The organism is Paenibacillus endoradicis (assembly GCF_024721975.1).
Genome location: NZ_JANQBB010000007.1, coordinates 1 through 57,671 on the forward strand (window position 1 = coordinate 1; position 57,671 = coordinate 57,671).

General features: G+C 39.2%; 46 protein-coding genes, 8 tRNA genes, 2 other RNA genes and 1 riboswitch (1 of these 57 running past the window's edge). Of the genes, 46 read left to right on the forward strand and 10 right to left on the reverse strand.

Translation table 11 applies throughout. From position 1 onward, the window contains the following. Positions 1-252: 252 nt before the first annotated feature. The 8 genes from NV377_RS20405 to NV377_RS20440 all read left to right on the forward strand — a co-directional run bounded on the left by NV377_RS20405 (position 253) and on the right by NV377_RS20440 (position 1,473). Positions 253-329: transfer RNA gene (locus NV377_RS20405), tRNA-Met, on the forward strand. 5 nt (positions 330-334) lie between these two features. Further along, positions 335-410: transfer RNA gene (locus NV377_RS20410), tRNA-Val, on the forward strand. Between the two features lie 6 nt (positions 411-416). Then, a tRNA-Met gene (locus NV377_RS20415) sits at positions 417-492 on the forward strand. A 32-nt stretch (positions 493-524) separates the two neighbouring features. After that, positions 525-601 (forward strand) — tRNA-Asp (locus NV377_RS20420). An 18-nt stretch (positions 602-619) separates the two neighbouring features. Further along, positions 620-695, forward strand: a tRNA-Phe gene (locus tag NV377_RS20425). Positions 696-708: 13 nt separating this feature from the next. Then, positions 709-793: transfer RNA gene (locus NV377_RS20430), tRNA-Tyr, on the forward strand. Positions 794-807: 14 nt separating this feature from the next. Next, positions 808-883 (forward strand) — tRNA-Lys (locus NV377_RS20435). A 128-nt stretch (positions 884-1,011) separates the two neighbouring features. Then, positions 1,012-1,473 carry a DIP1984 family protein gene (locus tag NV377_RS20440; RefSeq protein WP_258202663.1) on the forward strand — a complete coding sequence of 154 codons (462 nt, stop codon included), beginning with the start codon at positions 1,012-1,014 and terminating at the stop codon, positions 1,471-1,473. 290 nt (positions 1,474-1,763) lie between these two features. On the opposite strand, the gene ssuE is transcribed toward NV377_RS20440, so the two are convergent. After that, positions 1,764-2,303: an NADPH-dependent FMN reductase gene (gene ssuE, locus NV377_RS20445; RefSeq protein WP_258202664.1), complete on the reverse strand. Its 540-nt coding sequence runs from the start codon at positions 2,301-2,303 to the stop codon at positions 1,764-1,766. A 306-nt stretch (positions 2,304-2,609) separates the two neighbouring features. On the opposite strand from ssuE, the gene NV377_RS20450 reads away from it, so the two are divergent. From NV377_RS20450 to NV377_RS20545, 20 genes are all read left to right on the forward strand, one after another. Further along, a complete protein-coding gene (locus NV377_RS20450) occupies positions 2,610-3,731 on the forward strand; it encodes a PucR family transcriptional regulator (protein ID WP_258202665.1) in 1,122 nt (373 codons plus the stop codon). 88 nt (positions 3,732-3,819) lie between these two features. Further along, on the forward strand, positions 3,820-4,941 hold the full coding sequence (locus NV377_RS20455) for an ABC transporter ATP-binding protein (protein ID WP_258202666.1): 1,122 nt from the start codon (positions 3,820-3,822) through the stop codon (positions 4,939-4,941). A gap of 167 nt (positions 4,942-5,108) precedes the next feature. Then, positions 5,109-6,047, forward strand: a complete 939-nt coding sequence (hprK, locus tag NV377_RS20460; RefSeq protein ID WP_258202667.1) for an HPr(Ser) kinase/phosphatase — start codon at positions 5,109-5,111, stop codon at positions 6,045-6,047. A 42-nt stretch (positions 6,048-6,089) separates the two neighbouring features. After that, positions 6,090-7,223, forward strand: coding sequence for a prolipoprotein diacylglyceryl transferase (gene lgt / locus NV377_RS20465; RefSeq protein ID WP_258202950.1), 1,134 nt, complete (start codon positions 6,090-6,092; stop codon positions 7,221-7,223). A 35-nt stretch (positions 7,224-7,258) separates the two neighbouring features. Then, a complete protein-coding gene (gene ppaX / locus NV377_RS20470) occupies positions 7,259-7,912 on the forward strand; it encodes a pyrophosphatase PpaX (protein ID WP_258202668.1) in 654 nt (217 codons plus the stop codon). Position 7,913: 1 nt separating this feature from the next. Beyond that, complete coding sequence (locus tag NV377_RS20475; protein ID WP_258202669.1) at positions 7,914-8,405, forward strand: acyltransferase; 492 nt, start codon at positions 7,914-7,916, stop codon at positions 8,403-8,405. Positions 8,406-8,574: 169 nt separating this feature from the next. Continuing rightward, positions 8,575-9,777 carry an ATP phosphoribosyltransferase regulatory subunit gene (locus NV377_RS20480; RefSeq protein WP_258202670.1) on the forward strand — a complete coding sequence of 401 codons (1,203 nt, stop codon included), beginning with the start codon at positions 8,575-8,577 and terminating at the stop codon, positions 9,775-9,777. Continuing rightward, positions 9,777-10,421 carry an ATP phosphoribosyltransferase gene (gene hisG / locus NV377_RS20485; RefSeq protein WP_258202671.1) on the forward strand — a complete coding sequence of 215 codons (645 nt, stop codon included), beginning with the start codon at positions 9,777-9,779 and terminating at the stop codon, positions 10,419-10,421. The genes NV377_RS20480 and hisG overlap by 1 nt, the downstream gene beginning before the upstream one ends. 119 nt (positions 10,422-10,540) lie before the next feature. Beyond that, the gene (gene hisD, locus NV377_RS20490) at positions 10,541-11,827 is read left to right on the forward strand and encodes a histidinol dehydrogenase (RefSeq protein WP_258202951.1); all 1,287 of its coding nucleotides are present in this window, start codon (positions 10,541-10,543) and stop codon (positions 11,825-11,827) included. A 111-nt stretch (positions 11,828-11,938) separates the two neighbouring features. Beyond that, on the forward strand, positions 11,939-12,538 hold the full coding sequence (hisB, locus tag NV377_RS20495; protein WP_258202672.1) for an imidazoleglycerol-phosphate dehydratase HisB: 600 nt from the start codon (positions 11,939-11,941) through the stop codon (positions 12,536-12,538). 308 nt (positions 12,539-12,846) lie between these two features. Continuing rightward, on the forward strand, positions 12,847-13,449 hold the full coding sequence (hisH, locus tag NV377_RS20500; protein ID WP_258202673.1) for an imidazole glycerol phosphate synthase subunit HisH: 603 nt from the start codon (positions 12,847-12,849) through the stop codon (positions 13,447-13,449). Positions 13,450-13,792: 343 nt separating this feature from the next. Continuing rightward, a complete protein-coding gene (gene hisF / locus NV377_RS20505) occupies positions 13,793-14,551 on the forward strand; it encodes an imidazole glycerol phosphate synthase subunit HisF (protein WP_258202674.1) in 759 nt (252 codons plus the stop codon). Beyond that, positions 14,548-15,213 carry a bifunctional phosphoribosyl-AMP cyclohydrolase/phosphoribosyl-ATP diphosphatase HisIE gene (gene hisIE, locus NV377_RS20510; protein WP_258202675.1) on the forward strand — a complete coding sequence of 222 codons (666 nt, stop codon included), beginning with the start codon at positions 14,548-14,550 and terminating at the stop codon, positions 15,211-15,213. The genes hisF and hisIE overlap by 4 nt, the downstream gene beginning before the upstream one ends. A gap of 127 nt (positions 15,214-15,340) precedes the next feature. Further along, positions 15,341-16,291, forward strand: a complete 951-nt coding sequence (locus NV377_RS20515) for a ribose-phosphate diphosphokinase (RefSeq protein ID WP_258202676.1) — start codon at positions 15,341-15,343, stop codon at positions 16,289-16,291. Between the two features lie 143 nt (positions 16,292-16,434). After that, positions 16,435-18,177: a tetratricopeptide repeat protein gene (locus NV377_RS20520; RefSeq protein WP_258202677.1), complete on the forward strand. Its 1,743-nt coding sequence runs from the start codon at positions 16,435-16,437 to the stop codon at positions 18,175-18,177. A 218-nt stretch (positions 18,178-18,395) separates the two neighbouring features. After that, a complete protein-coding gene (locus NV377_RS20525; RefSeq protein ID WP_258202678.1) occupies positions 18,396-19,346 on the forward strand; it encodes an ROK family glucokinase in 951 nt (316 codons plus the stop codon). A gap of 13 nt (positions 19,347-19,359) precedes the next feature. Then, the gene (rapZ, locus tag NV377_RS20530; protein ID WP_258202679.1) at positions 19,360-20,247 is read left to right on the forward strand and encodes an RNase adapter RapZ; all 888 of its coding nucleotides are present in this window, start codon (positions 19,360-19,362) and stop codon (positions 20,245-20,247) included. Between the two features lie 21 nt (positions 20,248-20,268). Next, on the forward strand, positions 20,269-21,246 hold the full coding sequence (gene mgfK / locus NV377_RS20535; RefSeq protein WP_258202680.1) for a gluconeogenesis morphogenetic factor MgfK: 978 nt from the start codon (positions 20,269-20,271) through the stop codon (positions 21,244-21,246). A gap of 6 nt (positions 21,247-21,252) precedes the next feature. Beyond that, on the forward strand, positions 21,253-22,194 hold the full coding sequence (gene whiA, locus NV377_RS20540) for a DNA-binding protein WhiA (RefSeq protein ID WP_258202681.1): 942 nt from the start codon (positions 21,253-21,255) through the stop codon (positions 22,192-22,194). A gap of 94 nt (positions 22,195-22,288) precedes the next feature. Continuing rightward, positions 22,289-22,558 carry an HPr family phosphocarrier protein gene (locus NV377_RS20545; RefSeq protein WP_258202682.1) on the forward strand — a complete coding sequence of 90 codons (270 nt, stop codon included), beginning with the start codon at positions 22,289-22,291 and terminating at the stop codon, positions 22,556-22,558. 250 nt (positions 22,559-22,808) lie between these two features. On the opposite strand, the gene NV377_RS20550 is transcribed toward NV377_RS20545, so the two are convergent. From NV377_RS20550 to NV377_RS20565, 4 genes are all read right to left on the reverse strand, one after another. Next, positions 22,809-23,744 (reverse strand): L-lactate dehydrogenase, encoded by a 936-nt coding sequence (locus NV377_RS20550; RefSeq protein ID WP_258202683.1) that lies wholly within the window; start codon positions 23,742-23,744, stop codon positions 22,809-22,811. 2 nt (positions 23,745-23,746) lie between these two features. Continuing rightward, positions 23,747-24,535 carry a formate/nitrite transporter family protein gene (locus tag NV377_RS20555; protein WP_258202684.1) on the reverse strand — a complete coding sequence of 263 codons (789 nt, stop codon included), beginning with the start codon at positions 24,533-24,535 and terminating at the stop codon, positions 23,747-23,749. 224 nt (positions 24,536-24,759) lie between these two features. Then, positions 24,760-25,344, reverse strand: a complete 585-nt coding sequence (clpP, locus tag NV377_RS20560) for an ATP-dependent Clp endopeptidase proteolytic subunit ClpP (RefSeq protein ID WP_258202685.1) — start codon at positions 25,342-25,344, stop codon at positions 24,760-24,762. A 381-nt stretch (positions 25,345-25,725) separates the two neighbouring features. Beyond that, positions 25,726-25,800, reverse strand: a tRNA-Arg gene (locus NV377_RS20565). A 233-nt stretch (positions 25,801-26,033) separates the two neighbouring features. Here NV377_RS20565 and NV377_RS20570 point away from each other — a divergent pair. The 14 genes from NV377_RS20570 (at position 26,034) to ssrA (NV377_RS20635) (ending at position 41,953) form a co-directional block, all read left to right on the forward strand. Next, on the forward strand, positions 26,034-27,083 hold the full coding sequence (locus NV377_RS20570; protein WP_258202686.1) for a sugar-binding transcriptional regulator: 1,050 nt from the start codon (positions 26,034-26,036) through the stop codon (positions 27,081-27,083). Positions 27,084-27,146: 63 nt separating this feature from the next. After that, positions 27,147-28,151: a type I glyceraldehyde-3-phosphate dehydrogenase gene (gap, locus tag NV377_RS20575; RefSeq protein ID WP_258202687.1), complete on the forward strand. Its 1,005-nt coding sequence runs from the start codon at positions 27,147-27,149 to the stop codon at positions 28,149-28,151. Between the two features lie 146 nt (positions 28,152-28,297). Next, entirely contained in the window at positions 28,298-29,479 is a 1,182-nt protein-coding gene (locus NV377_RS20580; protein ID WP_258202688.1) for a phosphoglycerate kinase, read from the forward strand. Positions 29,480-29,700: 221 nt separating this feature from the next. Next, positions 29,701-30,456, forward strand: coding sequence for a triose-phosphate isomerase (gene tpiA, locus NV377_RS20585; protein ID WP_258202952.1), 756 nt, complete (start codon positions 29,701-29,703; stop codon positions 30,454-30,456). A gap of 1 nt (position 30,457) precedes the next feature. Next, positions 30,458-31,993, forward strand: coding sequence for a 2,3-bisphosphoglycerate-independent phosphoglycerate mutase (gene gpmI / locus NV377_RS20590; protein WP_258202689.1), 1,536 nt, complete (start codon positions 30,458-30,460; stop codon positions 31,991-31,993). Between the two features lie 121 nt (positions 31,994-32,114). Continuing rightward, the gene (gene eno / locus NV377_RS20595) at positions 32,115-33,407 is read left to right on the forward strand and encodes a phosphopyruvate hydratase (protein WP_258202690.1); all 1,293 of its coding nucleotides are present in this window, start codon (positions 32,115-32,117) and stop codon (positions 33,405-33,407) included. A gap of 205 nt (positions 33,408-33,612) precedes the next feature. Continuing rightward, complete coding sequence (locus NV377_RS20600; RefSeq protein ID WP_258202691.1) at positions 33,613-34,563, forward strand: sugar phosphate isomerase/epimerase family protein; 951 nt, start codon at positions 33,613-33,615, stop codon at positions 34,561-34,563. Positions 34,564-34,654: 91 nt separating this feature from the next. Next, complete coding sequence (gene secG, locus NV377_RS20605; RefSeq protein ID WP_258202692.1) at positions 34,655-34,891, forward strand: preprotein translocase subunit SecG; 237 nt, start codon at positions 34,655-34,657, stop codon at positions 34,889-34,891. 226 nt (positions 34,892-35,117) lie between these two features. After that, positions 35,118-37,868, forward strand: a complete 2,751-nt coding sequence (gene rnr, locus NV377_RS20610; RefSeq protein WP_258202693.1) for a ribonuclease R — start codon at positions 35,118-35,120, stop codon at positions 37,866-37,868. A gap of 239 nt (positions 37,869-38,107) precedes the next feature. After that, positions 38,108-38,308, forward strand: a complete 201-nt coding sequence (locus NV377_RS20615; RefSeq protein ID WP_258202694.1) for a cold-shock protein — start codon at positions 38,108-38,110, stop codon at positions 38,306-38,308. Positions 38,309-38,457: 149 nt separating this feature from the next. Next, positions 38,458-38,940: an SsrA-binding protein SmpB gene (gene smpB, locus NV377_RS20620; RefSeq protein WP_258202695.1), complete on the forward strand. Its 483-nt coding sequence runs from the start codon at positions 38,458-38,460 to the stop codon at positions 38,938-38,940. Between the two features lie 257 nt (positions 38,941-39,197). Continuing rightward, positions 39,198-39,562: a transfer-messenger RNA gene (gene ssrA, locus NV377_RS20625) on the forward strand. Positions 39,563-40,010: 448 nt separating this feature from the next. Beyond that, the gene (locus NV377_RS20630) at positions 40,011-41,543 is read left to right on the forward strand and encodes a restriction endonuclease (RefSeq protein WP_258202696.1); all 1,533 of its coding nucleotides are present in this window, start codon (positions 40,011-40,013) and stop codon (positions 41,541-41,543) included. Between the two features lie 149 nt (positions 41,544-41,692). Beyond that, positions 41,693-41,953, forward strand: a transfer-messenger RNA (tmRNA) gene (gene ssrA / locus NV377_RS20635). Positions 41,954-42,163: 210 nt separating this feature from the next. Here the strand turns inward: ssrA (NV377_RS20635) and NV377_RS20640 are convergent. The 4 genes from NV377_RS20640 to NV377_RS20650 all read right to left on the reverse strand — a co-directional run bounded on the left by NV377_RS20640 (position 42,164) and on the right by NV377_RS20650 (position 45,001). Next, complete coding sequence (locus tag NV377_RS20640) at positions 42,164-42,796, reverse strand: proline dehydrogenase family protein (protein ID WP_308860192.1); 633 nt, start codon at positions 42,794-42,796, stop codon at positions 42,164-42,166. A 39-nt stretch (positions 42,797-42,835) separates the two neighbouring features. Beyond that, complete coding sequence (locus NV377_RS25825) at positions 42,836-43,111, reverse strand: hypothetical protein (protein WP_308860193.1); 276 nt, start codon at positions 43,109-43,111, stop codon at positions 42,836-42,838. Positions 43,112-43,189: 78 nt separating this feature from the next. After that, the gene (locus tag NV377_RS20645) at positions 43,190-43,996 is read right to left on the reverse strand and encodes an AraC family transcriptional regulator (protein ID WP_258202697.1); all 807 of its coding nucleotides are present in this window, start codon (positions 43,994-43,996) and stop codon (positions 43,190-43,192) included. Between the two features lie 273 nt (positions 43,997-44,269). Then, the gene (locus NV377_RS20650; protein WP_258202698.1) at positions 44,270-45,001 is read right to left on the reverse strand and encodes a ZinT family metal-binding protein; all 732 of its coding nucleotides are present in this window, start codon (positions 44,999-45,001) and stop codon (positions 44,270-44,272) included. Positions 45,002-45,273: 272 nt separating this feature from the next. On the opposite strand from NV377_RS20650, the gene NV377_RS20655 reads away from it, so the two are divergent. Beyond that, positions 45,274-46,077: an alpha/beta hydrolase gene (locus tag NV377_RS20655; RefSeq protein WP_258202699.1), complete on the forward strand. Its 804-nt coding sequence runs from the start codon at positions 45,274-45,276 to the stop codon at positions 46,075-46,077. 163 nt (positions 46,078-46,240) lie between these two features. On the opposite strand, the gene NV377_RS20660 is transcribed toward NV377_RS20655, so the two are convergent. Beyond that, the gene (locus NV377_RS20660; RefSeq protein ID WP_258202700.1) at positions 46,241-46,597 is read right to left on the reverse strand and encodes a collagen-like protein; all 357 of its coding nucleotides are present in this window, start codon (positions 46,595-46,597) and stop codon (positions 46,241-46,243) included. 479 nt (positions 46,598-47,076) lie between these two features. On the opposite strand from NV377_RS20660, the gene NV377_RS20665 reads away from it, so the two are divergent. From NV377_RS20665 to NV377_RS20675, 3 genes are all read left to right on the forward strand, one after another. After that, a complete protein-coding gene (locus NV377_RS20665) occupies positions 47,077-49,077 on the forward strand; it encodes a stalk domain-containing protein (protein WP_258202701.1) in 2,001 nt (666 codons plus the stop codon). Between the two features lie 225 nt (positions 49,078-49,302). Continuing rightward, on the forward strand, positions 49,303-51,432 hold the full coding sequence (locus NV377_RS20670) for a pectate lyase family protein (protein WP_258202702.1): 2,130 nt from the start codon (positions 49,303-49,305) through the stop codon (positions 51,430-51,432). A 287-nt stretch (positions 51,433-51,719) separates the two neighbouring features. Beyond that, positions 51,720-51,902: riboswitch (cobalamin riboswitch) on the forward strand. A gap of 151 nt (positions 51,903-52,053) precedes the next feature. Then, positions 52,054-57,671 carry the 5' portion of an S-layer homology domain-containing protein gene (locus NV377_RS20675; protein WP_258202703.1) on the forward strand. Its footprint extends 196 nt past the window's final position, so only the first 5,618 of its 5,814 coding nucleotides appear in the window; the start codon lies at positions 52,054-52,056; the stop codon falls past the right edge of the window.

Here is a 57,671-nt window from a genome sequence, read left to right on the forward strand (position 1 = left end):
GAGGTTGATAGGTTCGGGGTGTAAGTGTAGCAATACATGTAGCTGACGAATACTAATCGGTCGAGGGCTTATCCTAAAAATCTTTTCTTTGCGCAGGCAAGAAAAGTACATCGCAAGAGATTCACTTTGGAGTTTTACCTTTCACATCCAGTTTTCAAGGTGCAAAAACCTTGTATCTAAGCTATAATTTTACCGAAAATTGTAGTTGACAAGTTCATCATAATCCAGTAAGATGGACAAGTCTTAAATTGTGGCGGTGTAGCTCAGCTGGCTAGAGCGTACGGTTCATACCCGTGAGGTCGGGGGTTCGATCCCCTTCGCCGCTACCACAAATGGAGGATTAGCTCAGCTGGGAGAGCATCTGCCTTACAAGCAGAGGGTCGGCGGTTCGATCCCGTCATCCTCCACCATATTATCGCAGGGTGGAGCAGTTGGTAGCTCGTCGGGCTCATAACCCGAAGGTCACAGGTTCAAGTCCTGTCCCCGCAACCAATTTTTACTGGATAGAAGAATTTTATTAATACGGAGCTGTGGTGTAGAGGCCTAACATGCCTGCCTGTCACGCAGGAGACCGCGAGTTCGAATCTCGTCAGCTCCGCCATTATTTCTTCTATTATAAGGCTCGGTAGCTCAGTCGGTAGAGCAAAGGACTGAAAATCCTTGTGTCGGCGGTTCGATTCCGTTCCGAGCCACCATTTTTTTAACCGTGGAGGATTAGTGAAGTGGCTAAACACGGCAGACTGTAAATCTGCTCTCTTCGAGTTCGGTGGTTCGAATCCATCATCCTCCACCACTTCTATTTTATAGGAGCCATTAGCTCAGTTGGTAGAGCACCTGACTTTTAATCAGGGTGTCGAAGGTTCGAGTCCTTCATGGCTCACCAGTTATTAATCGAACAGAGAGGGAAACCTCTCTTTTTTTGATTTTAAAATATAATTAACTTATAATGATAATTCGAATGATTCGCTAAATATATAGTTATTAAGTTACTATGAATGAGGAGAGGTCTTTTTGAAACTAGCCGAAGCATTACTTTATCGTGCAGATGCTCAGAAAAAAATAGCTCAATTAAAGCAGCGTTTGGAACGTGTAATAAAAGTTCAAGAAGGCGAACAACCGAGTGAAGACCCTGTAATATTACTTGAGGAATTGAAACTTGCTACAATAGATATGACACTTTGGATACAAAGAGTTAATCGTACCAATGCTATAACTGCTTACAACGACCAATTAACTTTATCAGATGCGTTAATTGAAAGAGATCGTATCATGATGTATCGAAATGCTTTAGCTACTGTATTAGAACAAGCATGCATTACGCAAGATCGATATAGTAGAACCGAAGTTAGATTTGAACGTACTGTTGATGTAAAAGAGATTCAAAAGGAAATAGATATATTATCTAAGACTTATCGCGAAATGGATATAAGAATTCAAGAATTAAATTGGACTGTAGAACTTATTATACAATAATATTGTAGGTAGACGGATCAATTGAAGCGAGCATGACCCGCCAACAGGGCAAGTTGGAACTAAACTGCGGACTAGGGCAATCCATTTTTACGTTTAGCCCAGCAAAGTTACTTATGAGCGATAGCTCTGTACCGATTACAATGTACATTTAATACCATGTGCTGATCAATTGTTCTGTCGAGGGTGGGAATGGGGACAATATATATTACTATATTCTATTAATAACAAAGAGGTCTTCTTAACGATAGTTTTTAAACTATTGTTAAGAAGACCCCTTTTTGTAAACTTAATTATTGCAAATATTTAGTTAACTCTTTTACGGTTTCTGAAAGTCTAGTTTGCGTATCAGCATCCAAAGTAAATATATACTCTCCAGATTCAAGTTGCTCACGAGTAACTGCAGAATCCGTAGCATAGACACTCTTAGTATATTGACGTGCTCCCATAGAGGCTAGTACAGGTTTCAAGGAATAATCGATAGCAAGTAAATGTGCCATGGAACCAGCGATGAAGACAGGAGTAATAATTTTCCCTTCAAATCCTTTTTGCGGCAATAGATCGATATATGCTTTCAACACACCAGTGAATGAAGCTTTATATACTGGGCTTGCAACAATAACGGCATCTGCTTGATCAATGAGCTCATTAGCAGCGATAATATGTGGACTATTAAAACGTGTATATACTAGATCCTCAGGAGGCAAATCTACAACATGAATGGCAGCCGTTTGAAATCCAGCTTCTGATAATGTTTGACGAATATAATTGGTCATTCCGTTAAGTCTCGAACTGGAATTCGGACTGCCTGATAAAATAACAACCTTATGCATAATTTTATAGTATCCTCCTAAAACTTAATATTGCTTAGTTAATATGTTTCCATCCAACAAAAATAGCTTCAAAAGATATAGCCTTAAACTTTTTGTCATCTAATTAACATGCTTCCTGCTAATAAAAAGTAGCAACGAAAGCTTATGACTATGCAATTATAAGTATATATATGTGTGTATAAACTGCTATCAAGCGTATCACGAAGTAACGATAAGGGTCAAGAAACAAGCACAGAGGTTAATTGTATCCCAGACCCATTAATATGGTACAATTACGGAAACTGCATCTATGGGAGAGTGTCTAGTATGAGTGTTATAGATATGACGAAACAATTAGAACAAATATTGAATTGTTCTGTTATACGTAGCAATAGAAGTTTGGAAGATATCGCTATATTTATAGGACCTTCGTACGAGAACGCTACTATAGAAAAGGGACAGTATATTGAAGGAAAGCATGATTGCTGGTTAGTAATGGATTTATTCGCAGATTATTGCGAGGTGATTGAATTTCAACAGAAAAAGTTAAGTGCAACAGAAATGCAACTTATCGCAATTCTACTATTAAATAAGACGAGTGTTACACTCGATAACCAATATGCAGGTATGACGAAGATTGAGAAGCAGGCAACAAAATTAGGTGAATGGCTGCAAGGTCAAATGGATACTCATGCAACGAGGTCAAATATTCCTGAGCATCTTATTATGGCGAGTTCTCTATATCATGAGATGGTTCCAATTCTACTAATTGCTGATAGTTCCATGCAATCTCAGAGTAGTTATGCAGAACTGGACAAGCTCCTTCGTTCTTTCTTATCTGAAGATGTGTTACTTATTCCATTGCCACATGATGAATGGTTAATATGGGGACCAACCTCATTGCTAAAAGATGATGATTCCTCCGATTCTGATCATATGAATGAAGAGACAATAGAAGATAGTTTAGCTAATATTGCTCATGGCTTACACGATATGCTAGCTAGTGAATGGATTGGTGAAAGTCAGCTTGCAATTACCTATCCTATAGTACCCGCTAAATCAATGGTTGAGACCGTAGGACAACTAAGAGAGAGTATTCATATCGGGCGTAAGTTTCATGTCGGAAACAATATACATTTGCCATGGCTACTTCAATTAGAAGTACTATTGCATGCGATACCTGAAGTTCATCGTCAGAAGTATTTAGAACAATCATTGAAACGTGCAGAATTATTTGTAGAGTCAGAAATGTTGGCTACTTTAGAGACTTTTTTCAATCTGGATTGTAATGTTAGTGAAACAGCTAAGAAATTATACATTCATCGAAATACGCTATTATATCGTTTAGATAAGTTGAAACATGAGACGGGACTTGATGTTAGATTGTTCCGTGATGCCGTATTAGTGAAGATAATTTTACTATTGTACAAAGTTACGAAAACGCATTAACTTTTTTGTAAAGTATGTGCATAGTCAATAGTCTACACTTAGGATAAGATAAGGACATAAGAAAATTTCACTTTAGGGGGAAATACACATGGCAGGCGTACGTTTAGAAGGAATTTATAAAAAATATCCAGGAACTGAAAGAGCTTCCGTAACTGATGTTAATCTTGATATTAAAGACAAAGAATTCTTGGTACTAGTTGGTCCGTCTGGTTGCGGTAAATCCACAACTCTTCGTATGATCGCTGGTCTTGAAGAAATCTCTGAAGGTAAACTATTCATCGGCGACCGTTTGGTAAACGATGTAGCTCCAAAAGATCGTGACATCGCGATGGTATTCCAATCATACGCTTTGTATCCACATATGAACGTATACCAAAACATGGCTTTTGGTTTGAAACTTCGTAAATTCAAAAAAGCTGATATCGACAAACGTGTTCGTGAAGCAGCTACAATTCTTGATATTGTACATTTGTTAGATCGTAAGCCAAAAGCTCTTTCTGGTGGTCAACGTCAACGTGTTGCACTTGGTCGTGCAATCGTTCGTGAACCTCAAGTATTCCTTATGGATGAGCCGCTTTCTAACTTGGATGCAAAACTTCGTGGACAAATGCGTGCGGAAATCTCTAAATTGACTAAACGTCTAGAGACTACAACAATCTACGTAACGCATGACCAAATCGAAGCAATGACAATGGGTGACCGTATCGTTGTAATGAAAGACGGTTTCATTCAACAAACAGCTTCTCCTGAAGAACTGTACAACAACCCAGTTAATATCTTTGTTGCAGGTTTCATTGGATCTCCATCTATGAACTTCATCACTGGTGCAATTACTGAGCAAGCTGGCGAAGTTAAATTCAAAGCTAGTGGTGTAGATGTAGTTGTTCCTGAAGGTAAAGCAGCTATTCTTCGTTCTAAAGGTTTCATTGGTAAAGATGTTGTTCTAGGTATTCGTCCAGAGGATCTTCATGAAGAGCCTGTGTTCCTAGAAGCTTCTCCAAAAACTATCGTTTCAGCTAACATCGAAGTTGCTGAAAACCTTGGTCACGAAATGTACCTATACCTTAACGGTATCGGCACTGATTCTGTAATCGCTCGTGTAGATGGTCGTTCTACTCTACGTGATGGCGCTACAGTAAAACTTGCAATCGATATGAATAAAGTTCACATCTTTGATAAAGAGACTGAACTTAACATTTTCGAAAACTAATTTATTATTAAGGCCTCACTGCAAACTATTGCGGTGGGGTTTTATTTATTTAAGGGAATTTTATCCATTAGAAAAGAGCCATAACATTGCGTTTAGGCTCTTTTTGCTATACCATTGAGACATGATGTAAGAAGGTTTATGGATTGTCATTGGAGGAGGAAATAAGTATGCCGAAGAAAGTAAAGGTAGCTGAACTTGTTAGACATTTCCAACTGGAAGTTCTATCTGGGGAAGATGGATTAAAACGATTAATTACCGTAGATGATTTGTATAGACCTGGCTTAGAAATGGCAGGTTATTTTCATTATCACCCAATTGAGCGTATTCAAATATTAGGACGTACAGAAATATCGTTTATAAGTATGCTTCCAAGTGAAGAAAGACGTGAACGTATGCGTAAAATCTGTTTGGAAGAGACACCATGTATTCTTATTTCTCGCGGTTTGGAAGCACCAGAAGAGCTAATTGAATTTTCTAATGAAACTCAGATTCCTGTATTGCGAAGTAATATTGCAACAACGATATTATCTAGCCGGATTACAGATTTTCTTGAAAATAAATTAGCACCAACAGCTACTATCCATGGCGTACTTGTTGATGTGTATGGTGTAGGTATGCTAATTACTGGTGGTAGTGGGATCGGTAAAAGTGAAACTGCATTAGAGTTAGTGAAACGTGGACATCGGTTAATTGCTGACGATGCAGTGGAAATTAGACAAACATCCGATGGTAAATTAACAGGTACCGCACCTGAACTTATTCGTCATTTGCTTGAAATTCGTGGTCTAGGCATTATCAATGTTATGACATTGTTCGGAGCAGGTGCTGTTCGTACACAGAAACGAATTGGTCTAGTCATTCGTCTTGAAAATTGGCAACAAGATAAACAATATGATCGTTTGGGTCTTGATGAAGAAAAAACTCAAATTATTGAAACGAATGTACCACTCGTGACGATTCCTGTAAGACCTGGACGTAACCTCGCGGTAATTATAGAAGTGGCAGCAATGAATTTCCGTTTGAAACGAATGGGATATAATGCTGCACTACAATTTACGAATAAATTAACTGAGACAATTGCAGATGATATGGATGATTACGATTGAGAAATAGTTGTGATGTAGCTGGAATTAATATTGAAAGGGTGAATATCATTGGAATTGGTGCTTAATCCAATCATGTTAGAAATCGGTCCGTTAATCATTCGCTGGTATGGTGTTATTCTGGCATTAGGTGCAGTAGCAGGACTGTTATTAGCTATTCAAGAAGGTAAAAGATTTGGAATTAAGTCTGAATTTTTTATGGATTTATTATTAATAGGAGCCCCTACAGCAATTATTGCCGCACGGATATACTATGTGGCATTTCAATGGGACCATTATAAAAACAATCTAGGCGATATAGTTAAAATATGGGAGGGCGGTATTGCGATTTATGGCGCAATAGCAGGCGCGCTCATATGTGGATACTTTTTCAGTAAAGCAAAAGGCTATAGTTTCTGGAGAATAGCTGATATTTGTGCTCCTGGGTTATTAATTGGTCAAATGATTGGTCGCTGGGGTAATTTTGTTAACCAAGAAGCTTATGGTGGTCCAGTAGAGGAATCATTTCTAAGAGACACATTACATATTCCGAACTTTATTGTTGAGCAGATGTATATTATAAAAGATAGTACATTTGTTCATCCAACATTTTTATATGAATCGCTTTGGAGTTTATTAGGGTTAATCCTACTGTTCGTAATCCGTCGTCGTAGTTTCTTACGTGAAGGTGAATTAATCGCAACTTATATTGGTTGGTATTCTATTGGTCGTTTCTTCATTGAAGCTCTTCGTACGGACAGCCTTGGATTTGTTGGTCCAACATGGTTAGCTAACCTTATCAATGGACTATGGACACCGATGGAAGTCGTATTCCAACAAGGATACATGTCTCCAGCTTACGGAAATATTCGTAGTTCACAATTAGTAGCATTACTACTTGTTCTAGGTGCAATTATTTTCGTAATCGTACGTCGTATCAACATTAAAACAATTACTTATTATAATGATCCTCTTATTTCTTCAAAGGCAGTAACTGCTATCGGGGTGGATCAAGTAGCGGATAGTCATGCAAAGAAATCATTAAAGAACAAAGCTGATAGTGCATCTACTATTGTTGATTCTAAACCAGATTCAACAAAGAAAACGGATAACCAAGGCTCAGATTCTAAGGCGGAACAACATACTGATGAAGGTGGACACGCTGATTCATCAGGTGGAGATAGTGGTGGCGGAGAATAATTATCATTAACGATAAGATTAAAGGATGACATAACATGAGGGCATACGATACAGTACTATTCGATTTAGATGGCACTATACTAGATACGAATGAATTAATAATTAGATCATTTATTGAGGCGTTACAAGGTACGGTTGATGAGAATTTTAATCGAGATCATATTATTCCTTCAATGGGAGCGCCATTAGCAGATCAGATGAAACGTTTTTCAGGTTTGGAAGATGTAGAACATCTTGTTGTAGCTTATCGCGAAGTAAACTTACGGCTTCATGATGAGTATGTAAAGGCATTTGATTACGTACTTGAAGTGTTGGAACGTTTACATCAAGATGGTGTGAAAATTGGTGTTGTAACGACGAAAATGCGTTTAACGACAGATCGTGGATTAGATTTTGTTGGTATTACGAAATACATGGACGCAGTTATTACAATTGATGACGTAGTCAATGCTAAGCCTCATGCAGAGCCTGTTCAAAAGGCTTTAGCACTACTAGGTGTAGGTCCGGAAAAAGCGCTTATGGTCGGTGATAGTACAGTTGATATTTTGTCAGGAATTAATGCAGGTGTTGATACTGTAGCTGTTGCATGGTCAATGAAGGGTGAGCAAGTATTGAAAGAAGTAGGAGCGAAATATGTCATTCATGATATGCGCGATCTTTATGCAATTGTAGGATTGGAGATTAACTAATTTGCGGAAAATTACTCGTTATCCTATAGAAGGACCTAATTCTCTCTGGCAGGTCTATTCTACAGTTAGTTATTGGAAAGCCATTCGTAACTTTATAGCTATTCAGATCGCACGTTACTGTCCCAATCTTTCTATGAAAAATTGGATATATCGACGCGTATTAGGTATGAAGGTAGGGCAACATACTGCATTCGCATTAATGGTAATGGTTGATGTGTTTTTCCCTGAAAAAATTACAGTGGGCAACAATAGCATTATTGGATACAATACGACAATATTGACGCATGAATATCTTATTAAAGAGTACCGAATCGGTGAAGTACTTATTGGTGCTAATGTTATGATTGGTGCCAATTGCACGATACTTCCAGGTGTTACCATTGGTGATAATGCTGTCGTTGCTGCAGGCTCGCTTGTACATAAAGATGTTGCGCCAAATAGTTTTGTAGGTGGTAATCCAATGACCGTTATAGTGGAAAATAGGAACGAGTAAACCTCATACCCTTATTACGAATATCTGACCTGCAGATATCGTAATAAGGGTATGTTTGTATCCACTTGACTTTACTTATTATTGCATGCTAAAATAGCAAAAACCTTTATTTTGTTAGCATGGTAATATATTAACGCTTTAATATAATAAAGAACTGAGGAGAACGGATATGTCTAAGCCTAAAGTATTTGAAAAACCGATTGGTGTGAAGGATTATTTACCGAATGTTGTGAAAAAGCTGCGTGCGGTTGAACATAAAGTACTTAGTTGTATGGAAGGATGGGGCTACGAGCAAATTATTACGCCTACAATGGAGTTTTACGATACTGTAGGCGTTGCTAGCTCTACATCAGATGCAAAGTTGTTTAAGTTATTGAATAATCGTGGGACGACGCTCGTGTTACGTTCTGATATGACGGCACCTATTGCAAGGGTTGTTTCTTCATTATTGAAAGATAAGCAATTTCCACTTCGTTTATCGTATCACTCTAATGTGTTTCGTACGATCGAAGAAGAAGCGGGTCGTGAAGCAGAATTTTTCCAGACAGGTGTTGAGCTTGTAGGGGATTCTTCTCCTGAGGCTGATGCGGAAGTTGTTGCACTTGCCATTGCTTCGTTGAAAGCAGCAGGAGTTGAAAGATTCAAAATTGCGATTGGTCATGTTGGATTTTTGAACGGTATGATTGAAGATGCGTTGAAAGATCGTCAAGAGGATCAAGCCTCATTGAAGGAAAAGCTATTAAGCAGAGATTATGTTGCTTATAAAGCGCATCTTAATCAATTGGAATTGTCAGATGCAGTTCGTAAAGAGCTATCTGATCTTCTACGATTACGTGGTGGAGAAGAGATATGCGAACATGCTCTAACCGTAAGTAATAATAATACAGCACGAGAAGCGATTAAGCATTTATGTGAGATTTGGGCAGTGCTTGAAGCATACGGAGTTTGTGAGCATGTTTTAATTGATCTTACGATGATAGGGGACTTCTCATACTATACAGGTATGACGTTTGAAGGTTATGCAGCAGACCTAGGATTCCCAGTAGTAAGCGGTGGACGATACGATAATTTGTTATCTCAATTCGGTAGACCTGCCCCTGCCACTGGTTTCGCCTTAAAAACAACTAGAGTGTTGGAATTGTTAGGTAACGACCAAGATGAACAATTACAAAAGACATTAATTATATATGATGAGCATGGTCGCTTAGAAGCTCTGCAACAGGCACGAGCTTTAAGGGAAGCAGGAAATCACGTCATTACAAATAAAGTGTCTGAGTTGCCGGCACAATTAGCGTCAAGTGGAGATATGTCATACCAAGGCGTTACGTATTCTGTGGTGAAGACATATGTAGGCGAAGGAGAGAAAGTGTAATGAATGGAAACAATGAAAACGTGCTAAGAGTAGCAATGCCTAAAGGCCGTATCTATAAACAAGCATCTCAACTTTTTCGCGATGCAGGATTGCCTATTCCAACTGAATATGATTATACTCGTAAATTAATTATTGAACTTCCTGAAGCGAAGATGGAATTCATTATGGCCAAACCAGTTGATGTTCCTACTTATGTTGAATATGGAGTCACGGATATTGGTATTGTAGGCAAAGATGTATTAATGGAAGAAAGTAGAGATGTTTATGAGCTACTTGATCTAGGTATTGCAAGATGCCGTATGAGTGTTATTGCTTTGCCAGATTGGAAGCAAACCATTCACCCAAGAGTAGCAACGAAATATCCCAATGTTGCTTCTGCATATTTCCGTGAGTTAGGTCAGCAAGTAGAGGTTATCAAATTAAATGGATCTATTGAGTTAGCACCTATGATCGGTCTTGCTGATCGCATCGTCGATATGGTAGAAACGGGTCAAACGTTAAAAGAGAATGGTTTAGTAGAGCAAACAGAAATTTTCGAAATTACGAGTAGATTGATTGCCAATCGAGTAAGTTACAGAATGAAAAATGAACGGATACAAAGCTTATGTGATTTGCTTCAAGAGACTTTAGCAGCAAGAGTTTAGCTCATCATTTAGCAGGCAAACAGTATGATGGGAATGTTATATATAGTATGATTACAGTTAGTGTATTTACATAATGATAAGACTAACTGTGAGTGGGAAGGAAGCGTGATGATATGAGTATGCGATTATTAAAGCCTGAACAATTTGGCTTAAAGCGAGAAGTAGAATATGGCACACCTCAGCAAAATGCCGATGCAGAGAAAATTGTAGCTGACATTAAAGCTAATGGTGATGAAGCGCTATTGCAATATACGGAGCAATTCGATCGAGTGAAACTAACAGCAGATCAGCTAAGAGTTACCGATGAAGAAATACAAGCTGCGTATGCTCACGTTGAAGAAGATTTTCTTATAGCGATTCGTGAAGCAGCTCAAAACATCCGGAAATTCCATGAAAAACAACTACGCAATTCTTGGATGGATCTTTCTCCAGATGGTACAATGCTAGGTCAAATTATGCGACCATTGAAACGTGTGGGTGTATATGTACCTGGTGGAAAAGCAGCATATCCTTCATCTGTATTAATGAATGTTATACCGGCACAAGTAGCAGGTGTTCCTGAAATCGTAATGGTTACTCCGCCATCGACTGGCGGTAAGCAAGGTATTGATCCTTATATTCTTGTAGCAGCTGCGGAAGCGGGAGTGAAGGAATTATATCGCGTTGGTGGAGCTCAAGCTATCGCTGCGTTAGCATATGGTACTGAAAGTATTGCACCTGTCGATAAAATATGTGGTCCAGGTAATATATATGTTGCTTTAGCTAAACGTGCTGTATACGGCGTTGTTGATATTGATAGTATTGCAGGACCTAGTGAGATTGTTGTGTTAGCGGATGATACGGCTGATGTTCAATATATTGCTGCTGATCTACTTTCACAGGCCGAGCATGATGAGATGGCTTCCGCTATTCTCGTAACGCCATCAGTTAAGCTTGCGGAGGCTGTTATTGAAGAAGTAGATCGTCAACTTGCTACATTACCACGCCATGAAATTGCTCGAGCTTCTATTGATCAATATGGAGCTGTATTACTAACGGAAAGCATTGACGAAGGAATTAAAGTAGTTAATCAACTTGCTCCTGAGCATCTTGAAATTATTACTGAAGATCCGATGAGCTTGTTAGCTTATATTGAAAATGCTGGAGCGATTTTCCTTGGACCATACAGTTCTGAACCTGTTGGTGATTATTTCGCTGGGCCGAATCATATCATTCCAACTAATGGTACTGCACGTTTCTCATCTCCTGTTAATGTAGACGACTTCTTGAAGAAATCAAGCTTAATCTACTACAGCAAACAAGCGCTAATGAGCAATGGAGATAAAATTATGACTCTTGCTCGACACGAGGGGCTAGAAGGACATGCTCGCGCGATAGAAATGCGTTTGAATAAAGAAAGACTATAACATATGTGCTAGCTTGTAGACGCGAGTATAACGCGTTTATAAGCTAGCTTAACTTGGATTGATTATGTGAAAATAATAGTGAGATAACTTATAGAAAGAAGTTGAATATAGATGACAAAACAATCTACTCGCGAGGCTTCTATTGTTCGCAAAACGAAAGAAACAGATATTAAATTAGCATTTAATGTGGATGGTCAAGGCGAATCATCCATTCAAACAGACGTTCCATTTCTAAACCATATGCTTGATGCATTTACTAAGCATGGTCATTTCAATTTGAACGTTGATGCAAAGGGCGATATTGAAATTGATGATCATCATACTGTTGAAGATATCGGTATTGTGCTTGGTCAAGCATTGCTTCAATCACTTGGGGATAAATCAGGTATTAAACGTTGTGCGAGTGTTTTTGTTCCGATGGACGAAGCTCTAGCTCAAGTTATTGTAGATATTAGTAATCGACCGCATTTTGAATATCGTGCCCAGTACCCATCTGCACATGTAGGAAGCTTTGCAGCAGATCTTGTTCATGAGTTTCTATGGAAGTTCGCATTAGAGTCACGTATTACACTGCATGTTATCGTACACTACGGTTCCAATACGCATCATATGATTGAAGCTGTATTCAAAGCATTAGGAAGAGCATTAGACGAAGCGACGAGTATTGATCCGAGAGTAATAGGCGTACCATCCACAAAAGGCGTCCTTTAATAAGGTAGTTCAAACATCGGAAGTTCAAAACAGTCACTTGTGATCATGAGGTACAGCACTTAAGCTTAGTCGACTGCGAATATGCCCCCCATCGAAAGCCTGCGTGTGCTCACGTACACAAAAAGTACGCTGTGCTACTCGTTTCCGCTGTGGGGCATCTTCTTGATGCTGACAAGCAAATGTTTTGAACCTTCATTGTAATATAGGAAGTAGAGCATGTTATTTTTGAACTAATTCTTCCAATGAAGCCAATCATCGTTATCAATGTTTGCTTTTTGAACTACCTATATAGAAAGTGGGATTTAACAGTGATCGTAATTATTGACTATGGAATGGGTAATTTGCACTCTGTTAGTAAAGCGGTTGAACGCTTAGGTTATGAAGCGGTAGTAACTGGAGATGCAGGGACGATACTTGCTGCGGATGCTGTCATATTGCCAGGCGTTGGTGCATATGGCGATGCAATGCAACATCTACGTGAGTCTGGGCTTGATGTAGTAACGAAGCAATTTGCTGCAACAGGGAAACCGTTGCTTGGAATATGTCTAGGAATGCAATTGTTATTTGAACAAAGTGAGGAATATGGAATCCATCAAGGGCTGGGCTTACTAGAAGGTGAAGTCATTCGCTTTAAAGGAGAGTTCAAAATTCCACATATGGGTTGGAATAAGCTTCAGTTTTTGCAAGACTCGCCATTATTCCTTAATTTAAATGAAGGACATGTATACTTCGTACATTCTTATCATGCCCTCCCGAAAAATGAAGCTAACTTGCTAGCAACAGGAGATTATTACGGACCAGTTACAGCAATAGTTGGAAAAAACAATGTGTATGGCATGCAATTTCATCCAGAAAAAAGCGGCGAGTTAGGCATGCAATTACTACAAAATTTCTTAACATTATCAAGATAGGAAGTTCAAAAAGTGGACTTTGATAACGATGAGTATGCTAACGTAGCATATTCGATATCGAATATGAAGCGAATTTAGGAAGTCCGGTACGCATGTACCAATAGCGTACATTTACGTTTCCTCCTTCCTAAAATTATCTCCATCTTCTCGACTTGCGAAATCCCACTTTTTGAACCTCGATTTAAAGTGGAAGTTCAAAAAGATTACGCTTCCGTTGTAACTTTTTGTTCGCAGGAAGTTATGAATTAAGCTTCACAAAAAGTAAGGAACATGCTTACGAAGTGAGTTTTTGTTTGCATGAAGTAGAAGTTTAAGCTCCAAAAAAAATTAAGGAGGGGTAACGATGCTTGCTAAAAGAATCATTCCTTGTCTGGACGTTAAGGATGGTCGTGTTGTAAAGGGCGTAAATTTCGTTAATCTACGTGATGCTGGAGACCCTGTTGAACTAGCTGCTACTTACGATCAAGAGGGTGCTGATGAGCTAGTATTTCTTGATATTTCTGCTTCGGTCGAAGGTCGAGCTACGATGATTGAAGTTGTTCGCCGCACAGCAGGGGAAATTACGATTCCTTTTACAGTTGGCGGTGGTATATCTAGCGTTGATGATATGACTCGCATTCTACGCGCTGGAGCGGATAAGATCGGAATTAATACGGCAGCTGTACTTACACCAGAGCTGATTACTGAAGGGTCACGTCGTTTTGGAGCGCAATGTATCGTTGTTGCTATCGACGCTCGCTATAATGAAGAATGGCAAGACTGGGAAGTTTATACTCATGGTGGACGCAAGCCAACTGGCATTCATGCAGTAGAATGGGCTCGTAAAGTGGAAGAACTTGGCGCAGGCGAAATACTGTTAACGAGTATGGATGCAGATGGTACGAAGGATGGATTTGATATTGGATTAACTAAGGCTGTTGCAGAAACAGTTGGTATACCTGTTATTGCATCAGGTGGAGCGGGAAAAGTTGAGCACTTTGCTGAAGTGTTCAATGAAGCAAACGCAGATGCTGGACTTGCAGCAACAATATTCCACTATAAGGAAATGACGATAGCTGAAGTGAAGGATGATCTGCGGATAAAAGGGGTAGAGGTACGATGAGTTTTAATGATATTAAATGGGATAGTAACGGATTAGTGCCTACGGTTGTCCAAGATGCTCAAAGTAAAGAAGTACTTATGCTTGCTTATATGAATGAACAATCATTAACATTATCTCAAGAGTCAGGCTACACTTGGTTTTGGAGTCGCTCTAGAAATGAGTTATGGAATAAAGGCGCAACTAGTGGACATAAGCAACGTATAGTAAGTATGTCTTATGATTGTGATGGCGACACTTTACTTGTAAAGGTTATTCAATCAGGTCCTGCTTGCCATACTGGTAGCTATAGTTGCTTTACGAATGATATTGATATTGCCCAGCAGGAGAGTGCGCAAGTAGCACTAGACGAGCAAGACCGCTTCAGTATGCTTGCTCAGCTTGAGAAAACTATTGCATTACGTCATGCAGAACGTCCGGCGGGCTCGTATACGACATATCTATTCGACAAAGGTGTCGACAAAATTTTGAAGAAAATTGGCGAAGAAAGTGCTGAAGTTATTATCGCAACGAAAAATGATGATAATGATGAATTACGTTCTGAAGCTACCGATCTTATCTTCCATTTATCAGTGTTAATGCGTGAGCGCGGGCTATCTTGGGATGATATTATGAGTGAACTAAAATCACGTGAAGGTAAGCAAACAACGAATAAAATGCGATAGTTTTAAACTTTGTCGAAAAAAAGTGTTATTCTCTTTTTGAATTATTGACAAATCAATGTATAATAAGACAAGAAGTAAGCTCATGTTTACATTTAATTTATATGGTTGAAACGCTCAGGAGGGTATCATGTTAAGCGACAAGGTGCGTATATTTTCGGGTTCATCCAATCCCGCTCTAGCTCAAAAGATTAGTGAACATCTCAGTGTACCGTTAGGGGCTATTAAAATTTCCCGCTTTAAGAGTGGTGAAATCTATGTCCACTATGAAGAGACGATTCGGAATTGTGATGTGTTCCTAGTACAATCTTTTTCTCATCCGATCAACGAGCACTTCGTAGAATTGCTAGTTATGATTGATGCAGCGAAGCGTGCTTCAGCGCGTACGATTAATATTATTATGCCGTACTATGGCTATGCTCGTCAGGAGAGAAAAGCAGCTCCTCGCGAACCGATCTCAGCTAAAATGTTAGCTGATGTATTAACGACTGTAGGAGCTACTCGTGTAGTAACGATCGATCTACATGCACCTGCAATTCAAGGTTTCTTCAATATTCCTGTTGATCACATGACGGCATTAGATCTTATTAGTTCTTACTTGAAATCTAAGAATATTAAGAACCCAGTTGTCGTTTCACCAGATGCTGGCCGTGCATCTACAGCAGAAAAGCTTGCGAACTATTTGGATACATCATTTGCCATTATGATTAAGAAGCGTACGGCTCATAACGAATCATCGATTACTCACGTTATCGGTGATGTTGCAGGTCAAACGCCAATCATTATTGAGGATATGATAGATACTGGTAGTACAATTGTTAATGTTGTGGAAAGTCTGAAAGAACATGGTGCTGAAGATGTGTACGTATGTGCGACACACCCATTATTCTCAGGTAATGCAATTACGAGGTTAGATCACCCTAGCATTAAAGAAGTGATCGTAACAGATACAATTGCTTTACCAGAAAATACGCCAGATCGATTTAAAATTCTGACGGTGGCACCATTACTAGCCGAAGCTACAAAAATTATTTTAGATGGTGGTTCAATTAGTACACTATTCAAAAATAATGGTGTCTAGTAACAGCGTTTCAAAAAAATGAGCTAAACATATAAACTGCGGATTGACGACTAGTCATCCGCGGTTTTTGTTTTCTAATTGTAGTTTTCAAGAGCGACTATGTTATAATCGAATCAATACAGAAAAAAGGAGGTGCCTTGTAGATGAATAGAAATAAAAAGGTAGTAGGAGAAAATCGTAATATTATATCGATTCAAATGGATGCTAACTTTTTCTATGAGCGAGCACTACGCTCCTTGGATAGATTTCACTATGACAAGGCACTCAAATATTTTCAAAGAGCCGTCGATTATGAGCCAAGCAATCCTATTAACTACTGCAATATAGCCGGTGTGTTATCTGAAATAGGTAAATACGGTGAATCCAATCATATCTTACAAAAAGTAATTGATGAAATAGATCCGAATATGACAGAATGTCATTTCTACATGGCGAATAATTTTGCGAATATGGAGTTCTTTGAAGATGCAGAGCGAGAACTTATTCAATATTTGCAAGAAGACGAGGAAGGTCAATATTTAGAGGAGGCTGAAGAGATGATTGAATTTCTTGAGCTAGAACTTGAACGACCAACTTCAATCACTAAAGTAAAAGCAAGAGCAGGCGTCTATGAACATATTCGAGCACGCGAACTGCTAGAGAAGGGTCAGTATGCTGACGCCATTCAATTACTTCAAACGATTACGAAAGAAAATCCTGACTTTCTTGCTGCACGAAATAATCTAGCACTCGCTTATTATTATGTAGGTTTCAAGGTAGAAGGGAAGCAAGCGATTGAAGAAGTTCTTGAAGAGGATCCTGGTAATTTGCATGCATTATGCAATTTGGCATTGTTCTATCACTACGAAGGTGAAACAAATGCATTAAATGCCTTACTCCAAGCCTTAAAAAATATAGACCCATTCTATCAGGAACATACGTTCAAGATGGCAACTACAATGGGTATTTTGAAAGAACATCGTATTGCACTTCGTCACTTTTCTCGATTGATTAAAGAAGGCGAAGCGAAGAAAGATCCTTGTGTTTGCCATTTTGCAGCAGTAGCTTCATGTAATATTGCTAAATACGATGAAGCCAAAAAATATTGGGATCTGTATAAAGTGATGGATGAACATTCATCCATACCGCAATATTTTTCAATATTGCTCAAGATGATAAAGACTGATCCATTAAAAGTATCCCTTTCTTATAGTTACTATGCTACGGTTGAAGAGCAGATGACCATATGGGAGCAACAATCTCGTGAGCGCGGTGTAGCTATTGAGCCACAATTTATGAAAGCATTTTTTTATTGGGCATTACAATACGGTGACTATGCTGCGAAACTGAAAAGTATTCAAGTAATGGAGCCATATGCGGATGAGCATGTTGTTACTGCTATGAAACAGTTTTTATTACTACCAGCTGAAGATGATTACTTGAAGCAAATAACAATGTTTGTTCTTCGTTCCATGGGTATTAATGAAGCATTCCAAGTTATGCTAAGTGGACAGAAGGTAAATGTTGAAGCAGAGCGCATACCTGCGATGCCTCCTTTGGAGTTAAGGTATAGCGATCTAGTCTGGGAAGAAGTTGCTCAACTAGCGATTACAAAAACGGCAAAACATTATAATGTGATCCAGCAACATGATATGATTACATTGTGGATTAATTTTCTAAGTAAAAGTTCCAGAACTGCTCCTAAGTTGAATAAGATTGAAGCTTGGGCTGCAGCCATTGAATATCTAACTGCCAAAATGTACAATCGACCAGTAACGTATCATGATGTCGCGCTTCGATACGGAACAAGTATTTCTACAGTTAGTAAACGCGTTAAACAGATAGACGAAATATGTGAAGTGAAAAGCAAGATGAAGTCGATTACTTCTTCTTGGTTTGTTACTTGATAGAGGCAGTTACAAGTCTAACGCAAATGATGATCATTCTATAATAGTAGTATTAGAACAGATAAAGAGACTATGCTATGTGAGATATTTCATTGGCAATAGTCTTTTGCTTTTTCTAATATAGTGTTATCCCAAAGCAATTTGCGATGCTTGACCATTGCGTTTACAACGCTTATAGTTGAAATTGAACTTTATATTATGAACGAGGTGGCTTTGTCATGTCTGAAAAAATTTATGTTGGCGTTGATGTTGGAGGTACAACTGTAAAGTTAGGAATTTGTAATTCAGATGGTACATTATTACAAACATATGAAGGGCCAACAGAGGTTAGTAAAGGGCCGGATACTATTCTTCATAATATTGCAAAATACGTAAAATTAATTGTAGAAGAATCCTCTTATGAATGGTCTCAAGTCGGCGGTGTTGGAATCGGTATCGCTGGATTCTTGGACATCCCTAATGGTATTATGAAAAATTCACCTAATTTAAATTTAAATAATATTGATATTAAAGGCTTTTTGGAGAAAGAGCTTAATACAATAATAAAAGTAAACAATGATGCAAATGTTGCAGCACTTGGGGAAGCTTGGGCTGGAGCGGGGCGTGGTATTGCAAATTGTGTCATGTATACTCTTGGTACTGGCGTAGGTGGAGGCATTATCATCGACGGTAAAATTGTTGAAGGATTCCAAAGTGTTGCAGGCGAGCTAGGTCATATGGCAATTGTACCTGACCTTGAGGCTATACAATGTGGCTGTGGTAAGATGGGTTGCCTTGAAACGGTGTCTTCTGCTACAGGTATTATTCGTATGGCTAAGGAAGCTGTAGCGCGTGGAGACCGTACTTCTCTAGTAGAAGTAGAAGATATTATGGCAAAAGATGTGCTGGATGCAGCAAAAGCAGGGGACGAAGTAGCTACACGTATCGTCAACCGCGCTGCTTATTATCTTGGTCGTTCCATGTCTATGATGTCAGTTATCCTTAATCCAGAATATTATATTATCGGCGGTGGCGTAGCTAAAGCTGGTGATTTCTTATTTAATCAGATTAATGAAGTGTTTGAAAAGTATACGCAAGAAGCTTCAAAAGATGGAGTTAAGATTGTACCTGCGGTGTTAGGTAATAATGCTGGTGTAGTTGGTGCTGCTGGTCTAATTCTAAGAGGATAGTAGGTGTTGCTGAGTGGAAGCGACAACGACTTTGTCACAACTTGTTATTATTACAGGAATGTCTGGTGCAGGTAAAACAATTGCAGTTCAAAGCTTAGAAGATCTAGGCTTTTTCTGTGTAGATAATTTACCGCCCGTGCTTATTCCAAAATTTGCTGAATTGATAGAGCAATCTAATGGAAAAATCGGTAAAGTAGCATTGGTCATAGATTTGCGAGGTAGAGAATTTTTCACTTCTTTATCCGAATCACTGGAATATATGAACAAGCATCATACGATTAGCTGTGAAATTTTATTCCTAGATGCGAAAGATGAAACTCTTATACAGCGCTACAAAGAAAGTAGACGCAGACATCCTATGTCTCAGCATAGTATGCCATTAGAAGGTATACGCGCAGAGCGGACGTTGTTAGAAGATTTGAAAGGCAAAGCTTCTTTAATCATTAATACTAGTGATTTGAAGCCGGCAATGTTAAAAGAACGTATTATTGATCACTTTGGTCAGACACAGTCTACCTCTTTAACTGTAAATATTACTTCTTTCGGATTTAAATACGGAATACCACTCGATGCAGATCTTGTATTCGATGTTCGTTTCTTACCTAATCCACATTATATCGATGAGCTTCGTCCAAATACTGGTCAACATCCAGATGTATATGATTACGTCATGAAATGGCCTGAAACTCAAAAATTTTTGGGGAAATTAGTAGACATGTTAGAATATCTTATTCCTCAATATGATGAGGAAGGAAAAAGTCAGGTCGTAATCGGAATAGGGTGTACGGGTGGAAAGCATCGCTCAGTAGCTATCTCTGAGTACTTAGGTACAGCTTTGAAACTTAAAGCATCAGAACAGATACGTGTTAGTCATCGTGATTCAGAGCGCGACAGGCATTAATGAGAGGAGAGCATGCTCATCGTGCAGAAGGTTGTCAGACGCCCTAAAATAGTTGTAATTGGTGGAGGAACTGGCTTATCTGTAATGTTGAGGGGTCTGAAAGAAAAACCTCTTGATATTACAGCAATAGTTACAGTTGCCGACGATGGTGGTAGTTCAGGTATTTTAAGAAATGAGCTACAGATCCCTCCACCCGGCGATATTAGAAATGTGTTGTCCGCGTTAGCAGATGCAGAGCCTTTACTTGCAGATGTGTTACAATACCGTTTTAAATCAGGTACAGGATTAGCAGGTCATACGTTGGGTAATCTAATGTTAGCAGCGATGACAGACATTTCTGGGGATTTTGTAACAGGAGTTAAGCAACTTAGTAAAGTTCTAGCTGTACGAGGAAGTGTGTTGCCGGCTGCCAATCGATCTATTGTATTAAAGGCTGAGATGGTAGATGGAACAATCATTACTGGAGAGTCGATGATTCCTAAGGCTGGTGGGGCAATTAAACGAGTCTTTCTTGAACCGCAAGATGTTGAACCTTTACCTGAAGCTGTTGAGGCGATTGAGCAGGCAGATGCGATTCTTATCGGTCCTGGGAGTCTATACACGAGCATCATGCCGAATTTAATGGTTCCGAAGTTAGCGCAAGCTATTGTTGAATCGGAAGCTGTAAAGCTGTTTGTATGTAACGTCATGACGCAGCCCGGAGAGACAGATAATTACTCAGTTAGTGATCATCTGGACGCAATCTATGATCATATCGGTCATCATTTGTTCGATTATGTTATTGTAAATAATGGTGAAATACCTCCTCACGTAGAAAGCAAATATGCTGAGATAGGTGCAAAAGCAGTACAATTAGATATTGATGAAGTAACAAAGCGTGGTTATCATGTCATTGCGGATCAACTCGTACTATTCCGTACTTTTCTAAGACATGATGCAGAAAGGTTAAGTCATCATATTTATAAACTAGTTGAGAACTGGATGCTTAGAAAGAGGTGAGATGAAATGTCTTTTGCGGCACAGACCAAGAAGGAATTAACGATGATACAGACAGATGACTGTTGCGAAAGAGCAGAATTAGCGGCTCTTATGCGAATGAATGGATCTGTCAGTTTATCGAGCCGCAAGGTCGTATTAGATATTTCAACGGAAAACGCTGCGATTGCTCGTAGAATATATACACTCGTGAAGAAGCATTTTGCGGTACACGTAGAATTGCTTGTTCGTAAAAAAATGCGCTTGAAAAAGAATAATGTCTATATTGTTCGGATGCCTGAGCGCGTGCAAGAAATATTGAGTGAGTTGAAAATTGTATCTGAAGGATTTATGTTTACCTCAGATATAGACAAGGATATTATTAAGAAAAACTGCTGTAAGCGTTCCTACTTAAGAGGAGCATTTCTTGCTGGCGGTTCGGTTAATAATCCAGAAGGTTCATCATATCATTTAGAGATATCATCTATGTATGAGGAACATTGTAAGTCATTAGTCGATCTTGCTAATAAGTTTTATTTGAATGCTAGGTGCATTGAACGCAAAAAGGGTTTTATTTTCTACATCAAAGAGGGCGAAAAAATCATTGAGTTGCTGAACATTATCGGCGCGCATCAAGCCTTATTCAAATTTGAGGATGTTAGAATTATGCGTGATATGCGTAACTCAGTGAATCGTATCGTCAATTGTGAAACAGCTAATTTGAACAAAACGATTGGTGCTGCGGTTAGACAAATCGATAATATAAAGCTTTTGCAACGAGAATTTGGACTTGATAACTTACCGGATAAGATTCGAGAGGTGGCTGAAGTACGCTTGCAGCATCCTGATCTGAACTTAACGGAAGTTGGAGAAATGCTGAAGGTCAAAGTAAGTAAGTCGGGTGTTAATCACCGTTTACGCAAAATAGACGAACTTGCTGAAAAAATACGGAATGGTTCAACTTTATCCTAGTAGAAACATGACGAAAATGGTATAATAACTTGTAAAGCTCTATTTATGAACGATTATGAATTAATGACTTAATTATATAGGGGGTATGTTTATCATGGCAAGGCTTCCAGTTGTTGTTCGTCTAAAAACAGGACTACACGCAAGACCAGCAGCATTATTTGTACAAGAAGCAAACAAATTTTCCTCCGAGGTATTTGTTGAAAAAGACGATAAAAAAGTGAACGCTAAGTCGATCATGGGTATTATGAGTCTGGCAATTAGCTCTGGTACGGAAATTACAATTAGTGCAGAGGGTTCTGATGCAGAACAGGCAGTTAATGGATTGATTGCATTAGTAAGCAAAGAAGAATTGGAAAACCAATAATAATTAAGCGCATCAATTATGGTTTTTATAAGTCCTTTGTATGTAGATGGATGAAAAGCTATAGAAGGATACCGAGTTATATTCGCATTTTGTGAATATAACTCGGTATCCTTTTTTGCATTTTCTAATGATTAGGAGAGTGCTACTGCTTTTGAACTTAGTCAATCATAAAAGCAGCCTGCATGTTCGAGAGAAAGAGCATTCCTCGTCTCTTCATGCAGGCTGCTTTATATTGTAATGATAATTATAATTACATTTTGTTGGGATCAAGTTCAAGGTTCAAACTATCAATCATACCTTTAAGTTTATTTGCTGATTTCTCGAATAATTGTTGCTCGTCCGGCGTTAGATTCAACTGGAGTGTTTGACGAACACCGCTGCGATCTACGATACATGGAACTCCTAGATAGACATCGGATACGTCACAATAGTTATCTAGCAGTGTAGATACGTTCAATACAGCACCTTCATCATCAAAGATTGCCGTTACAATACGATCAAGGGCAAGTGCGATGGCGTAGTAAGTAGAGCCTTTTGCCTCTATGATCTCGTACGCAGCGTCACGGGTATGAGTGAAGATATGTTCTTTAACATCGTCAGCAAGATCTAGATCTACACCGGCCACATTAGCTAAGCTCCATACCGGAAGCTCGGAATCTCCATGCTCCCCAATAATATGAGCATGTACACTACGAGGATCGATTTTCAATTCTTGGCCCAACAAGTAACGGAATCTTGCACTATCAAGCAATGTACCAGATCCGATGACACGGTTAACTGGCCAGCCAGATTTTTTAAGTGCTACATAGCTCATAATATCAACTGGATTAGTTGCGATAAGAAGAATTGCTTCTTGATTGTAAGGTAAAATTTGTTTGATAATGCTATCAAAAATATCAGCATTACGTTGTAGTAAGTCAGTACGAGATTCACCAGGTTTTTGTGCGGCACCTGCAGTAATTACAATAATGTCTGCACCTACGCAATCAGCATAATTACCTGCCCATAATTTAGCGCCACCTACATATGGCATACCGTGATTCATATCTAGTGCATCACCTGCTGCTTTGGCATGATTTGCATCTATAAGAACTAGTTCATCCACGCGATTACGAAGCAATAGCGTATATGCCGTTGTAGAGCCTACCGCTCCTGTACCGATCATAACAAGTTTACGTGTTTTCATTGTTATTCCTCACTCTCTTTGAAATAAGGTTTGTTTAGATAATAATAGAACGTGGCCATAAGTACACCGCCGCCCATAATATTACCTAACGTTGCAGGGATGAGGTTGTGTAGTATGTCTCCGATGCTAATTGTTCCCCAGCCTTGAGCCGCTATAGATATAGCGAAAACAGACATATTTGCAATACTATGTTCAAATCCAGCGATGAAGAAGCTGAATACCAACAATATCATTACGAACATTTTTGCCCCATCAGTTTTCATAAAGTATGGGATGAAAAATGCTAAACATACAAGCCAATTACATAAGATAGCACGGAAAAATATTTCCACTGTTGAAGCATCAATTTTTTTGTGAGCAACTTCTAATAAAAAAGTATGAACCTTTGCATCAGCAAAAAGTTGTGTCAACCAAATGAGGATTGCGAATAAGATTGCTCCAATAATATTTCCTATATAACTAGATAATAGCATTTTTAGTGTATCTACCCAAGTCATTTTGCGACGCAACGTGGCATAGCTGAGATAAAATGTATTACCTGTAAATAAGTCTCCACCAGCGTAGTAGATTAGAATAATAGCCATACCGAATGTCAATGCAGCAGCAGGATATGCCATCGGTGATTCAACTTGATAGAAGAGAGCTCCCGTTTTAAAGGCGACGATAACACCGAATCCGATAAACATGCTTGCCATAATTGATCTCAATAAAGAGCGGAATTTATTTTCTTGAAATATAGATAATTTCTTTGCGGCTAGTTGTTCGACTTTGGATAATGCTTCTGTTTCCATAATAGAATTCCTCCAAGTAAAGCAAAATCTGTTAGTTGATTCATATATGTATCATAATGTGTACAGTATAATATTGTATGTGACAAAAATCACGAATAGGGAAGTTGTGGGAATTAAGCAAATAAAAAGGACGATAGCTCATGACTTCACAGTGAACAAAACTATTCGTTCACTGTGAATCAATTGCTGTCGTCCCTATAGATGTACTATATGTTTGTAATGAATTATTCTACACGTTCAATAACTTTATCGATTAAGCCATATTCCATTGCTTCTTGAGCGCTCATGAAGTAATCGCGATCAGTATCCTTTTCAAGACGTTCAATAGTATTACCAGAACGCTCTGCAAGAATGCCATTCAATTTTTCACGCATTTTAATAATGCGGTTAGCACGAATTGCAATATCACTAGCTTGACCTTCAGCGCCGCCAAGTGGTTGATGAATCATTACTTCACTGTTTGGAAGTGCGAAACGCTTGCCCTTCGCTCCAGCAGTAAGTAAAAATGCACCCATTGAAGCTGCCATCCCTACACAAATTGTAGATACATCAGGTTTAATATATTGCATCGTATCGTAGATAGCCATACCTGCAGTGATTGAGCCACCGGGACTATTAATGTATAGATGAATGTCTTTTTCTGGATCGTCTGCTGTTAAGAAAAGCATCTGAGCGATGATGGAATTGGCAACGACGTCGTTTACACCAGATCCAAGAATGATGATGCGATCCTTCAGAAGTCGAGAATAAATATCATAAGAACGTTCTCCGCGATTACTTTGCTCGATAACCATTGGTACAAAGTTCATTTTTAACCAATCCTCCTAAAACTTTTCATTAACTACTTGGTACAACATCCTGTAGATGAAAAGTAGCATCGAAAGCACGACTTAACTTTTCATTAACTACTTGGTACAACATCTTGTAGATGAAAAGTAACATCGAAAGTTCCTCTTCAACTAAGTTGTGTAAATATCATAATAGAATTTTAATCAAAAGTCAAAGATAGTCAAACTTTATTTTTACTTCTCCATTGTTACCTATATTTGTAATATATAAACCTAATAAATTGGAGTAACTGTATCAGCTAAACATGATCATGAAAACAAAAAAGCCTGTACAAGTTATTTACTTGTACAGGCTTGGAAATAATAACGTATGTTTGTTATAAATAAGGTATGAAAGTATTATGGCGCGCCCGCTAGGAATCGAACCTAGATCTCAGGCTCCGGAGGCCTACGTCATATCCATTGGACCACGGGCGCTAATATAAGATAACATTGTAGATTATATGGGATAATATGAAGTGAAGCAAGTTTAAAATTTTATTAATTTATTAGAGCAATCGCTTACATGACGAAACAGCACTTGCAGTACGTTAAAATATTAGGTAAAATGATAGTGGGACTTAAAACACACCGCAGGGACATTAAATGTCCAACAAGTTCTGAGGTTAATGTGGTATTCGTGGACTCTTTCCGATGGAGTGATGGTATTTATGCGTCAGCTTATTGAACTGCAAAGGCAGTTAGTACCTGAGCTTTTGGATGTTATGAGAAAGCGGTATAGAATTTTGCAGCAAGTGATGCTTGCAGGAACGATTGGTCGCCGTGCGTTAGCAACAACATTATCGATGACCGAACGAGTACTAAGAGCTGAAACAGAGCTGTTGAAAGAACAAGGACTTCTTATTATTCAATCTTCTGGAATGCAATTAAGCGAAGATGGCAAGAAAACGCTTGAGGAAATTGAGCAACTTGGCGATTTCGTATTCGGTAGTTCAGAAATAGAAGAAAAGCTTAAGTCAATGTATGGTTTGAAACAAGTCATCGTAGTGCCAGGTGATTCAGAACAATCTGAAATTGCCAAGAAAGAATTGGGTCGTGCAACTGGCCTTCTGCTTAAGCAAGCGATACGTTCTGGCGATGTTATAGCGGTATCAGGCGGAACGACAACTGCACAAGTTGCCAAGTACATGAGTCTACCTAATACTATCAAAGATGTTGTATTTGTACCTGCGCGTGGTGGTCTTGGCGAAAGCTTGGATTATCAAGCCAATACAATCGTTTCTATGATGGCCAAACGTACTGGTGGACATTACCGATTACTACATGTACCCGATCATATTAGCTCTGACGCGTATGAGTCGATGATTCAAGAACCTTCCATTAAGGAAATTGTTCAAGTTATTCGAAATGCACGAATTATTGTGCATGGCATTGGTGACGCTATTGTAATGGCTAGAAGAAGAAAGACTGATCCTGAAGAATTGCAGGCTATGCTTGACGAGGGTGCAATGGCGGAATCATTCGGTTTTTACTTTAATCGAAGTGGTGAACTCATACACAAAATGAAAACAGTAGGTATGCGACTTGAGGATATAGCTAAAACTGAAGTGTTGATAGCAGTTGCTGGCGGTGCTAGTAAAGCCGAAGCTATTGATTCGATCATGAAGTTTGGATATGATCACGCACTTGTCACTGATGAAGGGGCAGCGTTGCGGATTATAGAGATGTATGAAGCTAATGGGCATCACGGCGAAGTGTAATTAATTACACTCGTCTTAAATAAATTTTTTCAAAAAACAAATCAACCTTAGGAGGATTTACTTATGATTAAAGTAGGTATTAATGGATTTGGACGTATTGGTCGCTTGGCATTCCGCCGCATTCAAAACGTGGAAGGTATTCAAGTAGTAGCAATTAATGACTTAACGGATGCTAAAATGCTAGCACATTTGCTTAAATATGATACAACTCAAGGTCGTTTCGACGGTGATGTTGAAGTACATGATGGTTTCTTCAAAGTAAATGGCAAAGAAGTTAAAGTTCTTGCTAACCGCAACCCAGAAGAACTTCCATGGGGCGAGCTTGGCGTAGACATCGTATTGGAATGTACAGGTTTCTTCACAACTAAAGAAGCTGCTGAAAAACACCTTAAAGGTGGAGCTAAAAAAGTTGTTATCTCTGCTCCAGCTACAGGCGATATGAAAACTATCGTTTACAACACTAACCATGATATTCTAGATGGTACTGAAACAGTTATCTCTGGTGCTTCTTGTACTACTAACTGTCTAGCTCCTATGGCTCAAGTATTGAACGAACAATTCGGTATCGTTCAAGGTCTTATGACAACGATCCATGCTTACACAGGTGACCAAAATACACTAGATGCACCACACCCTAAAGGTGACTTCCGTCGTGCTCGTGCAGCGGCTGAAAATATCATTCCTAACACAACTGGTGCTGCTAAAGCAATCGGTCTAGTAATTCCTGACCTTAACGGTAAACTTGATGGTGCAGCTCAACGTGTACCAACACCAACTGGTTCTCTAACTGAGCTTGTTACTGTGTTGAATAAAAAAGTAACAGTTGATGAAGTTAACGCTGCTATGAAAGCTGCTGCTAACGAATCATTCGGTTACACAGAAGACGAAATCGTATCTTCTGACGTAATTGGTATTACTTATGGTTCTCTATTCGATGGAACTCAAACTAAAGTTCAAACAGTTGGCGACCAACAATTGGTTAAAACTGTAGCATGGTACGACAACGAAATGTCATACACATCTCAATTGATTCGTACAGTTGAACATTTTGCAAAACTTATCAAGTAGTATTTGAGCAATATCAAAGAGCGGAAACAGTGATATTGTTTCCGCTCTTTATATATAATCGTTTCGTGAAGTTTCAACAATATTAGCATGACAAGGTTTTGTGGTTCTAAGCTATAGACAATATAAATGGTGCGGAGGAACGTCTAATGAATAAGAAAAGTGTACGTGATATCGAAGTAACTGGAAAACGAGTATTTGTTCGTGTAGATTTTAATGTTCCACTTGAAGATGGAAAAATTACAGATGACAAACGTATTCGCGAGACATTGCCTACAATCAATTTCCTAATTGAAAATGGTGCTAAAGTTATTCTAGCTAGCCACCTTGGTCGCCCAGATGGCGAAGTAGTTGAAGAGCTTCGTCATACTGCAAGTGCAGTTCGTCTTTCTGAGTTACTTGGCAAACCAGTTGTTAAAGCTAATGAGTCAGTTGGCGATGCTGTTAAAGCACTTATCGCTGACATGAACAATGGCGATGTATTGTTGCTTGAAAACGTTCGTTTTAATGCTGGTGAAGAGAAAAATGATCCAGAATTAGCGAAACAATTTGCTGATCTTGCTGATCTATTCGTAAACGATGCATTTGGTGCTGCTCACCGTGCTCATGCTTCCACAGAAGGTATCGCTCATTATCTACCAGCAGTTTCTGGTTTGCTTATGGAGAGAGAATTGGATGTATTAGGCAAAGCGCTTAACAATCCAGCTCGTCCTTTCACAGCTATCGTTGGTGGTTCTAAAGTTAAAGATAAAATTGCTGTAATCGAAAAAATGATCGAAATCGCTGATAACATCATTATCGGTGGCGGTCTTTCTTATACATTCTTCAAAGCTCAAGGTCATGAAATTGGTCAATCTCTTCTTGATAACAGTAAACTTGATCTTGCACTTGAGTTCATTGAAAAAGCGAAAGCTGCTGGCAAGAACCTATACTTACCGGTTGATATCGTTGTAACTGATGAGTTCAGTGCAAAAGCTAATACAAAAATTGTTTCTGTTGACAGCATTCCTGCTGACATGGAAGGTATCGATATCGGACCTAAAACTCGTGAAATCTACGCTGAAGTTATCAAAAACTCTAAGCTAGTAGTGTGGAACGGACCTATGGGCGTATTTGAAATCGAGCCATTCTCTCATGGTACTCAAGCAGTAGCGAAAGCAACAGCTGAAACTGAAGGTTACACAGTAATCGGTGGTGGAGATTCTGCAGCAGCAGCTGAGAAATTTGGCCTAGCGGATCAAATGAACTTCATCTCAACTGGTGGCGGTGCTTCCCTTGAATTCATGGAAGGTAAAGCTCTTCCAGGTGTAGTTGCACTTAACGACAAATAAGAACTAATCGTTCTAACATAAGCGTTCGATATACTTTTCATATACTGGCTAAGTATATCGAACGCTAAAAAGTTTTGACCATGCTCTCGAAGTAACTTTTCATTAACCGGGAAGTGAACCGAGAAGCAATAAAGAGTTTTTAATGTATGCTTTCGAAGTAACTTTTCGTTACAGAGAAGTTGTTTTTGAAAGTTAACGAAAAGTTTTTGGGAGGGTATATGATGAGTAGAACACCTATTATTGCAGGTAACTGGAAAATGTTCAAAACGATTTCAGAAGCGGTTTCTTTCTTCGATGCTGTTAAAGGTAAAGCTGAAGTTGCTGGAGTAGAAAGCGTAATTTGTGCACCATTTACAAATCTACCAGCACTTGTTGAGGCTGCTAAAGGCACATCTATTGCTATTGGCGCACAAAACCTTCACTTTGAAGATAACGGTGCTTTCACTGGTGAGATCAGTGGAGTAATGTTGAAAGATCTAGGCGTGAAATATGTATTGATCGGACACTCTGAGCGTCGTCAATATTTCGCTGAAACTGATGAAACAGTTAACAAAAAGGTTCATGCTGCGATTAAACATAACCTAGTACCTATCGTATGTATTGGTGAAAAGCTTGAAGAGCGTGAAGCTGGTACGACTAAAGATGTATGTAAAGTTCAAACTGAAGCTGCTCTTAAAGGTCTATCTGCAGCTCAAGTAGCGGACATCGTTATTGCATATGAACCAATTTGGGCAATCGGAACTGGTAAATCATCAACGTCCGCTGACGCTCAAGAAGTTATCTGTTATGTACGTAGCGTTGTTGCTGAATTGTATGATCAAGCAACTGCTGATGCTGTTCGTATTCAATACGGCGGTAGTGTTAAACCGGAAAATGTAACTGAGTACATGAGTCAAGCCGATATCGACGGAGCACTAGTAGGTGGCGCAAGTCTTGAGCCAAACTCCTATATCGCACTTGTCGAGGGGGCCAAGTAAGATGGCTAATCGCAAACCTGTTGCACTTATTATTATGGATGGCTTCGGTCTTCGTAATGATGTTGTTGGTAACGCCGTAGCACAGGCTAATAAGCCCAACTATGATCGTTATTTGACTCAATATCCGAATACAACTCTAACAGCATGTGGTGAAGCAGTGGGTCTACCAGAGGGGCAAATGGGTAACTCTGAAGTAGGACACTTGAACATCGGTGCAGGACGTATTGTATATCAAGATTTAACTCGTATTACGAAGTCTGTTCGTGATGGCGATTTCTATGATAATGAAACATTGCTTAAAGCATTGCTTCATGCCAAAGAAAATGGTAAAAAACTTCACCTTTACGGATTGTTATCTGATGGTGGTGTTCATAGCCATATCGATCATCTATTCGCTTTGCTTGATCTTGCGAAACGTAACGATTTCTCTGACGTATATATTCATGCTTTCTTAGATGGCCGTGATGTATCTCCCGATAGTGGGCTTGGTTATGTTGAAAGATTACAAGCGAAAATTCAAGAAGTAGGCGTTGGTAAAATCGCAACACTTCAAGGTCGTTATTATGCAATGGACCGTGACAAACGCTGGGATCGTGTAGAGAAATCTTATCGTTCTATGGTGTATGGTGATGGCCCTTCTGCAACAGACGCTTTGCAAGCTGTTAAAGATTCTTACGCTGCCAACGTATATGATGAATTCTTCGTACCTACCGTAATGTTACAAGAAGATGGTAGCCCTGTGGGATTAGTTGAAACTGGAGATTCCGTAATCTTCTTCAACTTCCGTCCTGACCGCGCGATCCAACTTTCTCAAGTATTTACGAATGAAGAGTTCCCTGGATTTGATCGTGGTGAGAAATTACCGAAAGATCTATTCTTTGTATGTTTGACATTGTTCAGTGAAACAGTTGGTGGATTAGTTGCTTACTCGCCGAAAAACCTTGATAACACGCTTGGTGAAGTATTGGCGCAAAACAACTTGAAACAACTTCGTACAGCTGAAACTGAAAAATATCCGCATGTAACGTTTTTCTTCAGTGGTGGACGTGATAAAGAACTACCTGGTGAAACTCGTGTCTTGATTAACTCTCCAAAAGTTGCGACATATGACTTGCAACCAGAGATGAGTGCTTATGAATTAGCAGAATCTACTGTTCGTGAGATTGAATCAGACAAACATGATGTTATTATTCTTAACTTTGCAAACCCAGATATGGTTGGTCACTCTGGTATGCTTGAACCGACAATTAAAGCGGTAGAAGCTACAGATGAGTGTGTTGGTAAAGTAGTAGACGCTGTACTTGCAAAAGGTGGCGTATGTCTAATTACTGCTGACCATGGTAATGCTGATATGGTGTTTGATGAAAATGGTCGTCCTCATACGGCACATACAACAAACCCAGTTCCATTCATTGTGACTTCCAATGATGTGCAATTACGTGATGGCGGAATCTTAGCTGATATCGCTCCAACTATGCTAACATTACTTGAAGTAGCAAAACCAGAAGAAATGACAGGCTCTACATTGATTAAGTAGTGTCATTCCATGTACAATATAAATATATAATTTAATTCGAGAAGTAATCCCTGATCGCTAAATATCAAAGGGAACTTAACTTTTTGAAATAATATTTAAAACCTAAAGGAGTTGTAACTTAATGTCTATTATCGTTGACGTATACGCACGCGAAGTTCTTGACTCTCGTGGTAATCCTACTGTAGAAGTAGAAGTTTCTCTTGAATCTGGTGGCAAAGGCCGCGCAATCGTTCCATCTGGTGCATCTACTGGTGCATACGAAGCTGTTGAGCTTCGTGATGGCGACAAATCTCGTTACCTAGGAAAAGGTGTAGTGAAAGCTGTTGACAATGTTAACACAATCATCGCTCCAGAAATTATTGGTCTTGATGCTCTTGATCAAGTTGCTATCGACCGTAAAATGATTCAATTAGATGGTACTGCTAACAAAGCTAAACTAGGTGCTAACGCTATTCTTGCAGTATCTATGGCTACTGCTCGTGCAGCTGCTGATGCTCTTGATGTACCTCTTTACACATACCTTGGTGGATTCAATGCTAAAGTATTGCCAGTTCCAATGATGAACATCATCAATGGTGGTGAGCATGCTGATAACAACATCGACGTTCAAGAATTCATGGTTCTTCCTGTTGGTGCTGAGACTTTCAAAGAAGCTCTTCGTATTGGTGCTGAAATCTTCCATAACCTTAAAGCTGTTCTTCATGACAAAGGTCTTAACACAGCTGTTGGTGATGAAGGTGGATTCGCTCCGAACCTTGGTTCTAACGAAGAAGCAATTGTTACAATTATCGAAGCTATCGAGCGTGCTGGTTACAAACCAGGCGAAGATGTATTCCTTGGTATGGACGTAGCTGCTACTGAGTTCCATAAAGATGGCAAATACGTTCTAGCTGGTGAAGGTAAATCCTTTACATCTGCAGAGTTCGTTGACCTTCTTGCTTCTTGGGTTGATAAATACCCAATTCTTACAATTGAAGATGGCCTTGGTGAGGATGACTGGGAAGGTTGGAAACTTCTTACTGAAAAACTTGGTAAGAAAGTTCAATTGGTTGGTGATGACTTGTTCGTTACTAACACTGAACGTCTATACGATGGTATCGAAAAAGGCGTTGGTAACTCAATCCTAGTTAAAGTTAACCAAATCGGTACATTGACTGAAACTTTCGATGCAATCGAAATGGCTAAACGTGCTGGATATACAGCAGTTATCTCTCACCGTTCGGGTGAATCAGAAGACAGCACAATCGCTGACATTGCTGTTGCGACTAACGCTGGACAAATCAAAACGGGTGCTCCTTCTCGTACTGACCGTGTTGCTAAATACAACCAATTGCTTCGTATCGAAGATCAACTTGGTTCTACAGCTCAATATGCTGGTAAAACTGCATTCTACAACTTGAAAAAATTCAAATAAGTTAATTCGTTAACTTATTATAAATAAGGGAAGTATTTCTTGCGTCTTAACAGATGAGGGAGTACTTCCCTTTTTTGTGCTCTTTTCTATACCATTTAGGAATAGACATATTGCAGTTATAGCTTTAATTTTGCAACTATCACATGAAAAACATCACTCTAGGTAATAATGAACCTAATAAATGCTGATGAGTGGGTGATGAATTATGAATGAGCCGATAAGTGAATTTGATAATAGATCTATTAATGAACCAACTAGTAATCAAAAGAAGGCAGCCAAAAACGACTCACGAAACGAGCCTAATAACGAATCACACAATGAGCTTAAAAATGAATCCAAGAACGACTCGCAAAAAGAACAAAAGAACGGTCCGATAATTGGTATGCAAATGTATTCGATGAAAAGACTCGCAGAATATGATATGACAAAAACTTTTGAAGATATTGCAAAAATAGGATATCAAGCAGTAGAGCTAGTTGGATATTATACGTATAATCCTCAACAAATGAGAAGAAACGTAAAGCGTTTCAATCTTAAAGTTCCATCAATTCACGTGCCATTACGTATTTATGACGAAGAAAAAATAATGGTGGATTTTGAGAAGTCTGCAGAATTTGCTGCGGAGATTGGTGCAAAATATATTGTTATTCCTTGGTTGCCGATTAGTGAGAAATTCAAAGAAACTGAAATACAATATCTCGTGCATTTAATTGGATCATGTATATCGATTTCTAGAAAGAATGGTTTACAACTTGTTCTTCATAATTACTCCAGAGAATTTAAAACAATAAATGATGAATTCGTACTGGAGGATTTAATAGGTCCATTTGATAAAGAGCAACTACAGTTAGAGCTGGATTTCGGAACGATTTATTTATCAGGTATTGATCCGTTTAAGATTTATCGAGAATATGAGGATCGAACACCATTGATCCATTTAAGAGATATAACTTATGGAAGACGAGATTGTAATCTTGGACAAGGTAAAATAGATTATGCTGGACAGTTACATCGATTACCTCATTTAGACGATAAAATACTGTACGTTGAACAACAATTGGATAGACAAAACGGACTGGAGCATGCTCGAAAAAATTTTGAATTTGTTAAAGAGCAAATCCAAAGACGTCTACCACCGAATCAGTATCAATTCTGATAACAACGTGTCCTATTGTATCAGCGCCTAATATATGTTAGAATCATATTATCTATTTTTGTATGGATTGGCTATGCTGGAGGTGGAAGAAATGGAAATTGCTTTGCAAATCTTACTAATTATTTTTGCGCTTGGTTTGATTGGAGCAGTATTGCTACAAAAAGGTAAAAGCGCGGGACTTACTGGTGCAATCACTGGTGGTGCTGAACATTTATTCGGTAAACAAAAGGCTCGTGGTTTAGACCTATTTTTGGAGCGTCTAACTGTGGTTTTGGCTGCAGGTTTCTTTATTTTGGCGTTAATAGTATCGTATTTTGTAGGTGTATAATTAAAGCATTGAAAAGCGAGGGATCCCCTCGCTTTTTTTTGTTGGTAACATACATATATTAGGATTGAATCAATCACATGATGTGTATACTTTATATAGGTAGTTCAAAAACATACTTTAATAATGAAGTAATTCTGGAAGTTTAATCGGCGTTGAATATGAAGTGTTGCTTTTTGAACATGCAATTATTAGTAACAATTATAGATAAGAATGAGGAGACAAATTTATGGTGAACGAGAGTCAATTGCTCGAATTTATGAAAGAAATCGCATATAAACCAATGACATATCAAGAACTAGAACAGCATTTTGAAATACGTGAGGCATCAGATTTCAAAGCTTTTCTAAAAATGCTTGTCGCTTTAGAAGAAGAAGGGAAGATCATTAGAACCCGCACTGAACGTTACGGTGTGCCTGAGCGAATGAATTTATTACGTGGACGGATACAAGCACATGCCAAAGGTTTTGGATTTCTTATTCCAGATGATAAGGAACATGGCGATGTATATATTCACGCCAACGACTTAAAAAGTGCTATGAATGGTGATATTGTCCTTATTCGTATTACAAGCAAAAGTGAAGCTGGAGGACGGATGGAGGGAGAAGTCGAGCGTATTGTAGTACGTGCGGTTTCTCAAGTCGTAGGTGTTATTGAGCATCACGAAGCTTTTGCATTCGTTATGCCAGATGATCAAAGGATTAATCGCGACATTTTTATTCCTAAGGGTAAAGCAAAAGGTGCCGTTTCTGGTCAAAAGGTAGTCGTTCAAATCAATGTATACCCTGAAGGTAGATCTGCTGCTGAGGGTGAAGTTATTGAAATACTTGGGCACAAAAATGATCCAGGTGTAGATATATTGTCCATAATACGTAAACATCAATTGCCAGAAAAATTCCCCGAGGAAGTTATGGCAGAAGCAGAAGCTGCTCCTGATGTCATTACTGAGGAAGAAATTACGAGTCAAAATCGTCGCGATTTACGTAATGAAGTAATCGTAACGATCGATGGTGCAGATGCCAAAGATCTTGACGATGCTGTTCATGTAAAACGTTTAGAAAATGGTAACCTATTGCTCGGAGTACATATTGCTGATGTAGGTTACTATGTAAAGGAACGTTCTGCACTTGATCAAGAAGCATTCCTTCGTGGATGCAGTGTGTATTTGGTCGATCGAGTTATTCCGATGTTACCACATCGTTTGTCTAACGGGATCTGTTCATTGAACCCACAAGTAGATCGTTTGACGCTTTCATGTGAAATTGAATTTGATGCAGAGACACTAAAGCAGGTTAGACATGACATATTTACAAGTGTTATTCGTACAACAGAGCGTATGACTTATACAGATGTACGTGATATTTTAACAGCTACAGAGGAAGAGCCTCAGACGGAATTGAAAGAACGTTACGCTCCGTTATTAGATATGTTTGAACTTATGGAACATTTAGCAATGAGATTGCGTAAGAGTCGCATGAAGCGCGGAGCGATTGACTTTGATTTCCAAGAGTCGAAGATCATTGTCGATGAGAACGGCAAAGCTGTAGATATCGTGAAGCGTGAGCGTTCAGTTGCAGAACAGATTATTGAGGAGTTTATGTTGGTCGCGAATGAAACAGTAGCAGAGCATTTCTACTGGATGAAAGTGCCTTTCTTATATCGTATCCATGAGGATCCAGATCAAGAAAAACTACAGACATTTATGACATTTGCTGCGAACTTTGGTCATGTTGTTAAAGGAAAAGGGAATTCTGTACATCCACGTGCATTACAGACACTGCTTGATAAAATTCAAGGTACGAAGGAAGCAACGGTAATCTCGACGATGATGCTTCGTTCTATGAAGCAAGCAAAATATGATGCGGAAAGCTTAGGTCACTTTGGACTTGCAGCAGAGTATTATTCTCATTTCACATCACCAATTCGTCGTTATCCCGATCTTGCCATCCACCGTGTCATTCGTGAAGTTATTGAAGGTGGCGGTACGCTAAGTAATAAACGTCAGGAAGCTTTAGCTATTCGTATGCCAGATGTTGCTCAGCATTCCTCACAACGAGAACGTATTGCCGTAGAGGCGGAACGGGATACGGATCGCTTGAAAAAATGTGAGTATATGCTTGATAAAGTAGGTGAGACATTCACTGGGATTATTGGCAGTGTAACAAGTTTCGGAATGTTCGTAGAGCTTGAAAATTCTGTTGAAGGATTAATTCGTCTTGGGGACATGACAGACGATTATTACAATTTCCATCAAGATCATATGATACTTGTTGGTGAGCGTACTTCTAAAATATATCGTATCGGCGATGAAGTGGAAATTACAGTAAATCGTGTGAATATGAGTGACCATACGATTGACTTCGTGTTTGCAGGTACGAAAGGAAACAGTGATCGCTACTTCGGTAGAGCCGGTCGCAAACGTCAAGATACAGCGTCAGCAGGTGATCGCAAACCAGCTCGAGGAGGAAAACCTGCCTCATCTGCTGGAGGGAGTAGTACTGATCGACGTAAGCCAAGAGATGGTGGAGACAATCGCCCTCGTCAAGGAGATAAGCGCTCTGCTGCAACTGATACTCGTGGTAGTAAAGGAAAGAAGAAAGACTTTAAACGTGGTCCGCGTACGAGTGCAGTAACTGATGGTAAGACAGCGAATCCATGGACTGAAGACACCACTCGCTTAGTTCTAGATTTTGATGCAGTGGACAAAGAAAAGGGAGCTACTCAGCCAGATCGTGAAGAGAGTGGAACATACTTCTCAAATCCATTTGCAGGCAAAGCACCAAGGAAGAAAAAGTCCAGCTCATCTCAAGGTGACAATAAGAAGTATCGTAAGAAGACATCAACAAGCGGTGTGTTCAATGGTGGTAAAGACAGTTCCAAATCATCAGGAGTTGTGCTAGACCCAGCTCAGAAAAAGGCAAAGAAGAAAAAAGATAAGGCTAAGAAAGCAATGGGTGGTTTTGTTCGTAAAAAGAAATAATTAACAATTTCTTTACCGAATATTAATACATTTAGATGAATAAAGGGAGAAAGCAAAAGGGCTAAAACTATTGCTTTTTCCCAATTCCTATAGTAAACTCAAGCTAACTGATATGATTCACCTGTATTCACATATTGAAAAGGGTATCATCATCTTCATGAACCTTTTTCAATGTGTGAATTTTTTGTTTTACAACGAAATAGGCGCATATTATTCATTCATAAAGGAGGCTATTTCACATGCAACAAGGTACAGTTAAATGGTTTAACGCAGAAAAAGGCTACGGCTTTATCGAAGTTGAAGGCGGCAACGATGTATTCGTACATTTCTCCGCAATCACTGGCGACGGCTTCAAAACTCTTGAAGAAGGCCAACAAGTTGAGTTCAACGTAGTTGACGGCAACCGTGGACCACAAGCAGAAAACGTAGTTAAGCTTTAATAGCTTACTTGCGCTAATGCGTGAACGAAGAACCGACCTGGACCATTTATGGCTAGGCGGTTCTTCTTGTCTCTAGGACAATATTGCTTTTGTGTAGTTTAATTGCTACAATATAATTCCATGAGATTAGAAGTAGAGAGGTGAATGGTATGGTTAAAAAAGTAACGGAGAGTAAGCCATTAGCACAAAACAAAAAGGCTTCTCATGATTACTTTATTGAAGAAACCTTGGAAGCTGGGATGGTTCTAACAGGTACTGAGATCAAATCTCTTCGTACTGGTAGAGCTAATATTAATGATGCATTTGCAACGATTCGTAATGGCGAAATCTTTGTTCATAATCTGCATATTAGTCCTTTTGAGCAAGGGAATATTCATAATCCAGTTGACCCTACACGTGCTCGGAAGCTTTTGCTTCACAAATCTCAGATTGTTAAACTTCTGGGTCAAGCTAAGCAAGAAGGATATTCCATTGTGCCATTGAAAATTTATGTGCGAAATGGTTATGCGAAGCTTTTGATTGGACTTGGTAAAGGTAAGAAACAATACGATAAACGTGATACCGCAGCCAAACGTGATTCGCAGCGTGATATTCAACGTATTTTACGTGAAAAGCAAAAAGTAATTCGCTAAGTAGAAAACGAGTTTATTTACTCTTTAGAAGTGATTTTCTTGTTTTCCAATGATCATACAGTGTGTAATGATGTAAATCATGATATACTAAAAGTATTGAATCGGTTATGCATGAACATGTTATATATTTGCATATACTGTAGTTGTAATTAAATCTTATTAGTCGGTGGCTAATGAGTACATTAATCCGTGCTTACTTCTTGTTGAAGCAAGCGCTCCTAAGCTAAAGCTTGTTAATATGAGCTTTAAGCCATTTAGGGGGCGTTTATGGATTCGACGGGGACTGGACGAGCGCGGGTCGCGAGTAGTGGGGCCGCGTCCACTTTAAAACGCTAAAGCCTATTAAACGGCAAACAACAAACAAACTACGCATTAGCAGCTTAATAACCTGTTAGCGTGCTCCTCCTCGGCATCGCCCATGTGATCGGGATAGGGGCTAACTCATAGTGGGATACGCTGTCACATCTCCGTCTGGGGTGTGCTGAAGAAGATAATCAGGCTGGTTCCTGCAGAAGCCGGTTACGGGGCGTTTGCTTGATCGACAATAAAACTGTGACTACACTCGTAGAAGCCTGTGTGGCGTAGTCTTCGGACAGGGGTTCAACTCCCCTCGCCTCCACCATGATTAAACCCGACCGCATGAGGTCGGGTTTTTTGTTTATTCATTTTTGAAAAGGCGAGCAGATGAAATTATTAGATTTCTGACTTCATTGGTGCTAAGAAAGATGCTCTAATACTAATGTGACTACATTTTCGGATAGAAATATTTAGTGTTTATTTTGATTTATTAAATGTTTTTAGTGTAGGATTGACGTCTTGAGCATTTATCCTATAGATAATTCTCAAGGGGATGGATGAGCATTGATCTTTACTGCTAATTTAAGACTGAATGAACCCACCTTTATTAGAACCAGACGGATAGTTCTACTGAACTATAATTTATGGTAAAATATGTGTGGTGTAGGTATAATAATGTCTGATATGAGTTCTTGTAAATATACATATCGAATAGTGTAAATATAAAATTTCAAGTGATGTAAAATTGTATAATTATAAGAGGAGTGATAGAAGTGGCAAGAAAAAGTGGCTTTAATGGGCTAATAGCTTCAATTGCTAGAGAAAATGCAAGACAAGCTAGGCTACGTGAGTCTGAGAGAAAGAGAAATGAACGGGACTCTATTAAGGTAGCAAGGGAATACCAAAGAGGATTGATTCAATCTGAGAAGGAGGCGAAGATACGTTACATTGAAAGCAGAATTGAAGAAACGGATGATTTAAATAATGAACTTATTGAACGTATTGATGGGTTGAAATGTATACTGGAACATACCTTGCAAATAGATGATAGTATCTCATTTTCTTCATTAAGAATTTTAGAGAAGTTTAAAGATTTCTATGCTTCTAAGGAGATTGCTACTCCTTTACCCAAACCCAAATTAGAGGATTATACTAATGGAATTGAGCAGCCTAGTCTCTTCTCAAAGTTAATTCCTGGTTCAGAAAAAAGATATCAAAAAGCATTGAACAGTGCTAAACAACAATATGAATCAGACTTTGCACAATATGAACTCAAAGAAAACGAAAGAGTAAGCTATTTATATCGACTGAAGACTGAATACGATGAGGAAAAGTCCAGGTATGATTTGAAAATAAAAGAACGAAATCTTGAAGTAGATCAATTTGAGGAAGACTATCATAATGCGGAGAGCGATGCAGTAATTACATATAATACTATGGTACTTGAACGTTCAGAATATCCGGATGAATTTCCTCAGATATTTCGATTAGCATATTTACCTGATTCTAAAGAATTAGTAATTGATTATGAACTTCCAAATAAAGAAATCATACCTGCAATAGCAGAATTTAAGTACATAAAAACAAAAGATGAGATAAATGAAAAGGCTAGAAAAATTCAAGAAATAAAAGAAATATATGCGGATATTGTAGCAGCAGTAACTTTACGAACTATTCATGAGATATTTGAAGCAGATCAAGGAAACGTAATACAGCTAGTAGTGTTTAATGGTTATGTGAATTCAGTGGATCCGGCTACTGGTAAAGATATTACTCCGTACCTCATTTCTACTCGCGTAGCGAAAGAAAGATTCGAGGAACTAGATCTAAGTCGCGTGGAAAAGTCAGTATGTTTACGAAATTTAGGGGCTCAGGTGTCACCCCGACCTGCAGAGCTACAAGCTGTTAAACCTATAGTTGAATTTAACATGGTGGATAAACGTTTTGTTGATCATGAAGATATGTTAGAATCACTAAATGGTTTACCAAATTTAATGGATCTAAATCCATATGAATTTGAACGGTTAGTTACTGACCTTTTTTCTAAAATGGGACTGGATGCTAAATTAACTCGTTCATCAAAAGATGGGGGAGTTGATTGTGTAGCTTTTGATACAAGACCAATTGTTGGAGGAAAAGTAGTTATCCAAGCTAAACGATACAAAAATACAGTAGGTGTTTCGGCAGTAAGGGATTTATATGGAACAATGTTGAACGAGGGGGCAAATAAGGGGATTTTGGTCACAACTAAAAGTTATGGCCAGATGCTTATGAATTCTCGAAAGATAAGCCAATTGAACTTATAGATGGAGGAGGATTACTTTATTTGTTGGAGCAAAATGGAATTAAAGCACGAATATTATTTGAGTAATTTGCTGATAAGATTAGACCCTATACATCAAAACTGTACATCTTTATTCAAGCGTTTCTGTACATATTTTGACTAGCATTTATAGTATAAATTAATGCACGCGGGTCGCGAGTAGTGGGGCCGCGTCCACTTTAAAACGCTAAAGCCTATTAAACGGCAAACAACAAACAAACTACGCATTAGCAGCTTAATAACCTGTTAGCGTGCTCCTCCTCGGCATCGCCCATGTGATCGGGATAGGGGCTAACTCATAGTGGGATACGCCACTTAAAACTGTGACTACACTCGTAGAAGCCTGTGTGGCGTAGTCTTCGGACAGGGGTTCAAATCCCCTCGCCTCCACCATCATGAACACCATCCGCAAGAGGATGGTGTTTTTGTTTGATGTATTTAATATGTATCTAATATATGTGCAAAAACTATATCAAGATATATTGTAAATGAAGGTAGAATTACATTTAAATCATCCTATACAAAAGATGAAGATTTTCAAGAAGGGGACAGTTTATAGATTAGGTATGGGCCACTTCAATTACTCATAATACTTAACCGAGTCTACCGGTTCGTCAGATGCAATATCAATAAAAGCTTGATATAAATTGGGGGATACTCGGCGATCCTGTGGCATAGATACAAATACCACTCGTGGCCATAGGTGATATAGATGCGAACCGGATACCCCGCTTTTTTCAATTTACTGCTCAGATCTGGCCTAATTCCGTATAAAATTTCAAATTCTACACACGGCTTCTGAGCCCATCCACGCTTGATCACCTCATCTATAATACGTTCATCATGGGTTGCAATGGATACGTGATGATCTTTTTCAATGAATTGCTCCAGGAGCAGTAAATAGCGTTCGTTTAAAGCTTCTGAACGTGGAAGTGCTAGATGCTCAGCTTCTTGATACGCACCCTTCACAAGTCGTATTCGGCTAGAGTTAGCCTGTAAATTACTAGAGTGCTGAGCCGTTTGATGCAACTGGGCTTGTAATGTGATACCAATATTGGGATAGATCGCTACGGCGCGTTTATAGACCGCAAGAATTGCCTCAGTTTTGGCTGATTCCTCCATACTGATAAACAATTCGATGCCAGCTGGCTGAGCTCGCTCGGCTAATGATGCCAGTTGTTTGAATGCTAACTCCTCGTCTATCGATAACCCAATATGGGAAAGGTCGAACGACACTCGTGCAGTTATTCTTAGCTCTTCAAGATCTTGAATGAGCTACTTCATCTCAAGGAGTGCCGCTTCACAAGATTGGATATCAGTCGTATTTTCACCAATATATTCGATCGAAATCGGATATCCTTTATCAATCAGTTTTCGTCCAACCTCCAGACCAGCTTGTCTATTATATCCCGCCACATACTTTGTCGCCGCACGTTGCAGCAATTGGTAGATAGCTGGTGTCTGCTCAATATAAGCTTTAAGATCGGCTCGTCGAGCGATAGATTTCATTGCCTCGGTAAATTTCTTTTCCAGATCAACCGTTGTCACCATAATTTGATTCCTCCTCATGTCTCTATAACCTAGTGTACTATTGAGACATAAGAAGGGATTGTAAAAAATTGCTCTATTCTATATGGACATCGCGTAAGTTTGAGGTGTTGCTCCCACAATTTTAGCAAAAGCTTTTGAAAAATGGCTCTGATCATAGTAGCCTGTGTCTACTGCTATTTCAGCAATGGGTATACGTTTTTTTAGTTCTGTTTTGGCATGATTGATGCGTAGCAAATTCTGATACGCATGGGGAGGTAGATGCGTACTTTTCTTAAACATACGAATAAGATGATATCGACTGATTCCCGTCTCTTGCTCCAGCATTTCTAGTGTGATCCGATCCTTATAATACTCATGAATATATTCCTTGAGTCGTTTGACGTACTTCTGTTCCAGTGAGTTATGCGATTCATGCGCAAGGTCAGAAGCATGCTTGTTTGTGAGTGTGAATACAAGTTGGATTAATGAGGTCTCAATCTCCAGTGGGGAGCCGTTAATAGTTAGATATCCCATTGTGTGATTAAGAAGTTTACTGCATGCTTCGTTCTTTCCGTCCTCGAGCAAAAATGGAATTTGGAGCGTATCCATATGAGGCAGTTCAATTTGTTCGAACCATTTTGGGTTAATGAAAAGCATTTTGTATTTCCAGTTGACCTTCTCGGCAGGTTGACATGCATGGAGCATATGCGGTGGAAAGCTAATCATTCTTCCTGATTCTACGCGCCATACCAAGCCCTCGCACCACGCCTGTGTTTCTCCTTCGTCTATCAAACCGATGGAGTATTCCTCGTGAAAATGTTTCTGATAAGCTAGGTCGCTCTTTCGGCAGAGTTTTGCTTCCAAGAATGGCAATTCCTTATTTCGGTATAAGGTAATATCAGACATGCAACTACTCTCCTCTAAATGTGAATGAACAGATTAATTCTACCATACGATAATATGGGTTGATATGAGGGCGATCATTAATAAAAGTACAACTGTTAATTAATTACTGAGCACACTCTTATTTTAGAAGTTAGTACACAGGGTTTTCAGTAGCGTAAGCTCGCCTCCATCATGATTAAACCCGACCGCATGCGGTCGGGCTTTTGTTTTAAAACATATCAATATGCAAAAAGTTAATTTTAATAATTTTTGAAAAGGACATAAAAGTGAACATCAATGAGCAATCATCTCATGAGCAATAGCATGACCATCCATATTAGATGGATAGTAAGTTGGCCAATTTGTGACCTCTTCTAATAATGATTTACGATCGTTCCCCCAATATAAGTGAAAGTGATTAGAGTTTTGAGTTGAGATAATGTGATCACTAAATTGAATGTATGCGGGTACTCCTTTTTCATCTCCAACATGTTTGAAGATATAACGTACTCCTCTATTCCCTTTGGCATATGTTAAAATTTCATATCCATCATATTCATACTCTCCTTTATGTTCATGGCCATGATCAAAAAATGTTACAAAATTATTATCAATGACAATTCGATCGGTAGAAGTTTTATAACCATTATTATAATAAGCTTTAACTTCATCAAACGTTTGTTCTTCATTATGCTCAGCTTTATGTTCAAATACTTCATCTAATGTAGCATCTTCTAAGTAAGGATATATAGATTGCCAGTCACCTTCCCAATTACTTAATGGTCTGTCATGTACTTGCTCATCTTCAAAATATCCATTATAGATTTTTTTCTGCTCCTCGTCTAATTGATGAGAATGTTCATGATCATTACCATGATTGTGGTCAAGTTCCTGTCCTTGATGCTGTTCATGTACAATCTCAATATTCGTATCGGTATTTACTGAACTTGTACTTTTCTTTTCACTACATCCAAACAAAATAGCAGATAAAGCTAAGAGACTAAAACAAGTGATAACTTTTTTCATTTCTTCTCCTCCAAATCGTAATGATTACGATTAAAATAATAGCCTATGTTCACTTCAAAGTCAACATAATTCGTAATGATTACGATTCATGTTGACTTTGAAAAACTATTAATTCTAAAGCCTTAGAAATTTATCGGTTTAACCAGACGATTTTATCCAATGTCTATTCTAAGGGGGCACTTCAATACCGTCGCCAGAGTTACACAAGTTACTACTTTTACGTGCTTACATGATATGGTATAACTAATAAATACAATTGAAAGGGGATAATTATGGCTCATTTAACAATTAGCTTTTTCTCAAAGCGGCTTAATAGAGACGTAACAATTAATGCCTTGTTACCAGTAGACGGTTCCGATAAACCAGACTATTCAAGTACATCTTTGCAACCACCTCTAAAATCACTATATTTGTTGAATGGATTGACTGGTAACCATACGGATTGGGTAAGTTATACGCGAATTAGAAAGCTAGCAAACCTACATAATATAGCAGTCTTTATGCCAGGTGGTGAAAATCATTTTTATGTAGATGATGAAGAAAGAGAAGAATATTATGGACAATTTGTCGGTGAGGAATTAGTTGAGTTTACACGACAATGTTTCCCTTTATCTCATAAACGAGAAGATACATATATCGGTGGCTTATCGATGGGTGGTTATGGGGCGGTTAGAAATGGGTTGAAATACGCCAAACGTTTCGGTGCAATTATTGGTTTATCTTCAGCATTACTGCCATATAGAATTGCGAATGCAAAACCAGGGTTTGAGTATAGGACGTTTAAATTCCCTTATTTACAACGTGTATTTGGTGATTTATCACAACTTTTTGGAAGTGATAAAGATCCAGAGGCTTTAATAAAACAACTGCGTCATAAAAAGGAAATTATTCCACACATTTTTCTATCTTGTGGGACGGAGGATTTTCTGATTGACATGAACAGACGTTATCATCAATTTTTACTAGACGAAGCTGTTGAGCATACATATATTGAAAAGCCAGGTGCACATACGTGGGAATACTGGGATGAAGGAATTGAAGATGCACTAAATTGGATTACCCATTTAAACCTTTAGAGTCACTTATCCAATTCATTGAGTGTATGCTCGCCTCCACCATAATTAAGCCCGACCGCTTGAGGTCGGTTTTTGTTTGTTTTGTGGTATAAAAAAGTATTGTAAATAAACATGTAAAAGCGCTCCATTCCTAGTGGAATGGAGCGCTTTTTCTCAAGTTCATTTAGAAACATGTAAATGATTGAATCGACTGCAAACTCAATCCAGTATACATCCAAAACCTACCGTTCCACTGAAAACCCGCGACTGAGGTGCGCCCTACGAAAACTGGGTAAAACCAGAATTGATTTCTATTCTCGAGCCATACGTACGTATTCCGAAATAAACAACGAACAATCGCTCCGGGGTCGACAGCAAAGGGAGAAACCGCAGGTTGCTGAGGGATGAATCCCGGAGGAGGTGAGCTAGGAGGTCCCATTTGACCAGGCTGTCCTGAGGGCGGAACCGGTTGTCCTGGAAATCCTGGGAATCCCGGAAATCCCGGAAATCCTGGGGGGCCTGGAGGTGGTGAAAATGGCATGATCTTGTCACTCCTTAATTGATGGGCTAAAACATTGTATGTAGGAGCGGAGATATATGAGTGGGCATATACTATATTTTCTATCGCTTTTTTAATAACATGATTATTTTTTTAATTAGGAGTGTATGCGACTTCACAGGGTTTTTAACAGTGTAAGTTCGCCTCCACCATCTAAATCCACAACCGCATGAGGTCGGGGTTGATGTTATATTTACAAATTTTATTAAATGAATTGTGTTAATATTAAATGAACTATTCTTCGATTTTAAATTAACTAAGGTGGCGTTTTAGTTGATTATTTTTAATACTCTTCTTTCAAAAGTTAAATTATACTAGATTGTTGAGTACATTTTTGAGATTATGAGTTATTATATAATTGGAAATTACAGATTGGTAATTAATAACTTGTTGAAGAATTAATAGTAATCGCTAGAAGAACGCTTTAGTTGAATAACATCTTTTATAAAGGAGCAAAGAAAATGAAAGTTAGAATAATAGTTACTCTGTTTATTAGCTTTCTCTTACTGTTTGGTGAAACGGCAAGTGCAAGTGAAGGGCTTGATTATAGAGAAGGAGATTACCTCATCCATATTCTTGAAGATGGGGATGGATCGATGCGAACGTTTCAATTCAAGACAGGTAATCGTATTACAGCGTCCAATACGAAGATTCGCCTGTTTATCAATGCGCGAGAGGTAGATTCTACAGAATATACTGTTGATTATACAAACGAAACGATAACGATGCGTAAGGCACCCGACATGGGAGCAGAGATTTCGATGAAATATTCAATCGCCCCGACTTTTGAATGGGGAGAAGGGGTGTCCGGCAAAGCTAGCATCGGTAATGCTCTGACCGAGGGGGACGGCTCCACGCGAATATTTCAAGTGAAGTCCCGTTATATACTCAATTCTAGTAAAAATGTCAGCCTATATATAGATGGCATTAAGCTCAGTTCTTCTGAGTTTAAATTTAACCATGAGAAGCTCTCCGTCACGATATTGGAAAAGCGGCAGGCACCAGGTAAACAGTCGAAGATTTATTTTTATTTCCCTAAAACCTCGATTTCTGGTACTCAATCATCCGGCGAAGAGACTGATTCTAAGACTCCAACAGAACCGGATGCTACTCCGACTCCTAAACCAGACGCTGTCGATGAGCCAGAATTTAAATTGCCCAGCGGAAAAGATTTTCCAGGCACGATTACACTTAATTCGAATTATACGTTCACTGTATCAACAACAGCTGAAATGAGGAAGTCGGGATATTATACATACGTTATGATTAAAAATGCGAATGGGAAGCTGGTTAAGCGGATCCGTATTGATGCCGGGAGTACTTCTACCTATTCGTTAAGTAAGCTTGGGCTCCCTGCGGGAGGATATTATTTTTATTTGAAAACTGTGAATCAGTATGGAGGGTTTGCAGCCTCAAATCATCAATTTATTCCTGTCCGATATGAGACTCAACAGATCGGAGTTTTCATTGAAGGTAAACAGCAAACTTATACACAGCCCCCTGTCAATCGGAATGGTAATGTATTAGTTCCACTTCGGGGTATTTTTGAGTCGTTGGGTGCAACAGTAAAATGGGAGTCGTCTACACAGACGGTCACGGCAACAAAGGGTGGTACAACCATTGTTTTAACAATTGGTTCTTCTACAGCCTATGTGAACGGTAAGCCTGTTGTTCTGAATGCAGCTGCACAATTATTAAATGGCAGCACTATGGTTCCTATTCGATTCATAAGTGAGGTACTTGGTGGAGTAGTAGAGTGGGACAAAAATTCGAAATCGGTTATTGTTTTTCAAAACAAGCCAGATATTCCGACCTCTGCTGAAAGCGAACGGACTCCAATCCAAGAGCAAGAGAAAGATCAATCTGTACCGGAGGTTTCATCACCAATTTTGCAAAATATCTCGAGAGGAATTGACGAGGCTTCGGACATTGTTTTTGTCATTGACGTTACAGGTAGTATGGAAGAAGTCATTGATTACGTGAAAGAAACGATCAGTAGTTTCGTGGAGTCAGTTCCGTCCGGCTCAAATTTCGCGATTCTTGCTTATCGTGATATCAATTTTGTAGATATTAATAATCCTGATTTGGAGTTTTTTGGATTTACGAATCAAAAAAATGTACTGAAGGAGCAGTTAAGCAAATTAGTAGCCTCTGGCGGTATGGATCTAGAAGAATCTGGATTGGAGGCGATTCAAATGGCCATTCAGAAAATGTCAGACAGTAAAAACGCAAAAAGAATTGTTTTTATAACTGATGCACCTGTTCACGAGAAAGGCAACTCACAAGGCAAGTCCGGTTATTTTCTTGAAGAAGTAATCGGCAATTTAAAAACGAATGAGGTAACACTGGATGCGATTGCGCCGAAAAGCGGAACTGCGTATAAACAAATTATCCAGCTCGTAAAAAGTAATAAAGGCACCTTGTACGATATTGATGAAGCATCTCTAATTCATTTGGAATAAGGCCTCCATAAAAACCCCGACCGTATGAGGTCGGGGTTTTTGCATTTCCTCCATACATAGCACACATTTAATTAATGATATTAATTAAATTTCAAAAAAATCCGATAAAGTAACTATGAAAAAATGGAATTTTAGGTGTTCATTATATGATGAGGGGGATAGAGAAACTTAGCTGTTTTTACAAATGGATTATTATCTAAGACAAATTAAAATCTGGAGGACAAGATGATGAAAAAAACTGCAAAGGTATCCAGTATAGTTTTGTTGATTTCGCTTGTAGTGTCTTTAATTACAGGTGGATTGGGAAATGCGATAGTAAAGGCTGCTGGTCTTTCAATTAATAAAAGTGGGGGCTGGAATGAAACTGCATATGTGGAATGGTCACCTGTAAGTAATGCGACGGGGTATAAGGTATATGTTAAGCCGGCAATTGCAGCGGATTCAGAGTTTCAACAAATTAGTAATGAATTAATTCGACAATACGCTTCCTATTGGAGAGCGGATGCGGTGGGGCTTGCTACTGGAGCCTATGTAATGAAAGTCGAAGCTACGCTGCCAGGCGGTTCAGTGGTAAGTGTCGTTTCCAATACGCTATCGGTAGCGTCATTTGACCGATCTGGATTTGCTTTTTCGGCTAACTCACCATATGGGACTGGTTCAGGAGCATATAATGAGGATGGAACGCTCAAGAAAGGAGCGCAAGTACTGTATATAACCTCTCAAAATGCCCAAACTGTAACACTTGGAGTGAAAAGCAACAGCTCAGGTACTATACAAACAGGTGTTGGTCTTGGTGAAATTTTGAAACTGAGACAAAAAGGTTATGATACAACACCACTAGCCATCCGAATTATTGGACAAGTTACAGCTTCTGACCTGAAAGGCCAACTTAATAGCAGCCGATATCTTGAAGTCAAAGGTAAAAACAATTATTCGGAAATGAATATTACAATTGAAGGTATCGGTAACGATGCTTATGCATCCGGTTGGGGAATACTTCTTAGATATGTTGGTAATTTGGAAGTAAGGAACCTAGGGGTAATGTTATTCCCTGATGATGGCATTTCAATGGATACGGGTAATGCGAATGTGTGGGTACACAATAATGATATTTTCTATGGATCTGCAGGAAGCGATGCAGACCAAGTCAAAGGTGATGGTTCCACAGATGTTAAAAAGGGATCAACTTATATTACAATCTCTTACAACCATTATTGGGATTCCGGAAAAGCTGCTCTAGTTGGTCTGAGCGAGTCGACGGAATTTTTTGTTACCTTCCACCATAACTGGTTCGATCATTCCGATTCTCGTCATCCCCGTATTAGAGTGGCCTCTGTTCATATCTATAATAACCTTTATGATGGAGTCTCCAAATATGGAGTCGGTGCTACCACAGGCAGTTCAGCTTTTGTAGAATCAAATGTTTTTAGACATGCTAAATATCCAATGTTAAGTTCTTTACAAGGTACTGACGCTTTAGGGGAAGGTACATTCTCAGGCGAAAATGGAGGTATGATCAAAGCATACAACAATAGTATTGTTGATGCTGCAAGTCTTATTTATGCGAACTCTGATGCTGGAACAGCTCCGGCAAAAGCAACCTCATTCGATGCATACTTAGCATCGTCTAGAAATGAAACCGTCCCAAGTTCATTCAAAACACTAAAAGGTGGAACAACATATAACAATTTCGATACAATCGTTGATACTGGAGTGAACGTATCTGACATTGATAACGTGAGCATCGTTGAACAGATTGTTATGACAGAGGCTGGACGCCTTGATGGCGGAGACTTCACATGGCAATTTAATAATTCAGTAGATGACACAGCGTCCGCTCTTAATACAGCGCTGATGTCCAAAATAAGAAGTTACACGACTGGACTTATAGCTGTAGGGGGAACCAACCCATCAGAGCCGGTTCCAACAGCAACACCGAAGCCAACGACAACACCAGTACCAACAGCAACACCGAAGCCAACGGCAACACCTGCACCAACAACGACTCCGGTGCCGCCAACTGAAGCATATGTTCATAACTTCACGACAGATGGTACTACAAGCGACTTCTTCAATATTCAAGGAAATCTCTCAACCAATAAGGGGACCGTATTACATAATGGTCTGGCACTTACTCAAAGTCTAAAAATAGAGAGTTCAACCAGCATTGGTTTTACGATTGCTAAAGATTCAACCTTAACATTAGTGTCTAATTTAGCAGATGGAACCAAAATCAAGGTAGATGGAATAAGTTACTCCATGACTAATGGTGTTGTCAGTGTACCACTTGCGCCAGGTGAGCATGTCATTACAAAAGATAGTGCTATGAACCTGTATTACATGCAGATAGATTGAGTTGTTTTAATAATCTTGCTGCCACATCTTAGAGTTATTGAGATGTATTCGACTTCCCTCCTTGAGAGCATAAAAACTGCTTGGACATACTAATTAACGATTGCACTCTATCCATAAATGGGGTATTCTTCAATAAGCGACCAATTAGTATTTTTGAGTCGCATAAGAATTATAGTAGAATCTAGTAAGTTAGTAGAAACTACGAGAAGGAATAGATCAGTAGTACATTCCTTTTTTGAAAGGATAGTTTTCGCCGAAGTTTGAAGTCGGCAATATCAACTACAACTTCATATACTTAAGTAAATGGTGCTGTTTTACACAGCTTAATATGGAAGATCAGTGCAAATCTGACGCGGTCCCGCCACTGTAATGCTGAGTATGCTAACGTGTTTCCACTGTATGATATACGGGAAGGAGTTAGTCATACGATGAAGCTAAGCCAGGATACATGCCATTTATTTTTTTCTGCGATTTCACGAGGATGGAAGGAGAGATGTTTAACTGTGCATCTATATGGGCATTAGTATGTCCTTATGTCGGTTTGTCAAACACCTTTCACAATAACTAGTGATAGGTGTTTTTTTGTTGTACAAAAATAAATTAAGATTTAGGAGATGGATTATGTTACTGCAAAAAACAGGAAAGAAATTGATGGCATTATTCTTAACTTTACTAATGATATTTTCATTGTTGGGCCCAACAACTGCGTTGGCAGCAGAGGGGAATTCAGGTGGAGCAGGGAACAAGGGATATGTAACGGTATCTGTTGAGAAATTCACATTGGGACAAGGTTATATCGTTGAGCCGATTCGTGTTCCTTATCAAGAGGGAGACAATGTGGCAGCAGTTATTTCAGAACTTTTAGGAGACAACCGCTACAAACATGAAGGCAGCGTAGAGAACCGTTTCTATTTGTCTAGCGTATCCGATCCCGATGCTGGTGAAGTTAATATTCCCGCCTACATCTTGCAAGCCATTGGAGGAGCAGGGGAGGTCGGCGATAGGTCGGACGCGGATTGGTTAAGCGAATTTGATTACACCACCCAGTCGGGATGGATGTTCGCAGTCAACCATTCCATACCGGATGTAGGAGCTTCGGAAAATTATGTTGAGAACGGAGATGTCATTCGTTGGCAATATACTGTTTACTTAGGGAAAGATATAGGAAGTTACGATGGTCTTATTGATCCTTCCAACAAGGATGCATTAACTGAAAAAGTAGCAGAGATTAATAGCGCAATTGATAAATCAGAAATCCTTGCTGATGATGCAGTTAAAGTCGCATATGATAACGCTTATGATGCACTTACGGATATGGAAAGCAGTCAGTCTGACGTTGACACCGCACTAGAAGAATTAGTTGAAGCACTCGGTGAGAGTAGTGAACTTAATACGACTGAGTTGGAAACTTCCATAGAAGCAGCAGAGTTAGATAAAGCCTCTGTTAAAGTAAGTGCAGATGGATATGATGTAAGCGCAACAGATTATTGGGTCGTCGAGGATGAGCTTGACGCCTTGGTAGAAGTGATTGTATCGGCTCAACAGTTAGTCGTTGACTCTAATGCCTCACAAGAAGAAGTAGATGCAAAGGTATTAGCACTCGATCAAGCTCATGCGGTCTTCAATAATGCAAAAAAACAAGGTCTATTGGAAGAGGGAACAGAGCCTTCATTTAATATTACGTTTACGGTAGCACCTAAAACGACTAAGCTAGAGCTCGTCAATTCCAAAGATCAGCTTGTAGATATAGGTGAAGGTGAAGAGGGAACTTATAAAATATATAAAGCTACTCTGCCTGCCGGTGAATATCGCTATAAAGGGATTGACGCTAGCGGGAACAGTATTGGCGAAGGTAAGTTAACTGTAACGACGGAAGAGAACCAAACATTTGGATTCCGTCAATTGAATCTTAAAGCTAGTAATTCAGGATGGAACGCTGATGTGGATTATTCGGCAAAGATTGCTCAGGATACTCCAAGCGACACGTCCCTAACTTTGGGAACGAAGACGTCTACGGGTCAATATCCAGCACTCGTTCTTACGGGGAATACATATTTTTACTCTTTTGAGCCAAGCGAAGCGCGTGAAATCGAAGGTTATATTACACTTAGTAACAGCGTAACGGTCACATTATCTACTCAAGCACAAGCGGTTACTGGAGCGATTCCTTTATCGCGAATCATTACTTTTACGGTGCCTGAAGAAGCTACACTTTTTGTAGGTAGAAAAATCAAGCATTTTGTTTCGTTTGAAAAAGTCGAACCTCTGGAGACGACGATTCAGGACGGTAAGCGAGTGTCAAGATATAAGCTGGTCAATAGTCAACAATATAACTACCGGGTAAGTCAAGAAGGTAAGCTTACAAACACCGGGATATTTAATGCAACGGAAGCGAATGCGGTTATGGAGGTTACGGAACAACAATTAGATGTTCTTTCGCCGAATTCGATTCTAAACCGAGGAACTTATTTAGAAGGAAATATCTATCTTAATATTAATGAACAAAATCATTTGAAGTTGACAGCGCCGGGAGATGAATTCAATTTATTAACTTTGCGGAGCTGGCAAGCTTTAATTGAAGGAATCAGTAATTACTTCTTTGAACCTGATTTTCATTATGAAATTATTTCTGGTCACGATGTCATTGATATAGATGAAGGTGAACCTGGCAGCTATTCAACGATCCGTGCGAAAGAAAACGGAACAGCGATTGTTAAAGTGACTTACGATGCTCTAAAGGTAAACGGATCGAGTTATATTAAAGATGCAAATGATGCATTCAGTGCAATTTGGCCAGAAAATGTCGGTTTGTTTGTTGTCACGGTAGGTCAAGACGAGTCAGGTATTTCTACTGGTATCGAGAGCAACAAGGCACTTAATCAGAAGGTCAATGAGGGTAAAACGGGAAATCAAGTCATGAACCTTCAAAACGGTGCTTTCGATGCGGATATCGATAGTGTGTACTTTGTGGATACTGAGCCTGGAGCTACCTATACGTTTACTCCTTCCGCAGATAGTGAAGTCAGTGTTCTTCGTCCTGAAATCAATCATGCGGCTGGAACGGTATCTTATGGAGATGGTACATTCTCCACAGAAAATGTAACCTCAAATTCTGATGGATCGTTCAGTATGCTGCTGACGGAAGGTCGCAACATTGTCAAGATCGAAAGAGATGGCTTATCCGAATACCAAGTGATGACGGCAAGGCCATTAACGATAATTATTGAAAATGTGACTCGACCGGAAGAAGAAGCGGGACCTGGAGATCGAGTGAAAGTTATATTGCAAGGGCTATCGTTCCCTGCCAACAAACTATCGGGTATTTATAATTTTAATGCTCAGCTAAACTTTATTGCAGGACCTAATCGGACGCTGATTACCAGTGTTGCTAAACAATATAACATTACGACACAGGGCAATAGTGTAGAATTCACGGTGCCTCAAGATCTGCAAGGTGGATATAGTCTTAATGATGGCTATCTTAAATTGGGCTTTTACGGAAGTCCTATTGGGGATCATCGTAATATTGACCCGATAATAGGGGCTAATCCTAACTTTACGGCTTTGGGCAGAGAAGGATATTATAGTATTTTTCCAAAAATTGTAATTGTGAAGGAAGCAGATAAAGCTTCTCTGCAGCTTGCAGTTGACGATGCCAAGGAACAACTGAAATCAGTATCCGTGAGCACAGACGGAAGCGATGTACTTCAAAGCGACTATTGGGTGATAGAAGAAGTATTCAGTCAATTATCACAACTTAGTGAATCTGCCCAAGCTTTAATAGTTGATGAAAATGCAAGTCAGGATAAAGTTGATGCCAAAGTACTTGCTCTAGACCAAGAACTAGAAGTGTTTAACAATGCGAAACAATTAGGCTCGAAAAAAGAAGCTATAAATGTAAACGAACAATTGAACAAGCATTTAGCTTATTTGGTTAACAGCGTAAACAATCCTACATTCGGCACGGGCGGTGGGGAATGGAGTATTCTTTCTCTTGCTCGCGCGCAATATGAGGTACCAGAAGGTTATTACGCTACTTATTATAAGAATGTAGTTCGCGAGGTAGAAAGATTAATGCCTGCAGGAAAGTTACATTCTGCAAAAGGCACGGAGCATTCCAGATTGATCTTAGGTCTTACGGCAATCGGTAAAGATATTAATAACGTGGCGGGTTATGATATTAGCGCAGCATTAGCTGATTTTAATTACGTGACCAAGCAAGGGATTAATGGGCCAATCTTTGCGCTGCTTGCGCTCGATAGCCATCAATATGATATTCCCGTGCAAAATGGGGTTACAAATTCAACAACGCGCGATAAGCTGATTGACTTTATTATCAAAAAGGAAGTTGCCGGCGGAGGTTGGTCTTTGTCGGGCGCTGCCGATCCGGATATTACCGCAATGGCGCTTCAAGCTTTAGCTCCGTATTACGAGGGGCAGGAAGATGTTAAAGCTGCTGTAGATCGTGCAATTGTTTGGCTTTCATCTGTTCAGAATGAGGCAGGCGGTTACTCGAGTAGTGGCGCAGAAAACGTCCAAAGCGTAGCCCAAGTAATCGTTGCTTTAACTAGTCTCGGTATTGATCCGCATACAGATGATAGATTCAACAAGAACGGCTATTCCACAGTTGACAATTTGCTAACCTATGCAGTACCGACTGGTGGATTTGTTCATCCAAAAGGCGGCAAAGTGGATGGCATGGCAACAGACCAAGGCACCTATGCCCTTGTCGCTTATAGCCGTTATCTAGACGGAGAAACTAGTCTATATGATATGACAGATGTTGTTATTGATGTGACTGAACCGAATGGTACTATTCACCTTCCGGGTGACGGTCAGCCTGTCGTTATTCCTAACGATGGCAAGGACTACACGATACGCGTGACAGGTGCGGATAGCGAGAAGCAGGTGTCGATCGAGCTACCTGATTCTGCGCAAGCGAGAACATTTATTGATTTGCCAGCTAATGTGGCGTTACCAAAATTGTCTATCTCGAGAGGTGGCATTACTGCCGAAATCCCTCAAGGGATTATCATGGATGGCGGGTTGCATCAACTACTAGAACTGATTACGTTTAATAATAAAAATGATGCTACACTTAAGACGAATCTTATCGGTATAATCAATTCGAATCAACAATTAGATAGTGTTCATGAGTTCTTTACAATCGGTGGAGAACATTCAATTCACTTTACGAATGGATTTGTTAAGTTTACCTTTGCAGGAATGAAGGGCAAGGAAGTCGCATTTATTGAAAATGGCAAGCTTACCCCGATTCAAAGGTTTGCTAGCGACCAAGAAGGTTTGAAGAGCGGAAAGCATGAGTATGCGTATGAAAGTGGCAGTGATCTCATTGTTAAGACAAATCACTTCACAGACTTTGTCGTCTATTCTGTTAAGGACAAAACCACTGGTGGTGGAGGACTAGAACCAGCAAAAGCAACGATTCAATTATCGATTGATAAGCTAACGATTAATAAAGGTTATGTATTATCACCAACAATGGTTGAATTTACTCTAGGCGAATCAGTTTGGGATGTTTTGAAGAGAGAGATGGACAATCGCGGTATCGCTTATGAAAACTCCTTCTCAGATAAATACAACAGCGTCTATATTGAGTCCATTGCTGGCGATGGAGAATTTGATCATGGTAGTGGCAGTGGTTGGATGTATAGTGTCAATAATGTTTGTCCAAATTATGGCGCTAGTCAGTATAAGCTGAAGCAAGGTGATAAAGTAGAGTGGCGCTATACGACCAATTTAGGTAAAGATTTGGGTAATTGTAGTCCAGTAGTGGAAGAGGAACCGGGTACGGGCGGCAACGGTTCAGGTGACGGTGAAAGTGTACCTGGCACGAACGAACCTGAGAAGGAACCAAAAGTTTTGGCAGACTTCTATACGGATAGCGCAAATGTATCTTCATGGGCTTATGATCTGGTATTGGAAGCAACAGAGAAAGGATTTATTCAAGGGTCTAACGGCAGATTGAATCCAAAAGACGAGATTACTAGGGCTGAATTTGCCAAGTTGATCGTCGAAGTCTTTAACGTTCAAACAGACGGAGAGACATCAAATCCATTCCTTGACGTTGAGGCTACGAAATGGTTCTATCCATACGTCAATACGGCGTATGCAGCTGGAATTGTGACCGGGTACAAGGATCAATTCCTACCGAACGACACGATTACAAGAGAAGAAATGGCGGTCATGATTGCAAGAGCAATGAAGCGGGAGCCTGC

Coding starts and splice junctions, on each gene's coding strand:
- ssuE (WP_258202664.1), bottom strand. CDS start 2,303: ATGCATAAGGTTGTTATTTTATCAGGCAGTCCGAATTCCAGTTCGAGA.
- NV377_RS20450 (WP_258202665.1), top strand. CDS start 2,610: ATGAGTGTTATAGATATGACGAAACAATTAGAACAAATATTGAATTGT.
- NV377_RS20455 (WP_258202666.1), top strand. CDS start 3,820: ATGGCAGGCGTACGTTTAGAAGGAATTTATAAAAAATATCCAGGAACT.
- hprK (WP_258202667.1), top strand. CDS start 5,109: ATGCCGAAGAAAGTAAAGGTAGCTGAACTTGTTAGACATTTCCAACTG.
- ppaX (WP_258202668.1), top strand. CDS start 7,259: ATGAGGGCATACGATACAGTACTATTCGATTTAGATGGCACTATACTA.
- NV377_RS20480 (WP_258202670.1), top strand. CDS start 8,575: ATGTCTAAGCCTAAAGTATTTGAAAAACCGATTGGTGTGAAGGATTAT.
- hisG (WP_258202671.1), top strand. CDS start 9,777: ATGAATGGAAACAATGAAAACGTGCTAAGAGTAGCAATGCCTAAAGGC.
- hisD (WP_258202951.1), top strand. CDS start 10,541: ATGCGATTATTAAAGCCTGAACAATTTGGCTTAAAGCGAGAAGTAGAA.
- hisB (WP_258202672.1), top strand. CDS start 11,939: ATGACAAAACAATCTACTCGCGAGGCTTCTATTGTTCGCAAAACGAAA.
- hisF (WP_258202674.1), top strand. CDS start 13,793: ATGCTTGCTAAAAGAATCATTCCTTGTCTGGACGTTAAGGATGGTCGT.
- hisIE (WP_258202675.1), top strand. CDS start 14,548: ATGAGTTTTAATGATATTAAATGGGATAGTAACGGATTAGTGCCTACG.
- NV377_RS20515 (WP_258202676.1), top strand. CDS start 15,341: ATGTTAAGCGACAAGGTGCGTATATTTTCGGGTTCATCCAATCCCGCT.
- NV377_RS20520 (WP_258202677.1), top strand. CDS start 16,435: ATGAATAGAAATAAAAAGGTAGTAGGAGAAAATCGTAATATTATATCG.
- NV377_RS20525 (WP_258202678.1), top strand. CDS start 18,396: ATGTCTGAAAAAATTTATGTTGGCGTTGATGTTGGAGGTACAACTGTA.
- whiA (WP_258202681.1), top strand. CDS start 21,253: ATGTCTTTTGCGGCACAGACCAAGAAGGAATTAACGATGATACAGACA.
- NV377_RS20545 (WP_258202682.1), top strand. CDS start 22,289: ATGGCAAGGCTTCCAGTTGTTGTTCGTCTAAAAACAGGACTACACGCA.
- NV377_RS20550 (WP_258202683.1), bottom strand. CDS start 23,744: ATGAAAACACGTAAACTTGTTATGATCGGTACAGGAGCGGTAGGCTCT.
- NV377_RS20555 (WP_258202684.1), bottom strand. CDS start 24,535: ATGGAAACAGAAGCATTATCCAAAGTCGAACAACTAGCCGCAAAGAAA.
- clpP (WP_258202685.1), bottom strand. CDS start 25,344: ATGAACTTTGTACCAATGGTTATCGAGCAAAGTAATCGCGGAGAACGT.
- NV377_RS20570 (WP_258202686.1), top strand. CDS start 26,034: ATGCGTCAGCTTATTGAACTGCAAAGGCAGTTAGTACCTGAGCTTTTG.
- gap (WP_258202687.1), top strand. CDS start 27,147: ATGATTAAAGTAGGTATTAATGGATTTGGACGTATTGGTCGCTTGGCA.
- NV377_RS20580 (WP_258202688.1), top strand. CDS start 28,298: ATGAATAAGAAAAGTGTACGTGATATCGAAGTAACTGGAAAACGAGTA.
- tpiA (WP_258202952.1), top strand. CDS start 29,701: ATGAGTAGAACACCTATTATTGCAGGTAACTGGAAAATGTTCAAAACG.
- gpmI (WP_258202689.1), top strand. CDS start 30,458: ATGGCTAATCGCAAACCTGTTGCACTTATTATTATGGATGGCTTCGGT.
- eno (WP_258202690.1), top strand. CDS start 32,115: ATGTCTATTATCGTTGACGTATACGCACGCGAAGTTCTTGACTCTCGT.
- NV377_RS20600 (WP_258202691.1), top strand. CDS start 33,613: ATGAATGAGCCGATAAGTGAATTTGATAATAGATCTATTAATGAACCA.
- secG (WP_258202692.1), top strand. CDS start 34,655: ATGGAAATTGCTTTGCAAATCTTACTAATTATTTTTGCGCTTGGTTTG.
- rnr (WP_258202693.1), top strand. CDS start 35,118: ATGGTGAACGAGAGTCAATTGCTCGAATTTATGAAAGAAATCGCATAT.
- NV377_RS20615 (WP_258202694.1), top strand. CDS start 38,108: ATGCAACAAGGTACAGTTAAATGGTTTAACGCAGAAAAAGGCTACGGC.
- smpB (WP_258202695.1), top strand. CDS start 38,458: ATGGTTAAAAAAGTAACGGAGAGTAAGCCATTAGCACAAAACAAAAAG.
- NV377_RS25825 (WP_308860193.1), bottom strand. CDS start 43,111: ATGGTGACAACGGTTGATCTGGAAAAGAAATTTACCGAGGCAATGAAA.
- NV377_RS20645 (WP_258202697.1), bottom strand. CDS start 43,996: ATGTCTGATATTACCTTATACCGAAATAAGGAATTGCCATTCTTGGAA.
- NV377_RS20650 (WP_258202698.1), bottom strand. CDS start 45,001: ATGAAAAAAGTTATCACTTGTTTTAGTCTCTTAGCTTTATCTGCTATT.
- NV377_RS20655 (WP_258202699.1), top strand. CDS start 45,274: ATGGCTCATTTAACAATTAGCTTTTTCTCAAAGCGGCTTAATAGAGAC.
- NV377_RS20660 (WP_258202700.1), bottom strand. CDS start 46,597: ATGCCATTTTCACCACCTCCAGGCCCCCCAGGATTTCCGGGATTTCCG.
- NV377_RS20665 (WP_258202701.1), top strand. CDS start 47,077: ATGAAAGTTAGAATAATAGTTACTCTGTTTATTAGCTTTCTCTTACTG.
- NV377_RS20670 (WP_258202702.1), top strand. CDS start 49,303: ATGATGAAAAAAACTGCAAAGGTATCCAGTATAGTTTTGTTGATTTCG.